This is a genomic window from Nonomuraea guangzhouensis (assembly GCF_019396345.1).
Classification (GTDB): domain Bacteria; phylum Actinomycetota; class Actinomycetes; order Streptosporangiales; family Streptosporangiaceae; genus Nonomuraea; species Nonomuraea guangzhouensis.
The window spans coordinates 1-57,671 of the sequence record NZ_JAHKRM010000051.1; the positions used below are offsets into that span (position 1 = coordinate 1).

The 57,671-nt window shown below is 70.6% G+C and carries 46 protein-coding genes (1 of these 46 running past the window's edge); 28 read left to right on the plus strand and 18 right to left on the minus strand.

Annotation, left to right across the window (positions count from 1 at the left end):
* Positions 1–197: 197 nt before the first annotated feature.
* Positions 198–1,745 (minus strand): flavin monoamine oxidase family protein, encoded by a 1,548-nt coding sequence (locus tag KME78_RS58290; protein WP_246654829.1) that lies wholly within the window; start codon positions 1,743–1,745, stop codon positions 198–200.
* A 77-nt stretch (positions 1,746–1,822) separates the two neighbouring features.
* On the opposite strand from KME78_RS58290, the gene KME78_RS58295 reads away from it, so the two are divergent.
* The 3 genes from KME78_RS58295 (at position 1,823) to KME78_RS58305 (ending at position 4,070) form a co-directional block, all read left to right on the plus strand.
* On the plus strand, positions 1,823–3,007 hold the full coding sequence (locus KME78_RS58295; RefSeq protein ID WP_219538788.1) for a serine hydrolase domain-containing protein: 1,185 nt from the start codon (positions 1,823–1,825) through the stop codon (positions 3,005–3,007).
* 63 nt (positions 3,008–3,070) lie between these two features.
* Entirely contained in the window at positions 3,071–3,844 is a 774-nt protein-coding gene (locus KME78_RS58300) for a COG4280 domain-containing protein (RefSeq protein ID WP_219538790.1), read from the plus strand.
* 13 nt (positions 3,845–3,857) lie between these two features.
* On the plus strand, positions 3,858–4,070 hold the full coding sequence (locus KME78_RS58305) for a hypothetical protein (RefSeq protein WP_219538792.1): 213 nt from the start codon (positions 3,858–3,860) through the stop codon (positions 4,068–4,070).
* A gap of 38 nt (positions 4,071–4,108) precedes the next feature.
* Here KME78_RS58305 and KME78_RS58310 read toward each other — a convergent pair whose 3' ends face one another.
* From KME78_RS58310 to KME78_RS58330, 5 genes are all read right to left on the minus strand, one after another.
* A complete protein-coding gene (locus KME78_RS58310; RefSeq protein ID WP_246654830.1) occupies positions 4,109–4,714 on the minus strand; it encodes a Chromate resistance protein ChrB in 606 nt (201 codons plus the stop codon).
* Between the two features lie 92 nt (positions 4,715–4,806).
* Entirely contained in the window at positions 4,807–5,775 is a 969-nt protein-coding gene (locus tag KME78_RS58315; protein WP_219538793.1) for a C40 family peptidase, read from the minus strand.
* A 288-nt stretch (positions 5,776–6,063) separates the two neighbouring features.
* Positions 6,064–6,477: a peptidase inhibitor family I36 protein gene (locus tag KME78_RS58320; protein WP_219538795.1), complete on the minus strand. Its 414-nt coding sequence runs from the start codon at positions 6,475–6,477 to the stop codon at positions 6,064–6,066.
* 159 nt (positions 6,478–6,636) lie between these two features.
* A complete protein-coding gene (locus tag KME78_RS58325; RefSeq protein WP_219538796.1) occupies positions 6,637–7,515 on the minus strand; it encodes an ABC transporter permease subunit in 879 nt (292 codons plus the stop codon).
* A gap of 1,204 nt (positions 7,516–8,719) precedes the next feature.
* The gene (locus KME78_RS58330) at positions 8,720–9,994 is read right to left on the minus strand and encodes an FAD-dependent monooxygenase (RefSeq protein ID WP_219538798.1); all 1,275 of its coding nucleotides are present in this window, start codon (positions 9,992–9,994) and stop codon (positions 8,720–8,722) included.
* Positions 9,995–10,087: 93 nt separating this feature from the next.
* On the opposite strand from KME78_RS58330, the gene KME78_RS58335 reads away from it, so the two are divergent.
* Positions 10,088–11,116: a TetR family transcriptional regulator gene (locus KME78_RS58335; protein WP_219538800.1), complete on the plus strand. Its 1,029-nt coding sequence runs from the start codon at positions 10,088–10,090 to the stop codon at positions 11,114–11,116.
* A gap of 448 nt (positions 11,117–11,564) precedes the next feature.
* Here the strand turns inward: KME78_RS58335 and KME78_RS58340 are convergent, their stop codons facing one another.
* The 3 genes from KME78_RS58340 to KME78_RS58350 all read right to left on the minus strand — a co-directional run bounded on the left by KME78_RS58340 (position 11,565) and on the right by KME78_RS58350 (position 16,651).
* A complete protein-coding gene (locus KME78_RS58340) occupies positions 11,565–14,234 on the minus strand; it encodes an ATP-binding protein (protein WP_219538801.1) in 2,670 nt (889 codons plus the stop codon).
* A complete protein-coding gene (locus KME78_RS58345) occupies positions 14,231–14,713 on the minus strand; it encodes a hypothetical protein (RefSeq protein ID WP_219538803.1) in 483 nt (160 codons plus the stop codon). Before KME78_RS58345 ends, KME78_RS58340 begins: the two co-directional genes overlap by 4 nt.
* A 141-nt stretch (positions 14,714–14,854) precedes the next feature.
* The gene (locus KME78_RS58350) at positions 14,855–16,651 is read right to left on the minus strand and encodes a serine/threonine protein kinase (RefSeq protein WP_219538804.1); all 1,797 of its coding nucleotides are present in this window, start codon (positions 16,649–16,651) and stop codon (positions 14,855–14,857) included.
* A gap of 271 nt (positions 16,652–16,922) precedes the next feature.
* On the opposite strand from KME78_RS58350, the gene KME78_RS58355 reads away from it, so the two are divergent.
* The 6 genes from KME78_RS58355 to KME78_RS58380 all read left to right on the plus strand — a co-directional run bounded on the left by KME78_RS58355 (position 16,923) and on the right by KME78_RS58380 (position 24,380).
* Entirely contained in the window at positions 16,923–18,698 is a 1,776-nt protein-coding gene (locus KME78_RS58355; protein ID WP_219538805.1) for a PA14 domain-containing protein, read from the plus strand.
* Between the two features lie 95 nt (positions 18,699–18,793).
* The gene (locus KME78_RS58360) at positions 18,794–20,452 is read left to right on the plus strand and encodes an AMP-binding protein (protein WP_219538806.1); all 1,659 of its coding nucleotides are present in this window, start codon (positions 18,794–18,796) and stop codon (positions 20,450–20,452) included.
* A complete protein-coding gene (locus KME78_RS58365) occupies positions 20,449–21,096 on the plus strand; it encodes a nitroreductase family protein (RefSeq protein ID WP_219538807.1) in 648 nt (215 codons plus the stop codon). The genes KME78_RS58360 and KME78_RS58365 overlap by 4 nt, the downstream gene beginning before the upstream one ends.
* An 89-nt stretch (positions 21,097–21,185) precedes the next feature.
* A complete protein-coding gene (locus KME78_RS58370) occupies positions 21,186–23,054 on the plus strand; it encodes a ricin-type beta-trefoil lectin domain protein (protein WP_219538808.1) in 1,869 nt (622 codons plus the stop codon).
* Between the two features lie 48 nt (positions 23,055–23,102).
* On the plus strand, positions 23,103–23,603 hold the full coding sequence (locus KME78_RS58375) for a MarR family winged helix-turn-helix transcriptional regulator (protein ID WP_219538809.1): 501 nt from the start codon (positions 23,103–23,105) through the stop codon (positions 23,601–23,603).
* Between the two features lie 108 nt (positions 23,604–23,711).
* Positions 23,712–24,380, plus strand: coding sequence for a DUF4142 domain-containing protein (locus tag KME78_RS58380; protein WP_219538810.1), 669 nt, complete (start codon positions 23,712–23,714; stop codon positions 24,378–24,380).
* A gap of 6 nt (positions 24,381–24,386) precedes the next feature.
* On the opposite strand, the gene KME78_RS58385 is transcribed toward KME78_RS58380, so the two are convergent.
* Positions 24,387–24,923 (minus strand): NUDIX hydrolase family protein, encoded by a 537-nt coding sequence (locus KME78_RS58385; protein ID WP_219538811.1) that lies wholly within the window; start codon positions 24,921–24,923, stop codon positions 24,387–24,389.
* A gap of 109 nt (positions 24,924–25,032) precedes the next feature.
* On the opposite strand from KME78_RS58385, the gene KME78_RS58390 reads away from it, so the two are divergent.
* Both KME78_RS58390 and KME78_RS66865 read left to right on the plus strand, forming a co-directional pair.
* Positions 25,033–25,902, plus strand: a complete 870-nt coding sequence (locus KME78_RS58390) for a phenylalanine 4-monooxygenase (RefSeq protein ID WP_219538812.1) — start codon at positions 25,033–25,035, stop codon at positions 25,900–25,902.
* A gap of 101 nt (positions 25,903–26,003) precedes the next feature.
* Positions 26,004–26,135, plus strand: coding sequence for a hypothetical protein (locus tag KME78_RS66865; protein WP_281429190.1), 132 nt, complete (start codon positions 26,004–26,006; stop codon positions 26,133–26,135).
* Positions 26,136–26,148: 13 nt separating this feature from the next.
* On the opposite strand, the gene KME78_RS58395 is transcribed toward KME78_RS66865, so the two are convergent.
* Positions 26,149–27,858 (minus strand): zinc ribbon domain-containing protein, encoded by a 1,710-nt coding sequence (locus KME78_RS58395; protein WP_219538813.1) that lies wholly within the window; start codon positions 27,856–27,858, stop codon positions 26,149–26,151.
* 891 nt (positions 27,859–28,749) lie between these two features.
* Between KME78_RS58395 and KME78_RS58400 the strand changes: the two genes are divergently transcribed.
* Positions 28,750–28,908 (plus strand): hypothetical protein, encoded by a 159-nt coding sequence (locus KME78_RS58400; RefSeq protein ID WP_219538815.1) that lies wholly within the window; start codon positions 28,750–28,752, stop codon positions 28,906–28,908.
* Here KME78_RS58400 and KME78_RS58405 read toward each other — a convergent pair whose 3' ends face one another.
* Complete coding sequence (locus KME78_RS58405) at positions 28,909–30,171, minus strand: M1 family metallopeptidase (protein WP_219538816.1); 1,263 nt, start codon at positions 30,169–30,171, stop codon at positions 28,909–28,911.
* On the minus strand, positions 30,168–34,094 hold the full coding sequence (locus KME78_RS58410; RefSeq protein ID WP_246654831.1) for a Pls/PosA family non-ribosomal peptide synthetase: 3,927 nt from the start codon (positions 34,092–34,094) through the stop codon (positions 30,168–30,170). Before KME78_RS58410 ends, KME78_RS58405 begins: the two co-directional genes overlap by 4 nt.
* Positions 34,095–34,346: 252 nt before the next feature.
* Between KME78_RS58410 and KME78_RS58415 the strand changes: the two genes are divergently transcribed.
* Entirely contained in the window at positions 34,347–35,333 is a 987-nt protein-coding gene (locus tag KME78_RS58415) for a phosphotransferase family protein (RefSeq protein WP_308127556.1), read from the plus strand.
* A gap of 4 nt (positions 35,334–35,337) precedes the next feature.
* On the opposite strand, the gene clpX is transcribed toward KME78_RS58415, so the two are convergent.
* Together clpX and KME78_RS58425 are read right to left on the minus strand one after the other, a co-directional pair.
* The gene (clpX, locus tag KME78_RS58420) at positions 35,338–36,555 is read right to left on the minus strand and encodes an ATP-dependent Clp protease ATP-binding subunit ClpX (RefSeq protein WP_219538817.1); all 1,218 of its coding nucleotides are present in this window, start codon (positions 36,553–36,555) and stop codon (positions 35,338–35,340) included.
* Positions 36,556–36,574: 19 nt separating this feature from the next.
* The gene (locus tag KME78_RS58425) at positions 36,575–36,733 is read right to left on the minus strand and encodes a hypothetical protein (RefSeq protein ID WP_219538818.1); all 159 of its coding nucleotides are present in this window, start codon (positions 36,731–36,733) and stop codon (positions 36,575–36,577) included.
* A 105-nt stretch (positions 36,734–36,838) separates the two neighbouring features.
* Here KME78_RS58425 and KME78_RS58430 point away from each other — a divergent pair, with 105 nt between their 5' ends.
* The 14 genes from KME78_RS58430 to KME78_RS58495 all read left to right on the plus strand — a co-directional run bounded on the left by KME78_RS58430 (position 36,839) and on the right by KME78_RS58495 (position 54,765).
* Positions 36,839–37,903: a TetR/AcrR family transcriptional regulator gene (locus tag KME78_RS58430; RefSeq protein ID WP_219538819.1), complete on the plus strand. Its 1,065-nt coding sequence runs from the start codon at positions 36,839–36,841 to the stop codon at positions 37,901–37,903.
* A 150-nt stretch (positions 37,904–38,053) separates the two neighbouring features.
* Positions 38,054–40,042 carry an elongation factor G gene (locus KME78_RS58435; protein ID WP_219538820.1) on the plus strand — a complete coding sequence of 663 codons (1,989 nt, stop codon included), beginning with the start codon at positions 38,054–38,056 and terminating at the stop codon, positions 40,040–40,042.
* 91 nt (positions 40,043–40,133) lie between these two features.
* Positions 40,134–41,183: a Rieske 2Fe-2S domain-containing protein gene (locus KME78_RS58440; protein WP_219538821.1), complete on the plus strand. Its 1,050-nt coding sequence runs from the start codon at positions 40,134–40,136 to the stop codon at positions 41,181–41,183.
* Entirely contained in the window at positions 41,180–41,374 is a 195-nt protein-coding gene (locus KME78_RS58445; protein WP_219538823.1) for a hypothetical protein, read from the plus strand. Before KME78_RS58440 ends, KME78_RS58445 begins: the two co-directional genes overlap by 4 nt.
* Positions 41,371–42,297 (plus strand): PDR/VanB family oxidoreductase, encoded by a 927-nt coding sequence (locus KME78_RS58450; protein ID WP_219538824.1) that lies wholly within the window; start codon positions 41,371–41,373, stop codon positions 42,295–42,297. The genes KME78_RS58445 and KME78_RS58450 overlap by 4 nt, the downstream gene beginning before the upstream one ends.
* Positions 42,298–42,318: 21 nt before the next feature.
* Positions 42,319–43,077: an IclR family transcriptional regulator gene (locus KME78_RS58455; RefSeq protein ID WP_219538825.1), complete on the plus strand. Its 759-nt coding sequence runs from the start codon at positions 42,319–42,321 to the stop codon at positions 43,075–43,077.
* A 135-nt stretch (positions 43,078–43,212) separates the two neighbouring features.
* On the plus strand, positions 43,213–44,088 hold the full coding sequence (locus KME78_RS58460) for an SDR family oxidoreductase (RefSeq protein ID WP_308127557.1): 876 nt from the start codon (positions 43,213–43,215) through the stop codon (positions 44,086–44,088).
* Position 44,089: 1 nt separating this feature from the next.
* Positions 44,090–44,965, plus strand: coding sequence for an amidohydrolase family protein (locus KME78_RS58465; protein WP_219538827.1), 876 nt, complete (start codon positions 44,090–44,092; stop codon positions 44,963–44,965).
* The gene (locus KME78_RS58470; RefSeq protein WP_219538829.1) at positions 44,962–45,420 is read left to right on the plus strand and encodes a MaoC family dehydratase; all 459 of its coding nucleotides are present in this window, start codon (positions 44,962–44,964) and stop codon (positions 45,418–45,420) included. The genes KME78_RS58465 and KME78_RS58470 overlap by 4 nt, the downstream gene beginning before the upstream one ends.
* Before the next feature lie 9 nt (positions 45,421–45,429).
* Complete coding sequence (locus tag KME78_RS58475) at positions 45,430–47,007, plus strand: acyl-CoA synthetase (RefSeq protein WP_219538831.1); 1,578 nt, start codon at positions 45,430–45,432, stop codon at positions 47,005–47,007.
* Positions 47,004–48,482: an aldehyde dehydrogenase family protein gene (locus KME78_RS58480; protein ID WP_219538833.1), complete on the plus strand. Its 1,479-nt coding sequence runs from the start codon at positions 47,004–47,006 to the stop codon at positions 48,480–48,482. The genes KME78_RS58475 and KME78_RS58480 overlap by 4 nt, the downstream gene beginning before the upstream one ends.
* A gap of 10 nt (positions 48,483–48,492) precedes the next feature.
* On the plus strand, positions 48,493–49,599 hold the full coding sequence (locus tag KME78_RS58485) for an NAD(P)-dependent alcohol dehydrogenase (protein WP_219538835.1): 1,107 nt from the start codon (positions 48,493–48,495) through the stop codon (positions 49,597–49,599).
* 240 nt (positions 49,600–49,839) lie between these two features.
* The gene (locus KME78_RS58490) at positions 49,840–51,720 is read left to right on the plus strand and encodes a CASTOR/POLLUX-related putative ion channel (RefSeq protein ID WP_308127558.1); all 1,881 of its coding nucleotides are present in this window, start codon (positions 49,840–49,842) and stop codon (positions 51,718–51,720) included.
* A 72-nt stretch (positions 51,721–51,792) separates the two neighbouring features.
* Positions 51,793–54,765 carry a CBM35 domain-containing protein gene (locus KME78_RS58495; RefSeq protein WP_219538839.1) on the plus strand — a complete coding sequence of 991 codons (2,973 nt, stop codon included), beginning with the start codon at positions 51,793–51,795 and terminating at the stop codon, positions 54,763–54,765.
* On the opposite strand, the gene KME78_RS58500 is transcribed toward KME78_RS58495, so the two are convergent.
* The 3 genes from KME78_RS58500 to KME78_RS58510 form a co-directional block, all read right to left on the minus strand.
* Entirely contained in the window at positions 54,754–55,140 is a 387-nt protein-coding gene (locus tag KME78_RS58500) for a DUF1622 domain-containing protein (protein ID WP_219538841.1), read from the minus strand. The two genes, KME78_RS58495 and KME78_RS58500, sit on opposite strands and share 12 nt — an antisense overlap.
* A 79-nt stretch (positions 55,141–55,219) precedes the next feature.
* Positions 55,220–56,062 (minus strand): phosphatidate cytidylyltransferase, encoded by an 843-nt coding sequence (locus tag KME78_RS58505; protein WP_219538843.1) that lies wholly within the window; start codon positions 56,060–56,062, stop codon positions 55,220–55,222.
* A gap of 35 nt (positions 56,063–56,097) precedes the next feature.
* A protein-coding gene (locus tag KME78_RS58510) for a pyridoxal phosphate-dependent aminotransferase (RefSeq protein ID WP_219538845.1) crosses the window boundary here: on the minus strand, positions 56,098–57,671 show its 3' portion. It continues 142 nt past the right edge of the window; the window shows 1,574 of its 1,716 coding nt (coding positions 143–1,716); the start codon falls outside the window, past its right edge; the stop codon is at positions 56,098–56,100.

Sequence of the window (57,671 nt, forward strand, 5' to 3'; positions counted from 1 at the left end):
GACCCCCCACCACCCCGCCTGCGTGACGGCCGCCGCCGATCTGACCACGGCGGCGGCGTACCTGCGCCAATACGCCGAGCGGGCGCGCCCCTGACGCGCCCACCCGCCGCGTTTGTACGGCCTGTGCCCGGTTCCGACCGCTTTGTCGTACGGCCTGGGCCGGGTTCCGACCGCCTTTCGTACGGCCCGTGCCGCGCTCAGCCTGCCTCGTGGATGGCCCGTGCCGCGCTCAGCCCCGACTCCAGCGCGCCTTCGATCCACGCGTGCCACAGCGAGCAGTGCTCGCCCGCGAAGTGCACGCGGCCCTCCGGCGCGATGATCGCGTCATGCAGGTTGCTCTGCTGATGCGGCTCGAACAGGGCGAAGGCGCCGGCCGCGTAGGGATCGTTGTACCAGGCGTGCGTGACGCCGAACTCGAAGTGGTCGTGGATCTGCGGGTGGATCTTGGCGACGTCCTCGAGCGCCTGGTCGACCCGCTTCTGCGACGACATCGCGCCCCACCGCAGAGCGTCCTGCCCCCAGGTGTAGCTGGCCAGCAGGACCGTACGCTCGTCGCCGGGGGCGGGGTGCGAGGGGTAGCAGATGCGCCGGATCGGCAGGTCGGTGACCGTGGTGCCGCCGACGATGCCGTCGCTCTGCTCCCAGAACGGCCGCCGTACCTGAAAGAGGATCTTGGTGGAGGCGTTGTAGTTCAGCTCGCGGATGGCGCGCTGCTTGCGGCGGGAGAAGGCGGGCCTGGCCTCGACGTCGCGCAGTACCGAGAACGGGATCGTACAGATGGCGTAGTCGCCGGTGAGCGTGGTCTTGCCCGAGCCCGTCCTGAGGTGCAGGGTGACCGAGTCGTCGTCCTGCTCGATGGCGGTGACCTCGTGGCCGAACCGGATGTGGTTCCTGAGCTCCTGGTAGAAGGCGTCCGGCAGCCGGTCGGCGCCGCCCTCGATCTCCTGCATGTCCTCGAAGGCCCGCCCGATGATCTCGCGGAACTGCTCGATGACCGCCGCGTTGAGGTTGGCCTCCCGGAAGCTCATGACGCCGTAGAGCTCGATGGCCCCCTCGGAGAACCCGCGCTCGCGCAGGAAGCTGCGGATGGAGTAGCGGTCATACTCGGCGCAGAGGCGGTCGAGCGCGTTCTCGCCCTCCTGGGCGTACAGGTCGTGGATCTCCTGTGTGGCGGTGCGCCACAGGTCCTCGTAGGAGCGGCCGCGCTCGTGCTCGGCCAGGCCGAAGTCGACGATCTCGGGGTTGTCGTTGAGCTCCTGGATCGTGGTCCTGACGCCCTGGATGTAGGCCAGGGTGTGGGGGTTGCCCATGACGAACGGGCGCAGGGCCAGCCCGAACTTCGCGCAGTAGGCGAGCGTGAGGTCGTGCACGCGCGGGATCCGCATCGCGCCCGCCTCGGCGTACAGGCCGGGCGCGAATCCGCGCAGGGTGAGCACGCGCCCGCCGACCCGCTGCTGGGCCTCCAGAACGATGGGCTCGTGGCCCTGCCGCATCAGCTCGTAGGCGGCGACCAGACCGGCCATCCCGCCTCCGATGATCAGTACGCGTTTGCGCGGCCGGCCGCCGGCGGCCAGTCCGTGCTCGGCGGTCGCGACCAGGTCCGCCGGCACTCTGAGGTCGTGACTAGGTCTCGGCACTCCGGCGTCCGCCAGCTCCGCGGGCATGGCCGAACCCAGTGGTGTCGACATCGACGGGCTCTCTTCCAGGACGTCACGCTCCTTCATCGTCACGTAAAGCATGTACATGATTGCTCTAAGTGATGAGTTTGCCAAGGGGTGAGTGTGCGTGGGGGAGCTCCCAGGCGCAAAGGAGAATCGGGCTCATGTCGATGGAACCGGTGACGCTGGAGAACTGGATGCGTCCGCCGTACAACGTCAGCGCGTACCAGCGCATCGGAGAGCTGATCCCCACCGCGCCGATCTCCCGCGGTGCGGGGCCCGTCCACGACCTGATCGCCGAGGGGACAGGCCTGGGCTCTCTGGAACTGCGCCTCCAGGACGGCCCGAGACGTCGCCTGACCGTGGCGGAGCTCGTCGAGTGGTCGCACACCGACGCCCTGGTCGTGCTGCACCGGGGCCGGCTCGTTCACGAGCAGTACGAGCACGGCATGCGGCCGGGCACCCGGCATCTGTGCATGTCGGTGTCCAAGTCCATCACCGCCACGGCCGTCGGTTCGGTGATCGAGTCCGGGGCGCTGTCGCCGGACGACGAGGTCGGCGCGATCGTGCCCGAGTTCCGCGGCACCGGGCTGGCGGGGGCGAGCGTCCGGCACCTGCTGGACATGCGTACGGGGACGCGCGAGGACATCACCACGCTCGAACTCCAGCGCGCCTACTTCTCCATCTGCCAGTGGGCGCCCCCGGCGGGCCCGCCGGACGAGGACTCGCGCAGCCATTTCTGGCGGTTGACCCAGGTGCGCCCGCACGGCGGCGACTTCGAGTACCGCTCGACCCTGACCTGCGTGCTGGCGCTGCTGGCCGAGCGGGCGACGGGCCTGCGGGTGCCGGAGCTGATCTCCCGGCATCTGTGGCGGCGACTGGGCGCCGAACACGACGCCGAGATCACGGTCGACCGCAGCGGCCACGCCCTGGCGGACATCGGGGTCTGCTGTACGGCCCGCGACCTGGCCCGCCTCGGCGAGGCCCTGCGGCGAGACGGGCTGCGCCCGGACGGGACGCGGGTGGTGCCGGAAGGCTGGGTCGCCGACACCCTGACCCCCGACGGCGACCAGGCCGCGGCCTTTCTCCGGCACGGCTCGCCGTACCTGACCGTGCCCGGCGCCTACTACCGCAACCAGTGGTGGGTCGCCGCGCCCCGCACCCCGGACGGGGGCGGGGTGTACATGGCCTTGGGCATCCACGGCCAGATGCTGTTCGTCCACGAGGCGGCCGGGGTGGTCATCGCCAAGTTCTCCTCCTGGCCCGAGCCGTGGATCGACGACCTGGCGCGGGGGAGCATCGCGGGTTGCCTGGCCATCGCCGACACGCTGTCGTCCTTGTCGACATAGCGCTGGATATATGCGCAAACTAACAGTTGTTACATCCTAGGACGAACGGAAGGATGTGGACCGATGGATGCGGCCGCATGGGGCTTGGGCACGGCGGTGCTGCTCGCCTCGATGGTGGAGATGGTCGAGGCCCTGACGATCGTCATGGCGATGGGCATGACGCGGAGCTGGCGCTCCACGTTCGCGGGGGTGGCGGCGGCTCTCGTCGCGCTGACGGCCTTCACCGCCGTCGCCGGATACGCGCTCGCGACCTGGTTGCCGGAGGCGGCACTCCAGCTCGCGATCGGCGGCGTCCTGCTGATCTTCGGCCTGCAGTGGCTGCGCAAGGCGATCCTGCGCTCGTCCGGGCGCAAGGCCATGCACGACGAGGACCAGATCTTCGCCGACGAGGTGGCGGCGGCCGAGAGCGCGGGCGCGGTCAAGGCCAAGGGACTCGACTGGTTCTCGTTCATGATCAGTTTCAAGGGGGTCTTCCTCGAAGGCGTCGAGGTGGTCTTCATCGTGATCACGTTCGGCCTGAGCGCGGACAACATGCCGGTGGCGATCGGCGCCGCCGTCCTCGGTGTGCTCCTCGTCCTCGCCGTGGGCATCGCGGTCAGGGGGCCGCTGTCGAGGGTGCCGGAGAACGCCATGAAGTACGGCGTCGGCCTGCTGCTCGCGGCGTTCGGCACCTTCTGGGCGGTCGAAGGGCTGGGCATCTTCACCGCGAGCCGCCAGAGCCTGGAGTGGCCGGGCGCCGACCTGGCGATCCTGGTGCTCGTCGCCGCGTGGTTCGGGCTGTCGCGGGTGCTGGTCCACGTCCTCAGGCGGCCCGCCGCCGTCCCCAGCACGTTCTAGTCAGGAGCTGAGCATGGGTTTCATCCGAGGGTTCGGGCAGTTCTGGTACGACCTGGTCATCGGCGACGACTGGAAGATCGCTGTGGCCGTCGTCACCACGCTGGCGCTCGGCACGGTGGTCCTGCTGGCGTTCGCGGTGCCGGAAGCGGTGCTCACGCCGGTGCTCGGGGTGTGCCTCATGGCCGCCTTCGTCATCGCGCTGCGGATCGACGTACGCGATCGGTAGCCGCCCTGGAAGATCGCGCCGCGTGGCTGGTAGCCGACCTAGAAGATCGCGCTGTCCTCGGCCTCGTAGACGGAGGCGGCGAACTCCTCCAGCGTCTTCGCGCAGTCCTCGAGCGCCTCGGTCACCTCTTTGGCCCGTGCGGCGCCCAGGACGTCACGTGCCTTGACCTTCTCGTACCAGTTCTTGAGCTTGGTGAGGTCTTCCTCGTTCTCTTCCAGCTCGCTGTAGGTGAAGTGCCGCGCGGTCACCTCTTTGGCCACTTCCGCGTGGAAGTCGACGCACTTGTCGAGGATCTCTTCGTACTCGTCGTCGCGCGCGGCGTTGTAGAGGGCGACCAGTTCGGTCTCGCCGATGACCGAGGAGGTGCTGACCAGGAAGGCCTGACCCGACATCGACTCGACGATCTCGTTGCGCAGCGCCCGCAGCATCCGCTCGCTGTGCGGTGTCCGCGGTGCGGCGGCCGCGGAGTTCTGCAGGTAGATGGCGCCGAGGTTGCGCAGCCGCCGCCACACGGCGGCCCGCAGCCGGGTCGGCTCGCTGGGCACCCGGTAGATGAGCATGAGCCAGGTGACATGCTTGGCCGGCTCGACGGCCTCCTGGCCTTCGGGGGCGCGGCCGGTCTTCGGCCTCTCGGTGCCCGGCAATGCCCGCCTCCTCCGCAGCGCCGACTCCTCCGCAGCGCTGAACGAGTCGATCGTATCCGCCTGACGGCACACGCGACCGGCCCGCCGGGCGGTCAGGGGCGGACCGCGCCGAGCAGGCGGGCGCGCCAGTAGTCGTCGAGGTCGACCACCTTGACGACGTCGCCGGTCTGCGGCGCGTGGACCATTTTGCCGTTGCCCGCGTACATGCCCATGTGTCCCAGCCCTTTGCTGAAGAGCAGGTCGCCGGGCTGCAGTTCGTCCAGTGATACGCGGCGGCTGGCGCCCCAGCTCCACTGGGTGTACGTGGTGCGGGGCAGTTCGACTCCCGCGGCCCGCCAGGCGGCCTGGGTGAGGCCGGAGCAGTCGTAGGAGTTCGGTCCTGTGCCGCCCCATTGGTAGGGCTTGCCGACCTGGGCGAAGGCGAGCTGGAGTGCGACGCGGGCGTTGCCGGAGGCCGCGCCGGTGTATTTGATGCCGGTGCTGTTGGGGTCGCCGGCCTGGAAGGCGCCCAGCTTGCGCAGGATCTTGGTCTGTTCGGCGACCAGCTTCTCGACTTCCGTCTTCTGCCCGCGTACCTTGTCGCGCGCGTCGTCGGCCTCGGCCAGGACGGTTTTGGCGTCATTGCGCCGGTCGCGCAGGTCCTTGGTGGTCGCCTCGTAGGCGCGTAGTTTCGCCACCCTGGCCTGGGCTATCTGGTCGAGCGAGGCCATGCCGCTCAGCGTCGTCTCGGGGCTGTCATCGACGACGAACCTCTGCCAGCCCGCGATCTCGCCGAACTGGTAGTTGCTCACCGCCACCGCGGCGAGGTCTCTGCGCAGGGCGTCGGCTTGTACGCCCTTGCGGCCGACCTCGGCGTTGAGGTCGTCGTACTTCTTCTTGGCCTTCTTGTACGTCTCGGTGGCCTGGTTGTACTGCTCGACCACCTTGTCGGCGCGTTCGTTGAGCTTCACCAGTTTGGCCTTCGCCTTGGCCCTGGCCTGTGGGGTGGGCGTCGGCGCGGCGAGAACGCTGCCTGGGGTGGAGACCAATGCCACCAGCGCCAGCCCCACGGCCACTGCCATCCGTCCCAGCCTTGTCGGCATGGCCACTACGACGCCTCCTCGTAACCGTCCTTGTATGGGGCGAAACCGTACCGGAGAGATGGCCTGTTCAGCACCATTTCTCGTTGGGACGGCTGCGAGATCCACTACTACGGGCGATAGGGGGGTGATATGCCGACCCATGTGGAGATACGCACGTACGCGCCGGGACGTTCAGTGTTCGGAGGGTGGTGTTGGTCCTGGCATCGAGGCTGGACATGCGTGCGCCCCGGCATCGGAGGTGCGATGCCGGGGCGCTTCGTGCCGCTGTCAGGAGTGGGACTTGACCTGGAAGGTGTCCTCGGTGCCGCAGGAGGGGCCGTTCGATCCGCCGATGCGGACGGAGTCGAAGAAGTCGCGGTAGGCGGAGAAGAAGTTGCCCTTGCCGCCCGGGCTGGTCGTCGCCGAGCAGCCACCGTAGTTGGCTTCGGAGTAGAGGTGGATCCAGGAATCCGTCCGGTTCCAGTCCGACTTGGCTCTGCCGCCCATGTTCAACGCGGCGAGATCCGGCGTGTCGCTCTTGATCTCGATGATGTCGCCCGTGCCGTCGAGGCCGGAGAACATGCAGTAGTTGTCGTCATGGCACCGGTCATAGCCCGTGGCGGCTTGGGCGGGAACGGTCGGCAGGATGGACAGCGCGACGGCTGCGATCGGTAGCGCGAGCATCTGAAGCTTCTTGCCCATTGCCCCTCTTCGGTTGAAACTTTTTTTCGATGGCGGGATCGAACATACATGACTCGATCTTCGGTGTGGAAGGGGCAATCACCGGTGATCGGGCGCAGTCCGATCGCCGGTGATGAGGCGCAGTCCGAGCTCGCCGAGCGGGGCGGCCCGGCGGATCGCTTACGATCTGGCGTCGGGCGTCACGGGGGCCGGTGTCTCCTGGGTCACCAGGTCGGCCAGCCGCCCGGCCAGCAGCGCGGCAAGGATCACCGCTCCGGCGATGACCTGGAACACCCACACCGGCGTGGCCCAGAGCACCAGCTGTCCCTGGACCAGCGTGAGGAAGAGCACCGCGAGCACGGTGCCCGCTATGCCGCCCCGCCTGCCGTGCACGCTGATCCCGCCGAGCAGGACCGCGGCCAAGGTCAGCGTGGTCGTGGTCCAGCCCGCCACGGGGGTTGCCGCGTGGGTCCGGGTCAGCAGCGCCACTCCGCCGAGAGCGGCGAGCAGGCTCGACCCGCCCAGCCCCAGCATGGCGGTGATCCACGGCGACGCCACGCGCAGGGCGGGCCAGGCCAGCGCGCCGCCCAGGGACACGATGACGAACAGCACGAACCACACGTAGGTCGGAAAATCAATGTCGACGGGGATGACGCGGCCGTCCGCGATGCCGCTGACCAGCGCCTCGCAGGCCACGGCCGCGCCCAGGGTCACGGCCCACGCGGGCGCCGAGAGCGCGGTGACGAACAGACCCAGGAGGAGCCCGCCGACCGTGGTGAGCAGGATCGCGATGATCGCCGCCGACCAGCCCAGCCCGCTCATGTTCATCAGCCAGGCGGTCACCATGGCGGTGAAGGCGGCGATCGACCCGACGGCCAGGTTGGGCGTGCCCGTGCGGAACGACAGCGCCAGCCCTGTCGCCACCAGCCCCGTCGCCCCGGCCTGCGCCAGGATGAAGACCAGATACTGGCCCGGCGACACGCTGAACAGCGCCGCCACGATCAGCGCGATCGTGAGGATCCCGAGAAAGCCTTCCCAGACGAGAACGACAACTCGCATACGGGCGATCATCCTCGCGTGCGTGACCGCAATTCAAGAGCGTTCCGGTGGTCATGCGGGCGTTGAGACGGGTTCGGCGAGGAAGGGCCAGGTCGGGGCTTCGTGGAGCGTCAAAAAGGCCCGGCCTTGCCCGTGTTCGGAACGTCCTTCACTCACCTGAAAGGTGCGTCGCGCGGTCGCCGACCTGATCCGCGACGTTACGGTGAGCGAAGGTGCCGTGGATGGTACCAGCGGCCGCGCACATGCCACTCGGCCACGCCACGCGAGAACGCTTCAGCCCGGTGGCGGGGAGCTCCTGGTTGGGTCCGCCTGCCAGGAGCTCCGCCGCTTCATGCGATATACCTGGGACTTAGACCTTGATTCCAGAGAATTGCTAACTTAGTACGAATTTAGCCAGAGGGCGAAGCCCGGACTGTCATATTCGCACTTATATGCCTTTGCGTAGCCGGTGTCTACGTAAGCCTGACCTGCGGCTTTGCAAGAAGCTGAGCTCGCGTATACCCTTTTGACATACCAGGCACGTATTTGAGCTGGCGCGGCGACGGTGGTGGTGGTCGAGGCGGCGGCTTGAGCCGGCGAGGCTATGCCAACGCTCGTGAGGGCTGCGGCTGCGATGAGCAGCGCAGGCAGTAGCGTCTTTTTGCCGTGCATGCCGTTGCCTCCGGTCCTTGTCGTGAGGAGTCGCATTTGTTCCTCCGATCTTCGATGGGCGGTCGGTTTGGAGCCGGCCGCCTCAAGAAGGAGTTAAGTGCCGGTGGCTATAGGGGCACTATCTGGCCACTACACAAGGCCTAAACGGGCTGGTCAAGGGTTCTCATGTGGTGCGGCCGAGTAGTGGAAGTGCGTCTTCAGGGTGACCGCGGTGGCGATATCGGTTAAGCGGGGCCGGCCGCGAACGAATTGTCGATGAGGTAGCGCCACAGGCCGTCCGGGCCCCGCCGTGCGACGTCGGTCGCCGTACCGTGGAGGTCGATCTCGCGGCCGTCGCGCGCCTGGCCGCGAATGGTTCAGTCGACGATGAGCCGCCCGCGACGTGGGCGTGCCGCAGCCGGGCGTCGGTCGGCGGGCCGGACCCGAGCAGGTGCTGGTTGGCGGCGGCCCGATCCTCGCCGGTGACCGTTTCCATGGGCGGTGACGCCATTCAGCTCCCGTCGGTGACAGTTTCCGGGCGGCGGCTGTTGCGGCCGGGCGGGCGTACGCGAGGTCAGGAGGCCGCGCGATCGCAGTGCGGGAACAGGCCCCGCGCTCGGCCCGCCGTCGCGAGCTGGGGCTCGCGGATCAGATGGTCGGCCACCTGGTCGCGGTTGTAGTCGGGCAGCGGCGCGGTGTTCTTCGGCGCCATGATGCGCTCCACCGTCGCCATGGCCCGCATCAGCGGCAGCCGGGCCATGGTGTCGCGGACCCACCTGCCGGTGCGGGTCTTCGGCACCATGAGGCGGACGTTGGGCCCGATCTTCTGCTTCTGATCGACCAGCTCCCGGTGGCCGTCCTCGTACCGGCGGAAGGCGACCTGGTGATCCCCGGAGGCCGCCGCGAGCTCGCCCGCGAGCCGGTACGCGCCGACCAGCGCCAGCTCGGCGCCGGCGCCCGACGCGGGAGAGGCGCAGTAGGCGGCGTCACCCACGAGCGCCACGCGGCCCGACGACCACGACGGCATCCGCACCTGGCTCAACGCGTCGAAATAGAAGTCGGGGTCCGCGAGCGCTCCGGCGAGCAGCTCCCGTACCCGCCACGACTCACCCGCGAACGCCTCACTCACCAAGCGCTTGTGCTGCTCCACGTCTCGGTGGTCGTACGTCAGCGGCTCGGACCGGCGGAAGATGAAGTACGCCTTGGCCTGGGCGTGGTTGCCTGAGCGGTAGATTCCGGCCATCTTGCCCGGCACGTTGTACATCGTCACCCAGCGGTTCTCGCCCAGCGCCGAGTCGGCGTTCGAGAACGCGAAGTAGTGGCCCTTGTGCTGGATGAACCGAGACTCGGGGCCGAAAGCCAGCCGGCGGACCGTGGAATGCATGCCGTCGGCGCCGATGACCAGATCGAACCGGCGGGCCGGGCCATGCTCGAAGGAGACCGCCACACCGTCGCCGCTCTGCTCCAGCGTCCGGATGGAGTCGCCGAAAACGTACTCGACGTCATCCTTCGTCGCCTCGTACAGGAGCGCCACCAGGTCGCCACGCATGATCTCCACGTCGGCGCCGCCGCTCTGCATGGCCTGCGCGTCGATGCGGGCCACGCTCCGGTTCGCAGCGTTCACGAAGGACATGCCCTGAACGTCCGCCGCCATCGCCCTGATCTGCGGCATGATCCCCATTCGTTCGGCCACGTCGATGGCGTGACCTCGTACGTCCACACCGTTGCCGCCCTCGCGCAGCCGAGGCGCGCGCTCGACCAGGGTGGGCCGGAACCCGTGCCGGGCCAGCCAGTACGCCAGGGTCTGCCCCGCGATGCTCGCCCCAGAGATCAGAATCCGCTCGTTCATGAGACCTATCGCCTTTCATTCGCCCTGACCATCGGTCAGTGGTTGAACCATAGGTCCCGACCGGAGGTCAGTCAAGCGGCTAGAATCTGCGACATGACTGACGACACCCGCTCCGGGATCCTGCGGGTCGCGCTCGAACTGTTCGCCTCGCTCGGCTATCACGCCACCTCGGTACGGGAGATCGCGGAGCGGCTCAACCTGACGAAGACCGCGGTCCTCTACCATTTCCCCAGCAAGAAGGACATCCTTGCCACGCTGGCGGAGCCGATGCTGGCCGACATGGAGGCCGCAGTCGAGGCGGCCAACGGCATCGAGGGCGAAGACTTCCGGCGGAAGCGGTGGGTCGTCATCGAAGGGCTGCTCGACGTGTGGCTGAGGCACCGGTTCCTGATGCGGATGAACACGCAGGACCTGGCACTGGGCGCCGACCGGCCGACGTTCGAGCGCTTTCGCGACACCGCGATGACGGCCGAGCGCTTCATCGCCGGCCCGGACGCGGATCTCGCCGGGCAGGTGCGGGCGGTGCAGGCGTTCGCCATGCTCAGCGACCCGGTCGTCATGTTCGCCGACCTGCCCGCCGACCTGATCCGGCCCGCGGTACTGGCCGGGGTGGAACGGCTCCTGGGCGAGACGGCCCCGGGGCGTGTGACTGGGTCCGCAACCGATCTCCATGTCGGATCCCCGTCCGGCCTTCAGGTGGGAGTTGTGTCCGGCCTCCAGGCAGAGCCTGCGTCCGGCCTTCAGGTGGGACGTGTGTCCGACCTCCAGGCAGGGCTCGCATCCGACCTTCAGATGGGGTCTGCGGCGGAGTTCCAGGTTGGGCTTCCTGCGGAGGGCCAGGTCGGGGCCCCGGAGGAGCGCTCGGTTGCCTCCCCGGCCAAGCCCTCCGCCATGGCCTCTGCCGAGCGCTCCGCTGGGGCCTCCGATGGGGTCTCCTCCGGTCCTTCGCCCGCGCCCGCTCGGTCGCCAGGTCGACGGCGTGGCAGGCCCGGCGCGATGAGCCCGGACATGATCGAGACCGCCCGGCGGATGTACGCGACCGGCGAGCACTCCGCCGCCGACATCTCGCGAGCCCTGGGCGTCTCTCGCGCGACCGTGTACCGGCACCTGTCGGACGGCTAATTTTGAGACTAAATATGCGACTCATTTTGAGACGATAGCCGACCGGGCGGTCTTGAGGGTCGCGCCCGGCGTACAGGTCTCAGGCGGTGCCGGCACTCATGTCTGGGGCGGGCTACGTGCGGGCGACGAAAGGCTTCGTCGGCAAACGCCCCTGAACCTGGCCGGCGCTGACCGACGAAGGGCACGACGCCTTCCAGAACTACGCCTCCATACTCCGGCAGATCGCGGAGGGCGCCCGTCTCGCTCGAGGCACGGAAACCGACAGCGTGTGGAGGGACAGGGCGGGCGGGACCGCGTTCGGCGAATCGCGCGGGTCAGGACAACAGGTGCACCATGAGGCGGCGACGCGGCACGGTGCGCTGCTTGATCAGGTCGCGCGCGAATGCAGCCGTACGGTGCCGAGCGCCGTCAAACGCAACCCGCAGCCGTCAGCGCGCGCACGCCCCTGTCACTCGGCGTTCCGCAGCCGCGCGGCCTCCGCAAGAGCCTGGGCCCGCTTGCGGCGCCGCTCGTCGCTCACCGTTTCGAAGATGGTGGTCGCCCGCTCGAAGGCGCTGATGGCCTCGTCGAACCGCCCCAGCTCACCCAGGGCCTTGCCGAGGTTGGTCAGCGCCGTGCCTTCGCCGTGCCGATCGTCCGCCTCGCGGCAGATCGTCAGGGCTTTCCGGTGCACGGTGACGGCCTCCTCGAACCGCCCCGCCTCGCCCAGCGCATTGCCCAGATTGTTGAGCGCCATGCCTTCGCCGTGCCGCTCGCCCAACTCCCGGCAGACCGCCAGGGCGTCCGTCAGGACGGTGATGGCTTCATCAAATCGCCGCACCCCGCTCAGGGCACTGCCGAGGTTGGTCAGTGCTGTGCCTTCGCCGTGCCGATCGCCCAGTTCCCGGTAGACCGCCAGGGCGTCCCGGTACGCGGTGACGGCCGCCTTGAACTGCCCCAGCTCACCCAGGGCATTGCCGAGGTTGGTCAGCGTTATGCCCTCGCCGTGCCGGTCCTCCACTTCGCGGCGGGCTGTCAGGGCGTCCTCCAAGACCGTGACGGCCTCCTCGAACCGTCCCGCCTCGCCCAGGATGGAGCCGAGGCTGTTCAGCACTTTGGCTTCGCCGTGCCGGTCGTCCAGCTCGCGGAGGATTGTCAGGGCTTTCTGCTGTGCGGTGATGGCCTCTGCGTAGCGCCGCACCTCGGCCAGGGCATTGCCGAGGTTGATCAGCACCTGGGCTGCGCCGAGCCGGTCGTCCAGCAAGCCGAGGATTGTCAGGGCCTTCTGCTGTGCGGTGATGGCCTCTGTGAAGCGCCGCAGTCCGCTCAGGGCATTGCCGAGGTTGATCAGCACCTGGGCTTCGCTGCGCGGGTCACCCAGCTCGCGGAGGATTGTCAGGGCTTTCTGCTGTGCGGTGCTGGCCTCTGTGAAGCGCCGCAGTCCGCTCAGGGCACTGCCGAGGTTGTTCAATACCTGGGCTTCGCTGTGCCGGTCGCGTAGCTTGCGGAGGATCGTCAGCGCCTTGCGGTGCGTGATGATGGCGTCGGTGAATCGCCGCACCTCGCTCAGGGCGACGCCGAGGTTGTTCAGCGCGACGGCTTCGCCCAGCCGGTCGCCCAGCCGGTCGCCGGCCCGCACCGCGACATTGGCGACGGTCAGACGGTCATCGAGGTGGCGGCGCCACGCAAGGTATTCGGTCAAGCGGACCGACAGGTACAAGGCGACGTGGTGGCGGTGAGTGGCGTCGGCCAGGGCGACCGCGGCGACCAGATTGGCGTGTTCGGCGTCCAACCAGGCCAGCGCGTCCTGTCGGCCGCCGAACCGCTCAGACGTGGATTGACTGGGAAGAGCACGCAGGTGGCCGTCGGCTGCGTCGGCCGTGTCCAGGTAGAAGGCCAGCATCCGGTCCAGCGCCCGCTCGCGCCCGTCCGAGTCCGCCTCGGTCCTACCGTGCTCGTCGGCGTACAGGCGGACCAGATCATGCATGGCCCACCGGTCCTGGCCCGGGACCGGGGCGGTGACCAGGTGGGCACGGGACAGGGCGGCCAGGCGTCGGCGCGTGACGGGTTCGGGTGCGTCGTCCAGGGCCGCGGCGGCCGACAGGGACAGGTGCGGGCCCGGGTCCAGCGGCAGCAGCCGGAACAGTCGTGCCTGCTCCGGCTGCGTGTCGACCAGGTGCCGATAGGACAGGTCGAACGCGGCCCGCACCGCGTACGGCCGGCCGTGGGAGTCGGTGTCACCGGTGTCCAGGGCGTCCAGCCGGTGCCGGGCGTCGGCGAGCTCTGCGGCCATGTCAGCCAGGGAGCGGCCCGGTTCGGCGCGTAGCAGGGCGGCGGTGATCTGTAATGCCAAGGGCAGCCGTCCGCACAGCCGGGCGATCGTTGTCGCGGGATGGGGCTCCGCGTCGATACGTGGATCGGGCCGGCTCGGCTGCAGGGCGGTACGCAGCAGGTCGAGGGCCTCTTCTTCGGGCAGCACGGTCAGGTCGATCAGGTGGGCGGACAGGGTAAGGGTGTGCCGGGAGGTGATCAGCAGCCGGTGGCACGGCTGGGCCGGCAGCAGCGGCTCGACCTGGCCGGTGACGGCGGCGTTGTCGGCCACTACCAGCACCGGCAGCCCTTGGCGGGCTTGTTCGGCCAGCACCGACCGGTACAAGGCAAGCCGTTCCTCGCCGGTTGGCGGAAGATCGGTGTCGCGGATGCCCATCTTGCGCAGCACGTCCCCTGCCGCCGCTGCGGCGGATACGCGTTTGCCGGGGTCGGGGGTGTAGCCGCGCAGGTCGACGAAGTACACGCCGCCGCCGAACCAGCCCTGCTCCATCGCCTGATGGGCGGCCACCAGCGCCAGCGCGGTCTTGCCGACCCCGGCCATCCCCGCCACCGCCGACACCACCACGCCTGTCCCACCCGCATCCGCCGGGTCCAGGAAGGCCAGCACCTCCCTCAGAGCGTCGGTGCGGCCGACGAAACCGACCGGGCCGGCTGGCAGGCCCGCCGGGGCCTGCGGGGCTGGACCGGTGACGTGCATGGTGACGTCGCGAGCCAAGGTCACCGGCGCGTAGAACGTCCCACCGGTGACCGCGTTATGGGGGGCACCGTCGCCACCGGCCTGATTGTCAACCGTGCGAGGCTCGCTCATCGGGGCTGTTCCGGGACATCCGGACCGTCTGGGGGTAAGGCAGGAGGCGGGGACAGTTGAGCCGCGGACGGGCCGACGATATCCCGGGCCATCGTCACGGGCCCATGGAAGGTGCCGCCCGTGATCGTGTTACTGGCGTTACCCGCCCCCGTGATGGCGGCCCGGCCGGCGTCGCCGGTCTGGATCACCCCGAAGTTGTCCTGAACGGCAACTGATCGCTCCTCGCGCTCCGTAATGGCGTCTATGTCTGAGCGTGGAGCGGTCGCCTGGGAAGAAGCCGGGCTCGAACTTCGGCGGGCCAGGACAACTCCGTACACCGAGATGCCCAGCCCTGCCAGGGCGACGAACACGCCTACCACGCTCGCCAGCTGATCGGCCTGTTCCAGATCGAGCACGATGAAGATCGTCCCCAGTGCGCCGACCACCAGACCGCCGACTGTCAGCGAGATCCAGCCCCAAGTGCTCTTCCTCGTCGCCATGCAGACCATGGTGAACGTGCTGGCCGCATACCGCCACCGAATGTGCAAACCAGCAGCCGGTCAGTTCGCTTGCAGGAGCGGTTTCCCACCGGTTCTCTCAGGAGAGCAGAATGCGCTGGCGTAGCAGGGCGAAACCGGCGTTCAGCTAGGAAAATCCAGGATGACGTATTCGTACTCGCCCGGAGCCGCGCGTTTGAAGGTCCCGTCTCCGTCCAGGTCGATGAAGACGGTCAGGTACAGCTTCTTCTGCTGGGCGGCCAGGAGTGTCGAGGTGCCGTCCTTGAAGACCGTGGAGAACAGGACCGTGTCCTGGGAGGCGGAGCTGTGCCCGACCCGGTCGCCGATCAGGTAGTTGTGGCCGTGGTTGTTCAGGTACAGCGTCCCTGAGCCGTGCTCGTAGTCGGCGATGCCGGTCCCCGGTCTGAAGCAGGGATTGTCGGCCACCTTGCCTCCGTCGTCGATGGAGAAGACGGAGTCATCCGTCCAGGCGCAGACCTGGGCGGCCGTGTCCTTGGGGAGGGTGGGGAATCGCAGTTCGAACGGCTGGCGCTTCAGGGTGACGGTGGTGATGGGCTGGTCCAGATCGGTCAGGGACATCGGGCTGGCCGCCTTGTCCTGCCAGAATTCCAGGCCCAGGCGTGGTGAGCGGGCTACTTGCGCCGCGGGTGTGGCCGTGGGCTTGGCCGGCACTGTCGGGGATGTGCCGGCCGTGCCCGAAGCCGATGGGCTGGTGCTGGGCCGCAGCACTGGGTTCCAGTTGATGGCGACGGCGGCGGCCACCGTGAGGGTGATCGCGAGTGCCGCCGCGAGTGCCGTGCCGACGATCACGCCGGCACGCTTACGGCCCGGCTGTGTCGGGTGGGGCGTGCCGGGTGACGGGGTGATCGGCCACGGACCCTGACGGAGCGGCGCTGGTGTCCCGTAAGGCGGTCTCGGCCCGCCAGGCGACGGTGTCCCCCCGGGCGGTGGCGTTCCGCCAGGGGGTGGTGTCCCGCCAGGGGGTGGCGTTCCCTCAGGCGATGGTGTCCAGCCGCCCGAGGGTGTCCCGCCGCCCGGGGGCGTTCCGCCAGGCGGTGGTGTCCCATAAGCAGGCGGTGGTGTCCCAAAAGCCGGTGGTGTCCCGTACGAAGGGGGGCCGGGCTGCTTGTTCATCAGTCCCAGCAGCACCTGCCGGGCGGCCGGTCGCCACGAGGGGTCCTTGTGCAGGCAGGCGGCGACGAAGCCGCGTAAGGTCCCGGTCAGCGAGCCCAGCTCGGGTTCGGCGTTCAGGATGCGGTTGATCACGGCGGGCAGCGGTTCGTGGCCGAACGGCGGCCGGCCGTTGGCCGCGTACGCCATGGTGCACGCCCACGCGAACATGTCCAGGGCCGGACCGGCCGGGTGACCGGACAGTTGCTCGGGCGACATGTACGCCGGAGTGCCCACGACACCGCTGACCGTGGCGGCGGTGGCGTCGATCGGGCGCGCGATGCCGAAGTCGATGACCCGGGCACCGTCGGCGGCCAGGAGCACGTTCGCGGGCTTGAAGTCGCGGTGCACCACCCCCGCCGCGTGAATGGCGCCCAGCGCCGTGGCCGTCGCGATGGCCAGGCGGTCCAGGTCCGCGCCGCGCAGCACCCCGTTGTCGCGCACCGCCTCCTGCAGCGACGGGCCGTCGATGTACTCGCTGATGACGTACGGAGGGTCGGCGTCGGGATCGGCCGCCAGGACGCGGGCCGTGCAGAACGGCGCCACCCGCTGCAGGGACGCCAGCTCCCGGTGGAAGTGCCGCCGGGCGTCGAGGTCGTGGCCGAAGTGCGTGTGCAGGAGCTTGACCGCCGCCTGCTGCCCGCTGGGCGAAGTGCCCAGGAACACCGTGCCCTGGCCGCCCTCGCCGAGCCGCCCCCGCAGGACGTACCCGGCGACTTCCCGGGGATCGGTCGATCGGAGAGGGCGCATCAGACCCTCTCGGGCAGCAACAGCAGCGGCGGCAGAGAGCGAGCGCGGGGGTCCGGCCGGCGGCGCAGGCGGACCGCGTCCTCGCCTTCGTGCGGATGGGGCGGCAGCTGCATAGAGCTGATTGTGCCGGATGCCGGGGTTGTCCGTCTGGACCAGATCGATCTGTGAGATCGGCGCAGTGTCGCGCGCCACATCAACGCGAGAAGTCACTCCCGCGTAATCCGCATATGTCATGATCCACGGGATTTGTGGACTTTGTGACAGGAGAAGGATGATCGCACTGGCACGTCGTACGCTGCACGCCGCCCTCGCGGGTGGCCTGGCCGCCGCGGCGGTCTGGACGGCGGGCGTACCGGCGGAGGCGGCCGTGGCCGCCACCGTCTCGGTGGACTTCACCAAGCCGATCCGGACGATCGCCCCCACCGACTTCGGCATCGGGATCACCGGGTACGGCGAGGGTTCGTACATCACCAACGACACCAAGCACCGCGACCGGCTGCGCGCTTTAGGCGTGGGCCGGATGCGGATCGAGCTCCACTACCAGGAGCCGGGCAACCATGGCAGCCCGATCGTCTGCGGCGGCTACAGGTGCGCCACGGAGGTCTCGGGAGACGCCTGGATCAACGCGATCCGCGACCTCGGCGCCGAACCGGTCGTCATCCTCCAGGTGGACGGACGGCAGAGCGCGGAGGTGAACCGCGGTGACGCGGTGGCCCTCTACAAGCACTTCGCGGCGACCGGCAAGCCGGTCCAGCGGTTCATTCTGGGTAACGAGCTCAACTGCGCCTGCACGCCCGACAAGCCGGAGATGACGGCGGCGGAGTACAGCAGCCGCTTCAACCTGATCACCGACGCGCTGCGGGCCGAGAACCCCGCGGTCAAGGTGGGCGGCCCCGCCACGGCCTGGGACGACCACGACTACATCAGAACGTTCCTCCAGGGCTCCGGCAGCCGCGTCGACTTCGTCGACTACCACGACTACGGCAACGGCTTCGACGAGATCACCGATGAGGCGCTCCTCGGCAGCGTGATCCGCGACTACGAGACCGACATCAAGGAGGTGAGCGCTCTCGCGGAGTCCGTACTGGGCCGGAAGATCGACCTGCAGATCGGCGAGTTCAACTCCGACTTCAACGACCTCGACGGCCACCGTACGCTCACCCACTTCAACACGCTGTGGGGCGCGGCGGCGCTCGGGCAGATCCTGCACGCGGGCGCCAGTGCCTACCAGTACGGCGACAAGAACGGGCAGCTCGGCCTGACCAGCACGAACGGCGAAGGCAACATTCCGCGCAGCGAGCCCCTGCCCATCTACCACGGCATCGGCATGTACACGGGGGAGGGGCTGTTCCGGCCCTTCGGCAAGACCGTCGTCCAGGCGAGCGCGAACAACGACAAGCTGCACGTCTTCGCCTCGGACCAGAGCAAGAACGTGGTCCTGGTCAACGTCGGCGCCGACCCGATCGAGGCCGGTCTCGCGCTCACCGGGCTGACGGCGGGCACCGCGGCGATCTGGCAGAGCACGTCGGACGCCTGGACCCCGCACCGGACCGGAACCGCGACCATCGCCGGCGGCAAGGCCACGGTGACGCTGCCGGCCGGTTCGGCGACGACGCTGGTGATCGACCAACAGGGGCTGTCGGCGACGTACTTCGACAACGCCGACCTCGCCGGCGCCACGGTCACCAGGATCGACCCCACCGTGAACTTCGACTGGGGCTCGGCCGCCCCGGACCCGGCCATCGGCGCCGACACCTTCAGCGTGCGCTGGACGGGGAAGGTCGTGGCCGACAAGGCGGAGACCTACACCTTCGTCACCACCACCGACGACGGGGTACGGCTGTGGGTGGACGGCAAACCGCTCATCGACAACTGGACCGACCACTCCAAGCGCGACGACACCGGCCAGGTGGCGCTGAGCGCCGGGACGCACGACATCAAGATGGAGTTCTACGACAGCGGCTATGACGCCATCGCCGAGCTGCGATGGGAGAGCCCGAGCATTCCCCGCCAGATCATCCCCGCGGAGAAGCTGCTCGCCGGGTGAGCATGCCCGCGCCCACCCCGTCCCCGGGGTGGGCGTCCGGGCTAGAACCGGATCCCATGGGTATGGCCTCCTTACCCTTGAGAACAGGTACCCAGATGATCACCAGGTTGGCCCGGCTGTGCGGCTTCGGGGCCGAGGCCGTCGAAACGTTCGCCCGCAACGGTCTGCTGCGCCCCGTGCCGCCCGCGGATCTGGCGCGCATGGTGGAGGCGTTCCGCCACTTCCACGTCACCCCGGCCACGGGCGTGGCCATGGCCGCCGCGCGCTGGCCGGATCGCCCCGCCATCCTCGACGAGGACGGTTCCCTGACGTTCGCCGAGCTCGACGCGCGGGTGGTGGCGTTGGCCAGGGCCCTGTACGACCGGTTCGGCGTACGGCCGGGCCGGACCGTGGCGATCATGTGGCCCAACCATCGCGGCTTCGTCGAGGCCGTGGCGGCCGTCTCGCGGCTGGGCGCGGACCTGCTGCTGCTCAACACCGGCCTGGCCGGGCCGCGCCTGCGTGACATCCTGCGGCGCGAGAACGTGCACACCTTGATCGCCGCGCCAGAGCTGCCGCCCGTGGACTTCACCGGGACCCGCACCGGCGACCTGGACGAGCTGATCGCGTCCGCCACCGCCGCCGCCACCTTCGCCGCCACCTCCGCCACCTCCGCGACCGCCTCCGCCGCCGCGTCCGAGCCGCCGGCGCCGCGTCGGCCGGGACGCCTGGTGCTGCTCACGTCCGGGACGACCGGCGCGCCCAAGGGGGCGACGCGACGGCTGTCGCTGACCGCGCTGGCCGAGCCGTTCACCTCGATGCTGGCCACCGTGCCGCTGCGCAGCGGCGAGCCGATCCTCATCGCGCCGCCGCTGTTCCACGGTCTCGGCCTGCTCTGGTACGGCGTGGCGCTGGTGCTCGGCTGCCCGGTCGTGCTGACCCGGCGCTTCGATCCCGGGACGGTCCTTCGCGCCCTCGACCGTCATCGGGCCACGGCCATGGTCGCCGTGCCCGTCATGCTGAGGCGGCTGCTGGCCCACGACGTCCAGCCGTTGCCGCATCTGCGCGTGGTGGTCTCCGGCGGGTCGGCGCTGCCGCCGGACCTGGCCACCGCGTTCATGGACGCCTACGGTGACGTGCTCTACAACCTCTACGGCTCCACCGAGGTCGGCTGGGCCACGCTCGCCACCCCGGCCGACCTGCGGGCCGCCCCGGACACCATCGGCCGCCCCACGCGCGGGACCACGGTGGTGATCGCCGGCCCGGACGGCCGCGAGCTGCCCCCGTACGAGGTGGGCCGCGTTCTCGTCGGCGGCGGGCTCACCTTCAGCGGCTACTCGGGCGGCGGCGACGACGCGAGCACGAAAGCGAGCACGAAAGCGGGCGCGGAAGCGGGCGGTCTGTTGAGCACTGGCGACCTCGGGCACCGGGACGGCCGGGGACGGCTGTTCATCGACGGCCGCGAGGACGACATGATCGTCTCGGGTGGCGAGAACGTGTTCCCGCAGGAGGTCGAGAACTTCCTCGGCCGGCATCCGGGCGTCGCCGACGTGGCCGTCCTGGGCGTACCGGATGAGGAGTACGGCCAGCGCCTGGCCGCGTACGTGGTCCGGGAGCCCGGCGCGCGGCTGTCGGCCGACGAGCTCAAGCAGGCCGTCAAGGCCGAGCTGGGCGGGTACAAGGTGCCGCGCGACATCGAGTTCGTGCCGGCCGTGCCCCGCAACCAGACGGGCAAGGTGGACCGGCGGGAACTCGGTGGCACGATGAGCTCATGACGATCGATGAACTGCTCACCACCACCCGCAGCGTGCGCAAGCGCCTCGACCTCGACCGCCCCGTCCCGATCGAGCTGGTGCGGGAGTGCCTGGAGATCGCGCTGCAGGCGCCCAGCGGCGGCAACCGCCAGGGCTGGCACTGGATCGTGGTCACCGATCCCGAGCTCCGCGGGCAGATCGGGGATTACTACCAGCGCTCGGCGCAGGCGTACTTCGCGTCCGGTGTCTCGGGCGCGCATCTGTACAAGGACGACCCGGCCCGCGCCGAGGTGCAGCAGCGCGTCTCGGCGAGCGCCGTCCACCTGGCCGAGCACATGGGGGAGGTGCCGGTGCTGGTGATCCCGTGCATCCAGGCGTCCAAGCTCCCCGAGGGCAACCAGGCGGGGCTGTGGGGATCGCTGCTGCCCGCGGCGTGGAGCTACATGCTCGCCGCGCGGGCGCGCGGGCTGGGCACGGCGTGGACCACCCTGCACCTGGCCTACGAGAGCGAGGTGGCCGAGCTGCTCGGCCTCCCCGGCGACGTCCGCCAAGGCGTGCTCATCCCGACCGCCTACTACACCGGCGACACCTTCAAGCCCGCCTCGCGCCTGCCGCTCGACGACGTCCTCCACCTCGACCGCTGGGGAGGACCGGGCGCCGTGTGACCAAATCGGGGGCTTAATTTATACCTTGACATAAGTGGAAAACGTCAGTTGTCTCGGTATACACCCCCCAATGTCACAGAGGAGCCCCCGTGACAACACCACACAGGCGCGCGGTCCAGGCCGCCCTGGCCGTGTGCCTCGCCGCCGGAGGCCTGATGGCCGCCCCGCAGGCCTTCGCCGCCAACGAGCCGGTCAACATCTACCTGACCACCACCTCCGACGCCGGCGGCCGGACGGTGACCCGGGGCCTGCAGCAGCAGGCCCCGACGGCGTTCGCGGCGAGCAGCGGCGCCGCCACGCACACGATCACCGTGAACGAGGGCACCCGTTACCAGACCTTCGAAGGCGGCGGCGCGTCCATCACCGACACCACCGCGTACCTGCTGCGTGGCGGCCCGGTGAGCGCCGCCACCCGGGACGAGGTCATGCGCCGGCTGTTCAGCCCGGCCGACGGCATTGGCCTGTCGTTCGTCCGCAACCCCATCGGCGCGTCGGACCTGTCCCGGCCGGGCAACGTCTCGCTCGACGACAGCTGCTGCGACCTGAACGACTTCGGCGCCAACGGCTACGACACGAACGTGCGCCTGCTGACCCAGCAGGCCAGGCAGCTCAACCCGCAGCTGCGCATCATGGCCGTGCCATGGAGCTCGCCCGGCTGGATGAAGGACAACGGCCGGATGGACCAGATGGGCTGGCTCAAGTGGGAGTACTACCCCATGTACGCGCAGTACCTGGTGAAGTACGTCCAGTCCTACGCCGCGATCGGCGTGCCGATCGACTACATCTCCGTGCAGAACGAGCCGAACTGCTGCCAGGCCGGCAACCCGACCGCGATGAACTACCCGGGCATGAGCTGGAACCCCTCCGGGCTGGTCGAGTTCACCAAGAATCACGTCTACCCGGCCTTCCGCGCGGCCGGTATCACCAGCAAGGTGCTCATCCACGACTGGAACTACGGCGACTACGCCAACAGCGGCGCCCCCATCCTCGGTGACGCCGGGGTGCGTGATGACCCGCTGTTCGGCGGCATCGCGTGGCACGGCTACTTCGGGGACCCGGCGGTGGGCGCCCAGGTGCACAACCAGTATCCGGCGGTACGGCAGTTCAGCACCGAGCACTCGGGCGGTACCTGGATCGGCAACCAGCACAACGAGGACATGGCCGACATCGTGACCTACGCCAGGAACTGGAGCGGCAGCCTGGTCAAGTGGAGTCTGGGCGTCAACCAGTCCATGGGCCCGCACAACGGCGGCTGCGGTACCTGCACCGGCCTGATCACCGTGCAGGAAGGCGGCTCGCGCGCCGGGCAGGTCGACTACACGATCGAGTACTACACCACCGGGCACCTGACCAAGTTCGTCCGGCCGGGGGCGCAGCGCGTCGACTCCACCGCCAACGCCACCGTGCAGAACGTCGCGTACCGCAATCCGGACGGCTCCAAGGCCCTGCTCGTCCACAACGGCGGCACGTCCGCCCAGTCGGTCAAGGTGGTGTGGGGCGGCCAGTCGTTCACCTACACCATGCCGGCCCGTACGACGGCCACCTTCACCTGGAGCGGCACGTCGGCCGGTACCCCGACCGGCACGATCAGCGGGCTGGGCGGCCGGTGCCTGGACGTGACCGACGGCAGCAGCGCCGACGGCACGCCCGTGCAGATGTGGACCTGCTTCGGCGGGGCGAACCAGCAGTGGACCCGCGCCTCCGACGGCACGCTCCGCTCGCTCGGCAAGTGCCTTGACGTCACCGGCGGCTCCACGGCCAACGGCGCCCGCGCGCAGCTCTACACCTGCAACGGGTCGGCCGCTCAGCAGTGGAGCTACACCACCGGCCGCGACCTGGTGAACCCGGTGTCCGGCAAGTGCCTCGACGTGGTCGACAACGCCGCCACCGACGGCGCCCGGCTGCAGATCTGGACCTGCACGGGCGCGGCCAACCAGAAGTGGACGGTCCCCGCCTGACTGCCACGGTTGGCGTCGCCCCCAGGCAGGGCGTGTACAACAGTGCGTATGTCAGAGGGTAATGCGGATCAGGCGAACCGGGAGGACCTGGCCGCCGTCGTCGCGGCCGTCCTCACCGGTTCGCGCCTGCTCGTCTCCATCGCCGTCCGCTCGCTCGGCGCGGTCGAGGACAAGGTCACGCTGCCGCAGTTCCGCATGCTCGTGGTGCTCGCCGGGCACGGGGAGACCAAGCTCGTCACCATGGCCGAGCTGCTCAACGTCAACCCCTCCACGGCCATGCGGATGGCCGACCGGCTCCTCGCCGCCGGGTTGATCGTGCGCGAGGTCAATCCGCGCGACCGCAGGGAGAGCCCGATGCGCCTGACGGCCGAGGGCCAGCACATCGTGGACCAGGTCACCGCCCGCCGCGGCGAGGAGATCGCCGCGATCGTCTCACGGATGCCGCCCGAGCAGTGCCGGGCGCTGGTCACGGCGATGACGGCCTTCACCGAGGCGGGGGGTGAGCCGCCGGAGGACGCCCTGCACCCGCTCGGCTGGCCCGACATCTGAGGGCCGATCTTTGCCTAGAGCAAATTTTGCATCCTGCCATGAACACTCCCGCCCGGCGCTGCGTACCTCCTTCTGAACAGTCCGAGGACCCATGAAGGGGGTGACGGCGTGCTACTGCGACATCGCCGTCCCGTTCTCGCCATCAGTGGCGTCGCCGTGCTCCTGGCTCTCGGCGCGTGCGCCGGCCTCCCCGGCGCGCAGCTGCCCAGCGCTCAGCTCCCCGCCGCGACGGCCGTGCCGGGCGTCAGCAGCGCGCCGCCCGCCGCCGCGGCGACGGCGGTCGACACCAGTACGTGGGCGACCAAGTGGGGCCCGTTGTCGGCGGCCGACAGGGAGCTGATCGCCAAGGTCCGGCTCGCCACGCTGTGGGAGATGACCATGGCGCAGCAGGCCACCACGCGGGCGAGCACCGCGCGGGTGCGGAAGATCAGCGTGGAGATCGCGGCCCAGCACCATGTCCTGGACGAGAAGGGCCTCGCTCTGGCCGCCAAGCTCAAGGTGCAGTTGCCGATCAAGCCGACCGACCTGCAGCAGGAGTGGATGGACGACATCTCCAGCCGGTCCGGCAAACAGTACGACTCGACGTTCGTGAAGTGGCTGCGGCTCGCGCACGGGCAGATCTTCGCCCTGATCGGCGCGGTGCGCGGCAGCACGCAGAACACCTTGGTACGGCGCTTCTCGGAGGAGGCCAACGCAGCGGTGCTGAACCACCAGCGGCTGCTGGAGAGCACCGGCCTGGCCAACCCCGACGCCTTCCCGTCGCCGCCGGCCGCCTGACAGCGATTAGGGCAGGCGGCCCACCTGGGCGAGCGCCTGCTTCAGCAGCACCCCCTGGCCGCCGGTCATCTCCTGCTGGACCAGGGGGGAGGCGGCCTCCTCCGGCGTGAACCAGACGAAGTCGAGGGCGTCCTGGCGGGGGCGGCAGTCACCGGCGACCGGAACGATGTAGGCGAGCGACACGGCGTGCTGGCGCGGGTCGTGATAGGGCGTGACCCCCGGCGTCGGGAAGTATTCGGCGATGGTGAACGGCTGCGGCGACGCGGGCACCTGGGGCAGCGCCGTGTGGCCGAGATCCTTCTCCAGGTGCCGCAGGAGCGCGTCGCGGACCCGCTCGTGGTGCAGCACGCGACCCGAGACCAGCGCTCGGCTGACCGCTCCGTCTGGGTCGATGCGGAGCAGCAGGCCGACGCGGGTAACCACGCCGGTCTCGTCGACTCGCACCGGCACGGCGTCGATGTAGAGGATCGGCATCCGCCCCCGCATGGACTCCAGCTCCTCCGGAGCGAGCCAGCCGGGCACAGTTTCGGTCTTTTCGGTCATCTGACGATCGTACGTCCCTGCGTCCTTTGATCCATCCGGACCCGCCAAGCTTCGGCAAAGCCTATCGCCATGGACGTCAGGTGTGCGGCAACCCGGTAATGAACCCCGCATGAGCGATGTGTGGCGCCGGACCCCGATCGCCGCCGACGGCACGCTCGGCGCCGCCGCCGAGCACCCCGGCCGGCGCGACCCGCTCTACCTCGCCCGGCGCCACGCGCTCGCCGAGCTGGCCCGTGGTCACCGGGTGGGGGATCCGTCGCCGGTGGTGGAGTACACCGAGAGCGAGCAGGCCACCTGGCGCAGGGTCCACCGCGCGCTCGACGACGCGCACCGGGCGTACGCGTGCCGTGCCGTGCTCGACGCGCGGGAGGAGGTCCGCGTCCCCGCCGATCGCATTCCCCAGCACGCGGAGGTCGGGGCCCGGCTGCGGCGGTTGACCGGGTTCGACTTCACGCTGGCCGGGGGAGTGGTGGAGAACGAGCGCTTCCTCGGCTCGATGGCCCGGGGGTACTTCCACGCCGTGCAGTTCGTCCGTCATCCTGCCGTGCCGCTGTACTCGCCGGAGCCGGACATCATCCACGACGTGTTCGGCCACGGCATCCACCTGGCCGCGCCGGAGTTCGCCGCGATCTACCGGCTGATCGGCCAGGCCGCGGTGCGGGTGAAGACCGAGGCGGCCCTGCAGATCATCAGTGATCTGTACTGGTTCACCCTGGAGTACGGGGTTCTGGAGGAGGGCGGGACCCCCAAGGCATACGGCGCGGCGCTCCTGTCGTCCTCCGGCGAGCTCGGCCGGCTCGACCGGAGCCGGATCCGTGACCTGAACGCGCTCGACGCGCTGGCCACTCCCTACGAGATTTCGGGGTACCAGCCGGTGCTGTTCGCCGCCCGCTCGCTGACCCACGTCGCCGACACGCTCGCCGCCTTCCTCTCCGACCTCGACGACGACTCGGCTTTGCGACTGCGGCCGCATGGCTGAGACCCACCGGCCGCCTAGCGGCGCGCTGTGGAGTGGAGCAGGGGCAGGAACACCTTCATCCACGATCTCGACGAGCGTGCGGCCTGGCGTGGAACTTCGGCTTGCTCATCGCCTTCCGTGTCCTGCAGGGCGTCGGCGGCGGGCTGATCCTGCAGACCGTGCTCATGCGGGCGGTGGAGGGCAGGCAGCTCGGCCGGCTGATGGCCGTCGTCAACGTCTTGAATTCTCTATAGTTCCCTGAAGGAATCAGGCAACTCGGACAGGCGTGGCCTGGCCTAGGCCGCCCCCGTACTCAGTGAACGTAAGTACGGGGGTGGCTTGGGCGTGGTGGAAGCCGGTCCGGTGGTGAGAGTTCCTGACATGCCCTGTCCGGTACGGCTGGTGCCGCCCTGGCTTGGGTGCATGGCCCGCCGGACGCTGTCCATCGCCGGTGGGCGGTGGGGCGGGCACCGTGCGCCGGTCGGGCACACGGCTGAACGTCATCGAGGTGTTTCGTGGGTTGGCTGAGGTGCGGGTGGGCCGTTTCGGGGTGGGGCGGTTCTTGGCTCTGTCGCGTGCTGCCGGTCGGGGGTGCAGGTCTGCTCGGGTGCGGCGGGCGCGCCGGGCCGCCCGGGTGGGCTTACGCGTTCGGCGGGCGCGGGCCACGTTGCCTTCCACGATGGTGGCGATGGTGCGCACCCCGGTGGTGCGGTGGGTGCGGGTGGCGTTCTGGCCGAGCAGGCCGCGGGAGACGATCCGTTCGGCCGCTGCCCAGTCCCGGTCACACGACAGGCCGCAAGCCGGGCACCAGGCCCACTTCCAGCCCCGCTCGGCGAGCCGGTCGGGGGCCGGGCAATGCCGCAGTACCGATGTGCCCTCTCCGCAGCGGGGGCAGTATCGGGAGGTGCCGCGCGCCGGGACGGTGACCACCGCGATGGTGTGCTTGGCCGCCAGGTGCCGGATCGCCTCGACGATCCGCCCGCGCACCTGCCCCGACAGCCGCGCGTTCACGCTCCCCCGGCGCCCGCGCGCCTCCAGGGTGGCCAGGTCCTCCACATAGATGACCGTCGCCCCCGCGGCGGCGGCCTGATCGACCGCCCAGCGCGCCGCCGACCAGGCCAGCGCCTTGTTCACGTGCTGGATGCGCGCGCACAGCCGCTCATGCTCAACCCCGAGGGCCTGGCAGCCCGTACTCAACGCGGCGTAGCGGGAATCAGCAGGCGTGATCGCGGCCAGCAGCCTTTCCAGGTGCCGGTGCTTGGCGGCCAGGTGCTCACGCTCGGCCCACAGCCGATGCAGCTTGGCGCAGATGCCGCTCGCGTCGTAGGCGAACGGCCGCCCATCACTGATCACCCGGCCATCGGCCAGACGCCCTGTTACGCCGGTCAGCAGGGTGTTGAGGCCCCAGTCGAAGCCGCACCCGATCACATGACCGGCGGCGGGCGCAAAGCCGACCGGGACCTTGAACGGCAGATCGACACGCACCCGCCCCTTGGCCACCCGCACGGTGGGGGCGCACAACGCCGCCTCCGGCGGCACCGTCGGCGGCAGAGCAACCGGCAGCACATGCCAGGCCCAGTCCCTACTGGACGCGGGCGATTCGACCAGGGGAAGCCGCAACCGCAGCCGGGTGCTGCGATTGCCGGTGCGCTCCAGGGTGAGCAGTTGCCGGTCGGCCGCCGCCAGCACGACCTGCGCCGCAACGTTCGGCGGCTCCTCCAACTCGATCAGATCAGCCGGGAACACCCCATTCGCGTCGCGATAGGCGCGGATCTGCCGGGTCCGGTTACGGATGTCCGCCGCCGTCACCCCGTCCGGCAGCAGCGCGCGCAGCGCGTCCCACTCGGCGCCGGTACGCGCACCCGGCTCCTGCGGCCAGGTCGCCACGATCGCCGCCACCAGGCGGCGCCGGTGCAGCGCCAGCCGCAACAGGCGGGCGGACTGCTCCTGCGCGCACCGCATCACCCGATCGCACACGTGCACACCCGAGGCCGGGCTCACGCCCCAGCCGAGCCGGCGCGGCCATCCAGCCCTTTGACGGCAACGCCCGCCCGTCCAGCCCCACCCCGGACGCCAGCGCGTCCAGATCAGCCGCATTCCACCGGGCCGCCAGCAGGCGGGCGGTCAGGCCGCCTGCCAGGCCGGTCAGCCAGGCGACCCGCCGCACCAGAAGCGGCTGCGCAACGACCTCGCCGGTCGCCTCCACCACCGCCGCATAGGCGGTGCAGGAGGCGGTCGAGGTGAGGTCACTCATGCACCGCGCCCTTTTCGGGGGTGGGCCGAAGGTTGCGAACCGCGCTCAGGTCGGCCGCCCTCTGGGCGCCGCTCGACGGCCGGTGACCGCATGCGGGCACGAGGGCGCCGACCGGGCGGCGGTCGTGGCAACGTGTACACGCGGTCGGCGCGTCGCGATCGGCGGGGAGCCGGTACGCCCGCATGTCTGCACCCCGCCCCTCTCGAACAAAACCTCACGATCAGCAACCGAAACATTACCATTGGTTGGCCAAGGCGGATAGAACATATGAACGACAACATCTGATGACCTGCCTGGCCAGAACCAGCCCACCCGCCGTGCTGAGGGCGTGCAAGCTCAGCGGCGCCACAAGCAACCGGTTCGGCGAACGCCTCGCCGACACAAGACCAGCCCTGCCAGATGATCCCGCCCGGCCCGGCCGACACCGCCGACCAAGAGGAAACTTTGACAGATCATGGCGGATGGCCAGGTTTTCATAGCGAATATAAGCAGCAGTTCATACCCTGCTCGCGGCGCGGCTGGCCTGGCGCAGCCTGCCCGCCGACGCTCCGCGCGACGGCCGCTGCCTCGACGTTACCGGCCTGCTCCTGTTCTCGCCCGCGCTGGCCGCCCTCATGTACGGACTGACCCGGGTGGGCACCGAAGGCGGGTTCGGCCATGCGGCGGTGCTCGGCCGCTGGCGGCCGAGCGCCGCGTTCGGGCACACCTTCGCCTGGGCGTTGGCGTTCACCCTCCTCGCCGTCGTACCGGCTCTCTGGTATCAGCGCACGTGATCACGGCAGCGGTTTGTCGTACAGCCACGAGCAGAGCAGTGGGACGACCGACGGCTCGGCGTAGCGCCCCACATGGGCGACGAAGGCGTCGGTCGTGACGTTGCCGTGCCGGTGGGTGTCGGTCCAGGCCCGCAGGACCAGGAAGAACGCCTGGTCGCCCAGCTTTCGCCGGACCGCGTGCAGGGTCAGCGCCCCGCGCTTGTAGACGCGGTCGTCGAACAGCAGCGCCGTGCCCGGGTCCCCCAGCACGAAGTCCTGGGGGAGGATCTCCAGGCGGCGGCGCCAGCGGGCGGCCAGCTCGTCGGCCGTCGGGCCGCCCGACGCCTGCGACCACAGCCACTCGGCGTACGTGGCGAAGCCCTCGTGTAGCCAGATGTCCTGCCAGGAGGCCACGGTCAGGCTGTTGCCGAACCACTGGTGCGCCAGCTCGTGCGCGACCAGCCGCTCGTGCCCGCGCCGGCCGTCGACGTGGTTGCGGCCGAAGATCGCCATGCCCTGGGCCTCGATCGGGATGTCGAGGTCGTCGTCGGCCACCACGACGGTGCCGCCGGCGAACGGGTACGGCCCGAACCGGTCGACGAACAGCGTCATCATCTGGTCCTGGCGCCCGAAGTCGTGCCGCGCCCGCGCCCCGAGCCGGGGCGGGTGGGCCAGCCGCGTGCCGCCCACGTCCGAGAACTGGTAGCGCCCGATCTGCACGCTCGCCAGGTAGCTCGCCATCGGCTCCGGCTGCTCGTACACCCAGGTCGTGGTGCCCGCCGACCGGTATTTGTGGACGAGCAGGCCGTTCGCGATCACCTGGTACGGCGAGGCGGTGGTCACCGTGATCCGGTAGGGCGCCTTGTCACCGGGCTGGTCGTTGCACGGGAACCAGGAGGGCGCGCCGATCGGCTGACTGGCCACCAGCGCGCCGTCGGTCAGCTCCTCCCAGCCCAGGCCGCCCCACACGCTCCGCACCGGCTTGGGACTGCCCGTGTAGCGGACCTCCACGGCGGCGGTGGCGCCGACGTGCAGGGTCCAGGGCAGGCTGACGCGCAGCTTGCCGTCGCGGTGCGTGTAGCGGGCGCTGACGCCGTCGACGGTGACGCCCGCGACGCGGAACTGGCCGAAGTCCAGGTCCAGGCCGGTGAGCGGCTCGTGCGCGATCACCGACAGCAGGGCCGTGGCGTCCAGCCAGTTCGTGGACACGCGGTACTTCAGCGTCAGGTCGTACTGTGCGACCCCGTACCTGATGTCGCCGTGCGAGGGGAAGTACGAGGTCATCGCCAGGCCGCGATGGGATTGCCGAACCAACGGGAGCCGTCGGGAACGTCCTCACCACGCATGACCAGGGAGGCAGGGCCGATCGTGGCGTCGGCGCCCACCCGGGCGGCGGGCAGGATCACGCCATGCGGGCCGAGCGTCGCGCCCCCGGCCAGCGTGACGGTGTCCATGCTCATGACCCGGTCGTGGAACAGATGCGTCTGCAGTACGCAGCCCCGGTTGACGCTGGCGCCGTCGCCGACGCTCACCAGGTCCGCCTCGGGCAGCCAGTAGGTGTGACAGGTGACCCCATGCCCGATGCGTGCCCCGAGTGAGCGCAGCCACACGTTCAGGGGCGCGGTTCCCAGCCACGGTTCGGCGAACCAGGGCGCCGCCAGCACCTCCACGAAGTTGTCCGCGAGCTCGTTGCGCCACACGAACGAGCTCCACAGCGGGCGGTTGCCCACCGCGATCCGGCCGACCAGCACCCACTTGGCGGCGCTCGCCACCGCCGCGGCGACCACCCCGGCGGCCAGCATCAGCACGCCGCCCAGCAGCGCGGCCACCACGAAGCCGTACGACACCGCGACCCACTCCATGGCCCCGGCGGTCAGAACGGCCAGCGCCACCGTGCCCATCGCGGGCACCAGGCGGCAGACCTCGACCAGCGCGCGGGCCGCCTTCAACCGCGCGGGCGGGTCGTAGGTGCGGCTCCGGTCGCCTTCCTCGGTGGTCCGGCGCAGCTCCACGGGCGGCATGCCCAGGTACGACGAGCCGGACTTGGCCTTCTTCGGCGTCGCCGACAGCACGCCCACCAGGCCGTCCTTGGGCACCTTGCGGCCGGGCGCGGTCATCCCCGAGTTGCCGAGGAAGGCCCGCTTGCCGATCCGCGCCGAGGCGATGCGCATCCAGCCGCCGTCGAGCTCGTACGGGGCGACCATCGTGTCGTCGGCCAGGAACGCGCCGTCGCCGACCGAGGTCATCGTGGGCAGCGCGAGCACGGTCGACAGCTCCACGCCACGGCCCACCCGCATGCCGAGCGCGCGCAGCCAGGCCGGCGTCAGGATGCTGGCGTACAGCGGGAACAGCCAGACCCGGGCCGCCGACATCAGCCGGCCCGTCGCCCACGCCTGCCACGCCTGGCGGCTGTGCACCGGATAGTTGCCGGGCCGCATGCGGATGCCGAGCAGCCGCACGATCACCAGCGTGACCAGCGCGAACATGGCCATCCCGACGATCGTCGCGAGCGGCACACCGGTCAGCGCGCTCGTGAGCGCTTCGCCGAGCGTGCGCGCGTCCCCGGCGTACCAGCCCAGGACCGCCAGGCCGGACAGGACGGCGGCCACCGGCAGCAGGCTCAGCACGACGGCCGACAGACCGTACATCACCACCCAGAACCGGGAGCGGGCGGCCCGCTCGGCCGGCCGTGACCTCTTGCCCTGCCGCGAGGCCGGCGCTCCGGCCCAGCGCTGCCCGGCCGGCACCGTGCCGTCGATCGCCGAGCCCGGGGCGATCTGAGCGTTCTTTCCGATCTTGGTGCCGGGGAACAGGGTCGACCGGGAGCCGATCGTGGCGCCCGCGCCGATCCGGATCTCGCCGACGCGCAGCACGTCGCCGTCGTACCAGTAGCCGCTGAGATCGACCTCCGGCTCGACCGAGGCGCCCGCGCCCAGCCTGAGCAGGCCGGTCACCGGGGGAGCGGAGTGCAGGTCGGCGTCGGCGCCCACCTGGGCGCCGAGCATCCGGGCGTACAGGCCCATCCAGGGCGCGCTGGCCAGGTCGGGCACGCCGAGCCGGGCGGCCAGCTGTTCGGCGAACCACAGCCGCAGGTGCACGCCGCCGCCGCGCGGATGGCGGCCCGGCCGTACGCCGCGCAGCAGCAACCGGGCCGAGCCCGCGGCCAGGCCCATCCGCCCTGGCGGGGTGACGAACACCAGCCAGCCCAGCGCCACCCACCACCACGACACGGCAGGCGCCCATGGCGGCGCGAGCAGGTTGCCGACCGTCGCGAGCAGCACGATCCAGCGCATGGCGCCCGCCGTGAGCAGCGGCACCATCAGCGCGGCCTGCGCGACCGAGGCCCGCGCGGGCATCGGTTTCACCGCCCGGCGCGCCGACTTGGCCGGGCCGCGGGAGGCCAGCAGCTTCGCGAGCCCGGCCAGGGTCGGGTTCGCGTAGACGTCGCCCACGGCCACGTCGGGGTAGTCGGTGCGCAGGAGGGACACGAGCCGGGCCGCGGCCAGGCTCGTACCGCCGTCGGTGAAGAAGTCGGCCTGCGGCCCGTCCGGCGCGACGCCGACGACGTCGGTCCACCGCTCGGCCAGCCACGCCTCGATCGGGCTCAGCTCGCCGCTCGCCGCGTCCGACGCGCCCGGCTCGGCCAGCGGCCAGGGCAGCGCGTCGCGGTCGATCTTGCCCGAGGTACGCGTCGGGAGCGTGTCGATCAAGGTCAGCCGGGGGACCAGGGCGGCGGGCAGCGATTCGGCCAGCAGCTCGCGGGCCTGCCCGAGGCCGAACCCGTCGTCCGCCACGAGGTAGCCGACCAGCAGCTGGTGGCCGCCGCCGGCGGTCCGCACCGCGGCGGCGGCGCCCGTGACGCCCGGCAGCGCCTGCAGCGCGGCGTCCACCTCGCCGAGCTCGATTCGCCGCCCGCCCAGCTTCACCTGGTCGTCGGCCCGGCCGACGAAGTAGAGCCCTTCCGGCTCGGCGCGGACGAGGTCGCCGCTGCGGTAGGCGCGTTCCCAGCCGAGTGACGGCAGGCGCGGGTACTTCTCGGCGTCCTTGCCCGGGTCCAGGTAGCGGGCCAGGCCCACGCCGCCGATGATCAGCTCTCCGGTCTCGCCCATGGCCACCGGCTCGCCTTCGGCGCCGACGACGGCCAGATCCCAGCCGTCGAGGGGCAGCCCGATGCGTACCGGCTCCGCGCCGGTGAGTTGTGCCGCGCACGCGACGACGGTCGCCTCGGTGGGGCCGTAGGTGTTCCAGACCTCTCGTCCCGGTACGGCCAGCCGCTCCACCAGCTCGGGCGGGCACGCCTCCCCACCGAAGATCAGCAGCCTGATGCCGTCGAGCGACTCCACCGGCCACAGCGCCGCCAGCGTCGGCACGGTCGAGACGGCCGTGATGTCCTGCTCGGCGAGCCAGGGCCCCAGGTCCATGCCGGTACGCACCAGCGATCGGGGGGCGGGCACCAGGCAGGCGCCGTGCCGCCAGGCCAGCCACATCTCCTCGCACGAGGCGTCGAAGGCCACGGACAGGCCGGCGAGCACCCGGTCGCCGGGGCCCAGCGGCTGGTCCTGGAGGAACAGGCCCGCCTCGGCGTCGACGAACGCGGCGGCGGAGCGGTGCGTCACGGCGACGCCCTTGGGCTTGCCGGTGGAGCCGGAGGTGAAGATGATCCAGGCGTCGTCACCGGGCATGGGCGACTCCGGCCGCGGGTTCCAGGCATCGCCGGGGGTCAGGGGCTCGGGCGACATCGTCCGTACGATCAGGTCGCCGATCGGCCGGTCGGTCGCCGCGCTGGATGCCTGGCCAGCCGGTTTGCCGGTCACGATCGCGGAGACGTTGGCTTCGGTGAAGACCAGCTCGGCGCGTTCCTCGGGGTCGTCGGCGTCGACGGGCACGTACGCGGCGCCCGCGGCGAGGACGGCGAGGATCGTGACGTACAGCTCGGCGGTGCCCGACGGCACCCGCACGCCCACCCGGTCACCACGGCCGATCCCGGCCTCCCTGAGCTCGCCCGCGACCCGCGCCACCTCGGCACGCAGCCGCCGGTAGTCGAACCGCGTGGTCCCGTCGTCGAGTGCCGGCTCGTCCGGATGGATCCGCGCGGTCTCGTCGAGGATGTCGAGCAGGGTACGGGGCGCCGCCGCCAGCGGGCCCGCGGCGTAGACCGCGCGCGAGGCGAGCTTTAACGGCTGAAGATCGGCCATGTACGGACTCAAACGTTGCTCCTCGAGTCGGGCGGAGCCGGTCCTGTCGCACTGAAGAGCACACACTGCTTCCGCCGCCATCTGTGGCGATTACGCCACCCGGATAGCAACAGCCGCATATCGGGCGTCTATTCCAACCTCTCCGAAGTCACCCCGTCGCGCCAGGCCCTTCTCCGGTGGACTTCGGGCATAAGAGGGCCAGGTGTCATCAACACCGTGTTACCGTCCCACACCTGACAGTTGCCCATTGACGTTGGGGGATGCGTGGAACGCAGGTTCGCCGTGCGCGAGCAGTTGACGGGCGTGGTGCGGGCGGCGCTGGGCGCCGAGCACCGGCTGGTCGACGTGCTGCGCCTTCGGGGCGGCAGCAAGAAGGGGGTGTACCGGCTCGTTCTCGACGACGGTTCGACCGCCATCGCCTACATCTGGGACGCGGCCGAGAATTACTGGCCCGGTCTCCAGGTCGAGGATCACGCGGACGCGTTCTCGGCCGCTTCCGGTCTGGAGCTGTTCGAGGCCGCTCATCGGCGGCTGGACGCCGCCGGGATCCGGACGCCACGGATCTATCTGGCCGACCGGGGCAGGGAGCTGTATCCGGCTGATGTCGCGGTGGTCGAGGACGTGCCGGGCGGGACGCTGGAGGCGCTGATCCAGCGTGATCCGGCGGCGGCGCAGCCGGTCCTGGCGCGGCTGGCCGAGACGCTCGAGGTGATGCGGGGCCACGCGGGGCCGGGTTTCGGCAAGGTGGCCCTGGTTGACGGTGGCGGGGTGGCCACGGGCCGGTCGTGTGAGCAGGTGGTCTTCGAACGAGCGCTCGTTGATCTCGAGGAGGGCGCTGTCCGGGACGCGCGGCTCGCGGCCGCCCGTGATCGGCTGGAGGGGGTGCTCCGGGAACTGGCGGCGGGCGTGCGGCCGCGGTCGGCGCACGTGCTGGTCCATGGGGAGCTGGGGCCGGACCATGTGCTGGTGGACAGTGCTGGGCGGCCGGTGCTGATCGACATCGAGGGGCTGATGTACTTCGACGTCGAATGGGAGCACGCGTTCCTGCGGCTGCGCTTCCACGAGGACTACGCGCGGCTGAGCTGGGACGGGCTGGACGAGCGGCGGATGTCGTTCTACACGCTGGCGATGCGCCTGTCGCTGGTGGCCGGGCCGCTGCGGTTGATCGAGGGCGATTTCCCGGGGCGGGAGGCCATGCGGGGGATCGCCGAGCACAATCTGCAGCAGGCGCTGACCTTCATCGGCGGGTGAGGTGTCAGGCGGACTTGTCGTGGCGTTCCGGTCGCCGGTCGGGGTGGACGCGGGGCACCAGGGTGGGGTTGACGTTGCCGAGTACGGTGTCGCGGTCGATGACGATCCTGGACACGTCGTCGCGCGTCGGCATTTCGTACATGAGGTTGAGCAGCACTTCTTCGAGAAGGGCGCGGACGGCTCTGGCGCCGGTGCGGCGGGCGAGTGCCTGGTCGGCGATGGCGGCGATGGCCTCCTCGGTGAATTCGAGGTCGATTCCGTCGAGTTCGAAGAGCCGCTGATACTGCTTGACGACCGCGTTGCGTGGTTCGGTGAGGATCCGGGTGAGCGCGGTCCGGTCCAGCGGGTGAAGGGCGGAGATCACCGGCAGTCGGCCGACGAGTTCGGGGATGAGGCCGAAGGTCAGCAGGTCGGCGGGGGTGGCGTGGGGGCGGACGTCGGTTTTCCGGGGAGCGAGGAAGCCGCTGCCGTTGTGGCCGGTGCGTTGCTCGATGATGTGGTCGAGGCCGGTGAAGGCGCCGCCCGCGATGAACAGCACGTTGGTGGTGTCGATCTGGAGGACTTCCTGGTGGGGGTGTTTGCGGCCGCCTTGGGGCGCGACGCTGACCGTGGTGCCCTCCAGGATTTTGAGCAGTGCCTGCTGGACGCCTTCGCCTGAGACGTCGCGGGTGATGGAGGGGTTGTCGCTCCTGCGGGTGATCTTGTCGATTTCGTCGAGGTAGATGATGCCTGTTTCGGCTTTGGCGATGTCGTCGCCGGCGGCCTGGATGAGCTTGAGGAGGATGGTCTCGACGTCTTCGCCGACGTAGCCGGCCTCTGTGAGCGCGGTGGCGTCGGCGATGGCGAACGGCACGTCGAGCATTCTGGCGAGGGTCTGGGCGAGGAGGGTCTTGCCGCTGCCCGTGGGGCCGATGAGCAGGATGTTGGACTTGCCGAGTTCGATGTCCTCGGTGTGCCGGATGCGTTTGTAGTGGTTGTAGACGGCGACGGCGAGCGTTCTCTTGGCGGCGTCCTGGCCGATGACGTAGTGGTCGAGACGTGCGTGCATGTCTCGTGGTGTGGGCAGGTCGTGGGGCGGGGTGATCTCGTCGGCGTCGATGAGTTCGTTGCAGAGTGCGATGCATTCGTTACAGATGCAGATTCCGGCGGGGCCCGCTATGAGCTTGCGGACCTGCCGCTGGGCCTTCCCGCAGAACGTGCATCTCGGCTGGTCGCGGACCACTGGGTTAGCTCCTCGATGATCAGAGGGTGACGGTCAGGGCGGACAGCCGCCAGGTGCCGAAGCCGGGGGCGCCCACGCGGGCGATGGGGGCCAGCTCGCGGGCACGGCCGTAGGCGGTGAAGGGGTCGCGGGACACGCCGGGGTCGGTGAGGTCGATCTGCGGAACGTCGCTGGTCATGCATCCTCCAGTGATTTCGGATGGTCAGATCAGATGATCTCATCATACGAATGGTCACGGTATCTTGGTTGCCGATGCGCGGCAAACGCCGGGACGAGGAGGACGATGGGCCGGCTCACCAGGGCAGAGACGCAGGAGCGCAACCGTGCCAAGGTGCTGGCCGCGGCCAAGGACGAGTTCGCCGAGCACGGCTTCCGGGACGCGAAGATCGACAGCATCGCCGAGCGGGCGGAGCTCACGCGGGGCGCCGTCTACTCCAACTTCCCCGGCAAGCGGGCGCTCTATTTCGCGATGCTGGCCGACCTGGCCGAGCGCGCCCCCGAGCCGCCGCACCCGGAGCCGGGCCTGACCGTGGCGGAGGCGCTCGGCGCGTTCGCACGCGCGTGGGTGACGCGGTTGCCCCTGGCCACCGACGATCAGTACGGCGCCGGCCGGCTCGGGATGGATCTGATGCCGGAGGTCGGCGCGGACGAGCGGATGCGCCGGCCGTTCGCGCAGCTGATGATGTTGGACGCGCTGCTGCTCGGGCTGGCCCTGGAACGGTTGCGCCCGTCCGCCGGCCGCCAGGTGCGGGTGGCGGAGATGGCGCTGACGACGCTGCACGGCGCGAGCCAGCTGGCGGCCGTGGCGCCCGGTTTCGTGGACCCGTTCAACGTGGTCAGCGCGTGTGCGCAACTGGCGGAGCTGGATCTGGGTGACCGGTGGCCGCAGCCGTCGATCGTGCCGCAGGCGCGGGTGGTCGATGAGCGGTGGGCGCCGCCGGTCGCGGTGGATCTGGTCCGAGGCGAGCCGGTGGAGTTCGCCGGCGACGGGGTGGTGGCGGTGCTCGGGCTGCACCGGTTGTCGGCGGCGGAGGAGGCGGTCCGCGCCGCCGCGCCGACGGCCGAGGTGACGATCGTGCTGGTCACGGGGGTCGTGGACGAGCTGGCGCCGCTGGCCCGGCTGATGATCGCCGACCTGCGTTCCTGCCTGCGTCAGGCTTTCCCGGCGGCGGCGTTGCCGCGGCCGCGGGTGGTGTGCGACGAGTCGTGGGCGCTCGCCGCGGCGGCGGGCGTACCGGCGGTCAGCGACGCCACCGAGACGGCGGTACGCGTGGAGTCCGGGCGGATCGTGACCCGGGCCGACGGGTACGGCGCCTGCCATGCCGCCGCGTCGGCCGGTCGGCCGTAGCGGCCACCCGGCGGCAAAATCGGTTGCCCCGTCAGGCGGCCGTCTGTTGTACTCCCGGCATCTGTCCGCCGACCCAGGAGTAGGAAATGCGCGAAGCGTTCTTGTCCCCCCTTAAGGCAATTGCCAGCTATCTAGAGGACAGAACGCTTGATGCGAAGCTTGAACTTGGGGATCTTGGCGCATGTAGACGCCGGTAAGACCAGCCTGACCGAGCGGCTGCTCCACGCCGCCGGGGTCATCGACGAGATCGGCAGCGTCGATGACGGCAGCACCCAGACCGACTCCCTGGCCCTGGAACGGCAGCGCGGCATCACGATCAAGTCCGCCGTCGTCTCCTTCGTCATCGGCGACGTCACGGTCAACCTGATCGACACGCCCGGCCACCCCGACTTCATCGCCGAGGTCGAACGCGTGCTGAGCGTGCTCGACGGCGCGGTGCTGGTCATCTCCGCGGTGGAGGGCGTGCAGGCCCAGACCCGCGTGCTGATGCGGACGCTGCAGCGGCTGGGGATCCCGACGCTGCTGTTCGTCAACAAGATCGACCGCCGTGGCGCGCAGGACGAGGGGCTGCTGCGGACGATCGCCGAGAAGCTGACGCCCGCGATCGTGGCGATGGGCTCGGCGCGTGACCTGGGCACCCGCGAGGCCGCCTTCGCGCCGTTCGGGCCTGCCGACGACGCCTTCACCGCGCGGCTGGCCGAGGTGCTGGCCGATCACGACGACGCCTTGCTGGCCGCGTACGTCCACGACGAGACGGCCGTCTCCTACCGGCGGCTGCGCGGCGAGCTCGCGGCGCAGACCGGGCGGGCCCTGGCGCACCCGGTGTTCTTCGGCTCGGCGATCACCGGCGCGGGCGTGGCCGAGCTGACCTCCGGTATCGCGGAACTGCTGCCCGCCGCCGCGTCCCAGGACGACCCCGTCTCGGGCACGGTCTTCAAGGTCGAACGCGGGCCGGCGGGGGAGAAGATCGCCTATGTCCGGATGTTCTCCGGGACGGTACGCGTACGGGACCGGCCGCGGTTCGGGAGCGAGACCCGCGACCACGAGAAGGTCACCGCGCTGAGCGTGTTCGACCGGGGCACCGATGTCCAGCGTTCCTCGGTCACGGCGGGCCAGATCGGCAAGGTGTGGGGCCTGACCGACGTCCAGATCGGCGACACGATCGGCGAACCGCGCCAGAGCCCCGGCCGTCACCACTTCGCCCCGCCCACCCTGGAGACCGTCGTCGTCCCCGCGAGCCCCGCCGAGCTGGGCGCCCTGCGCGTCGCGCTCGCTCAGCTCGCCGAGCAGGACCCGCTGATCGACCTGCGCCAGGACGACCTGCGGCAGGAGATCTACGTCTCGCTCTACGGCGAGGTGCAGAAAGAGGTCATCCAGGCGACGCTGGCCGCCGACTTCGGCCTCAAGGTCGCCTTCCGCGAGACGACCACGATCTGCGTCGAACGGCCGATCGGCACCGGCGCGGCGGTCGAGTTCAACGGCAAGGCGCCCAACCCGTTCCTGGCCACCGTCGGGCTGCGCGTCGAGCCGGCCCCGACCGGCACCGGCGTGCGGTATCGGCTGGCGGTCTCGCCCGGGGCGCTGCCGCTGGCCTTCCAAAGGGCGGTCGAGGACACCGTACGGGAGACCCTGAGCCAGGGTTTGCACGGATGGCAGGTCACCGACTGCACGGTCACCATGACGCACTCCGGATATTCGCCCCGGCAGAGCCACTCCCACGCCATCTTCGACAAGAGCATGTCGAGCACCGGCGCGGACTTCCGCAACCTGACGCCGCTGGTCCTGATGAACGCGCTCAGGCAGGCCGGCACTCTGGTGCACGAGCCGATGCACCGCTTCACCCTGGAGGTGCCGGCCGACACGATCGGCGCCGTGCTGCCGGAACTGGCCCGGCTGCGCGCCGTGCCCCGCACACCGGCCATGCGGGGCGCGTCCTGCCTGGTCGAGGGGGACATCCCGGCGGCGCGCGTACACGAGTTGCAGCAGCAGTTGCCCGCGCTGACCCGCGGCGAGGGCGTGCTGGAGTCGGCCTTCGACCGTTACCAGCCCGTCTCCGGCGCGGTCCCGGCCCGGCCGCGCACGGACCACAACCCGCTGGACCGCAAGGAATACCTGCTGCATGTCATGCGGCGGGTCTGAGTTGGCTTTCCAGCATCCGGGAAACGGCGTTCCGCCGCCGGTATGACGGAGGTCACCATCGGTCTCACTCGCCTACCGAAGGAGCCGGCCGATGTCGAGCATTCCCCGCGATCAGTGGTACGTCGCCGCGTACGGGCGCGAGATCGGCCGGGAGCCGTTCGGGCGCACCGTCTGCGGTGAGCCGATCCTGTTCTGGCGCACGCGCGCCGGGACCGTCACCGCCATGTCCGACCGCTGCGTGCACCGGCGCTTTCCGCTGTCCCAGGCGCCGAGCCGGGTGGTGGACGACCAGGTGGTGTGCGGCTACCACGGGTTCACCTACGGCGCCGACGGCAAGTGCGTCGCCGTCCCTGGCCAGACGCGGGTGCCCCGGACCGCGCGGCTGACCGCCTACCCGGCCGTGGAGCAGGACTCGTTCGTCTGGGTCTGGATCGGCGACCCGGCCAAGGCCGATGCCGCGACCATTCCGCGGGCGCCGTGGCTGGTCTCGCCCGAGTACACCACGGTGTCCGGGATGGAGCCGCTGAAGGCGCGGTTCGGGCTGCTGGTGGACAACCTGCTCGATCTCTCGCACGAGACGTACCTGCACGGCGGCTACATCGGCACCCCGGAGGTGGCCGCCACACCGATCACCACCGAGGTGGACGAGGAGGCCGGGATCGTCTACGTCAGCCGGCACATGGACGACGCCGAGTGCCCGCCGTTCTACGCCAAGTCCACCGGGCTGAGCGGGCGGATCATGCGCTGGCAGGACATCGAGTACACGCCGCCGTGCCTGTACAAGCTGCACTCGCGCATCGCGCCGCCCGGCGTCCTGCCCCGCGCCGACGGCAGCGACCCGGACGCCTTCCACGTCGAGGTCGTGTACGCGATCACGCCCGAGACCGAGCACACCACGCACGACTTCTGGGCCGTGGCCCGCGACTTCGCCCTCGACGACCAGGGCGTGTCGGACTTCCTGGCCGAGCAGAACCGTACGGTGGTGCTCCAGGACGTGGCCGCGCTCGACGTGCTGGAACAGGTGATCGCCACCGAACCCCCCGGCTACCAGGAACTGTCGATCAACATCGACACCGGCGGGCTGGCGGCGCGCCGGCTGCTGGCCCGCCAGGCCGGGCAGAGCACGGGCGGCCGGGTATGACCGGCATGGCACCCGACCGCATGCTCACCGGCCGCGAGGTGCTGAGGGTGGTGTGGCTGCCCGGCAGCGACCTGCTGGAAGGCAGCTGCCACTGCGGCGCCACGCACGTCGCCGAGGGCCCGATCGAGGTGTGGGAGTGGCTGCTCGCCCACCCGATCGGCCACACGGCCATTGAGGGGGCGGCACGATGACCGAGCGCAAGCTGGTCGTGCACGCGCGCCGGCAGGCGGCCGACGGCGTCATCGTCCTGGACCTGCGTGACCCCGCCGGCGCCGAACTGCCCGAGTGGACGCCCGGCGCGCACGTCGACCTCGTTCTCGGCGGCGATCTCGTCCGCCAGTACTCGTTGTGCGGCGACCCGGCCGACCGCACGACCTGGCGGATCGCTGTCCTGCGCGAGCCCGCCGGGCGGGGCGGCTCGGCGTACGTCCACGACGAACTCCATCCCGGTACGGCGGTGCTGGTCCGCGGACCGCGCAACCACTTCCCGCTCCACCCTGCGCCCCGCTACCTGTTCATCGCCGGCGGGATCGGGATCACCCCCATCCTTCCGATGATCGCCGCCGCCGGCGCCGAGTGGGAACTCGTCTACGGAGGCCGCACGGCCGCGTCGATGGCGTTCGCGGGCGAGCTGCGCGCCCGCTACGGCGACCGGGTGACCCTGCGGTCCCAGGCCGAGCACGGCCTGCTCGACCTCGACACCATCCTGGAACGCACCCCATCTGAAACCGTCGTCTACTGCTGCGGGCCGGCCCCGCTGCTGGCGGCCGTCGAGGGCCGCTGCGCGAACCGCCCCCTGCACGTCGAACGCTTCTCGCCCCAAGACCCCGGCGAGCCCGTACGAGCGGCGTCGTTCGAGGTCGAGCTGGCCGTCACCGGCCGCACGCTCACCGTCCCACCGGAGCGGTCGGTCCTGGAGGTCGTGGAGGAGGCGGGCGTACAGGTCCTATCCTCATGTCGTGAGGGGACGTGCGGCACCTGCGAGACCACCGTGCTCGCCGGCACGGTCGACCATCGCGACTCGCTGCTCACCCCCGAGGAGCGGGCGGCCCACGACACCATGTTCCTGTGCGTCTCCCGCGCCGCCTGCCCGAAACTCGTCCTCGAACTCTGACACCACCCGCGGGAGCCACCGATGCCGACGGCCGACCGGACCGGGCCCGTGGTGGCACGCGCGCTGCGGATCCTCGGCGCGTTCACGCCCGACCAGCGCGCACTGACGCTCAGCGAGCTGTCCCGGCACTCCAGGCTGCCGGTCTCCACCGTGCATCGGCTGGTCGCCGACCTGGTGGCCTGGGGGGCGCTGGAGCGGGACCAGGGCGGCTGCTACCACATCGGCCTGCGCCTGTGGGAGATCGGCTCGCTCGCCCCGCGCGGCCTCGGCCTGCGTGAGACCGCCCTGCCCTACCTGGAGGACCTGTCGCAGGTCACCCGGGAGAACGTGCAGCTGGCCGTACGGGAGGGCACCGAGGTGGTATTCGTCGAGCGGATCGCGGGCAGCAAGGCCGTCCCGGTGCTCACCCGGGTCGGCGGCCGGTTCGCGCTCACCGCGACCGGCGTCGGACTCGTCCTGCTCGCCCACGCCCCGGACGACGTGCGCGAACAGGTGCTGTCAGGGCCCATCAAAAGCTATACCGAACGCACCATGACGAGCCCGCACCAGTTGCGCGCCGCGCTCGCCGACACCCGCGCCCGCGGGTACGCCGTCAGCGACCGGCAGGTGACCATGGACGCCGTGTCGGTGGCGGCACCGATTTACGGCGCCGAGGGCGACGTCGTCGCGGCGGTGTCCCTGGTCGTCCACCACGGCAGCGTCTCGCCGCACGCGATCGCCCCGCTGGTGCGTACCAGCGCTCGCGCCATCTCCCGCGCGCTCATGACCGCACGTCCGTAACCGGCGGGCTCATCCCGGCTGCCGTTTTCGCCCGCATTGATGTTGGGCATATCTTTGACTGTGGTCAGTGAACTGCCCTACATTTGAGCAAACACCGTCCTTCCTTGGGGTGACATGGTGGATTTGTCAGGAAAAGTGGCTGTTGTTACCGGTGCCGGTCGCGGCCTGGGGCAGGCGTACGCACGGGCGCTGGCGCGAGCGGGCGCGGCGGTCGTCGTCAATGACGTGGACGCGGAGGCGGCCGGGGAGGTCGCCGCGGCCATCACCGCCGAGGGCGGCAGGGCCGTCGTGGCGGCGGGCGCCGTCGGGCAGACCCAGGTCGCCCAGCGGCTGGTGGACACCGCCGTCAAGGAGTTCGGCCGGCTGGACGTCATGGTCACCAACGCGGGCATCCTGCGTGACCGCGTGCTGTGGAAGATGTCCGACGAGGAGTTCGACGCGGTCGTCGAGGTGCACCTGCGCGGCACGTTCAGCTGCGCCCGCGCCGCGGCCGTGCGCATGCGCGAGCAGGGGCAGGGCGGTCGCCTGATCCTCATCTCCTCTCCGGCCGGCCAGCGCGGGAACTTCGGCCAGACCAACTACGCCGCCGCCAAGGCCGGGATCGTGGCGATGGCCCGTACCTGGGCGCTGGAGCTGGCCCGTTCGGAGATCACGGTCAACGCCGTCGTGCCGGTCGCGGCCACCGAGATGACCAAGACCATCCCCGCCTTCGCGCCCGTCCTGGAACGGGGGGAGCCGTACCCCGACTGGGTGCGCAAGGACGAGGGCCTCGGCACGGTCGAGGACGTGGCCGGGCTCGTCGTCTACCTCGCCTCGGACGCCTCCGCCGAGGTCACCGGGCAGGCCATCGGCGTCGGCGGCGACAAGCTGGCCCTCTGGTCGCACCCGGCCGAGAAGGCCGTGGCGTACGCGGACGGAGGGTGGAGCGCCGACGCCATCGCCGACTCCTGGCACACCACGGTGGGCGCCGAGCCGGAGACGTACGGCATCCCCGCACCCAAGGGGGCCTGAGATGGACCTCGACGAACTCGTCGCGATCGACGTCCACACCCACGCCGAGGTGTCCAAGGACGGGCACGGCTCGCTCAGCCCGGCGCTGTTCGGCGCCTCCGCCGACTACTTCGGCTCGCACGAGCGCCCGACGATCCCGCAGATGGCCGCGTACTACCGGGAGCGGAAGATGGCCGCGGTGGTGTTCACCGTGGACGCCGAGCACGCCACCGGCCATCCCCGCATCTCCAACGAGGAGATCGCCGAGAGCTGCGCCGAGCACCCCGACGTGCTGATCCCGTTCGCCAGCGTCGATCCGTGGAAGGGCAGGGCGGGCGCCCGCGAGGCCCGCCGCCTGGTCGCCGAGCACGGGGTGCGCGGCTTCAAGTTCCACCCCGGCATCCAGGCCTTCGCCCCGAACGACCCGATGGCCTACCCCCTGTACGAGGTGATCGAGGAGGCGGGCGCGGTCGCCCTGTTCCACACCGGCCAGACCGGCATCGGCGCGGGGGTCCCCGGCGGGGGCGGGATCCGGCTGAAGTACGCCAACCCGATGCTGGTCGACGACGTCGCCGTGGACTTCCCGCACTTGAAGATCATCTTGGCGCATCCGTCGTTCCCCTGGCAGGACGAGGCGCTCGCGGTCGCCACGCACAAGCCGTACGTGCACATCGACCTGTCCGGCTGGTCGCCGAAATACTTCCCGCCGCAGCTCGTTCGCTACGCCAACACGCTGCTCAAGGACAAGGTGCTCTTCGGCTCCGACTACCCGGTCATCACCCCGGACCGCTGGCTGGCCGACTTCGCCCAGCTCGACATCAAGCCCGAGGTCCGCCCCAAGATCCTCAAGGACAACGCCGCCCGCCTGCTCGGCCTCACTCCCAAGGAGCAGCCATGACCATCACCGCGCACGGCCTGGAGGAGCTGAAGGCGCTCGCGGGCCAGGACCTCGGCCACACCGTCTGGGTGGAGATCACCCAGGACCGGGTGAACGCCTTCGCCGCCGCCACGAACGACTACCAGTGGATCCACGTGGACCCGGAGCGGGCCAAGGACGGGCCGTTCGGGGGCCCGATCGCGCATGGGTACCTGACCCTGTCCCTGCTCATCCCGCTGTTCAACGAGCTGCTGGACATCGAGGGCGTGACGATGAGCATCAACTACGGCCTGAACAAGGTGCGCTTCCCCAGCCCCGTCAAGGTGGGCGCCAAGATCCGCCTGGCCGGGAAGGTCGCCGAGGTCGAGGAGGTCCCAGGGGGCGGCGTCCAGATGCTCATGGACTTCATCGTCGAGATCGACGGTTCGGGCAAGCCCGCCTGTGTAGCCCAGGCCGTCTACCGGCACTACGCCTGAGGAGCACCGATGCGGAACGCCGGAACAGGCGCCTGGCCCGCCAAGCGGGCCCAGATGACGCCGGACCGTACCGCCTTCGTGTTCGGCGATCGCTCGCTGACCTACGCCGAGGTCCATGAACGGGTGACCAGGCTCGCCGACCGGCTGCGGGCCGGCGGGGTGCGGGCGGGGGACCGGGTCGCCTACCTCGGCCCGAACCACACCGCGTTCGCCGAGACCATGTTCGCGACGCACGTGCTCGGCGCGATCTTCGTCCCGCTGAACTTCCGGCTCGCCCCGCCTGAGCTCGACTACATGCTGGGCCACTGCGGCGCGAAGATCCTCCTCTACGCGCCCCAGTGCGCCGGCACGGTCCGCGCGCTGCGTCAGACCGCGGCCCTGGACGAGATCGTCGCGCTGGACGGCGCGGCGCCGGGGGAGCGGGACTACGAGAGCTGGCTCGCGCAGGGCGACCCCACGCCCATCGACCTGCCGGTGGACCTGGCCGACATCGCGCTCGTCCTCTACACCTCGGGCACCACCGGCCGTCCCAAGGGCGCCATGCTCAGCCATGCCAACCTGGTGTGGAACACCTTCAACATCATCATCGGCGTGGACGTCGCCGCCGACGAGACGACGCTGATCAGCGCCCCGCTGTTCCACGTCGCGGCGCTGAACCAGACGCTGCTGCCCACCTTCGCCAAGGGCGGCCGGTCGGTCATCATGCCGTCGTGGGACGTGGACGGGTGTTACGACCTCATCGAGAAACACGGCGTCACCTGGATGTTCGGGGTCACCACGATGTTCGCCGCGCTGGCCCGCTCGCCCCGCTGGAGCGGCGCGGACCTGTCCTCGGTCCGTACGCTGATGGCCGGGGGAGCGGCGGTGCCGCCCGCGCTGATCCGGGCGTACCAGGAGCGGGGTCTGGTGTTCTGCCAGGGGTACGGGCTGACGGAGACCTCGCCCGGAGCGACCTTCCTGGAGGCCGATCAGAGCGCGCGCAGGGTCGGCTCGGCCGGCGTGCCCGTGTTGTTCGCCGACGTCCGGGTCGTGCGGCCCGACCTCACGGACACCCTGCCCGGCGAACCCGGCGAAGTCCTCATCAAGGGGCCGAACGTCACCCCCGGCTACTGGGACGATCCGGCGGCCACGGCCGCGGCCTTCGTCAAGGGCGGCTGGTTCCGCTCCGGCGACCTCGCCACCCGCGACGAGGACGGCCACCTGTACATCGTCGACCGGGTCAAGGACATGTACATCTCCGGTGGTGAGAACGTCTATCCCGCGGAGGTGGAGGCGGCTCTCTTCGAGCATCCGGCGGTGGCCGAGGCGGCGGTGATCGGCGTGCCGGACGCGACATGGGGCGAGAGCGGCCACGCGTTCGTGGTGGTGCGCCCCGGGCAGGCGGTCACGGGCGAAGACCTGCGCCGTTTCCTCCGTTCGCGGCTGGCCGCGTACAAGATCCCCGGCCAGGTCACCATGGTCGACGACCTGCCGAAGACCGGCTCAGGCAAGATCCTCAAGCCCAGGCTGCGCGAGCAGGTCCAGTCCGGCAGCCAGGAACATCACAGTGCGGCGCGCGATCGCGCCGGGAAAGCGAGCGGGCTATGACCGACTCCGGGCTCCAGGATGTCCCGGCCGTGCGCCGGCCGCACGTCGAGCCGGGCAAGCTGTTCATCGGCGGCCAGTGGTGCGAGGCGAACGCCAAGGGCCGCAGGGACGTCGTCGACCCGTCCACCGGGAAGGTCGTCACCACCGTCGCCGAGGCCGACGCCGCCGACGTGGACGCCGCCGTCACGGCCGGGCGCGGGGCGGCCGGCCCGTGGGCGCGGATGTCCGGCCGCGAGCGGGCCCGCGTGCTGCACCGCGTCGCCGACATCGTCAGGCGGCGGGCGGACGAGCTCGTCGCGGTCGAGAGCCTCGACGTCGGCAAGCCGGTGAGCCTGTGCCGCGCCGTCGACGTCGCCACGACCGCCGAGATCTACGAGTACTACTCGGGACTGGCGCAGACCATCCAAGGGGCGACCCGGCAGATTCCGATCCCCTCGCACGCCTACACGAGCCGTGAGCCGCTCGGCGTGGTGGGCGCGATCACGCCCTTCAACTTCCCGCTGATCCTCAGCAGCGCGAAGATCGCCCCGGCGCTCGCCGCCGGCAACGCCGTGGTGCACAAGCCCGCGGAGGACACGCCGCTCAGCGCGCTGCTCATGGCCGAGATCCTGGCCGAGGCCGGCGTGCCCGACGGCGTGCTGAACGTGGTCACCGGCGGCGGCGCGGAAGCCGGCGAGGCGCTGCTGCGCCACCCCGGGATCGACAAGATCGCCTTCACCGGTTCGACCGAGATCGGCCGGCACGCGGCCCGTACGGCGGGGGAGGCGCTCAAGCCCGTCACGATGGAGCTCGGCGGCAACGCCGCGCAGATCGTGTTCGAGGACGCCGACCTGGACAAGGCGATCGGCTCGGTGATCAAGGGCTTCGTGTTCAACACCGGCCAGTTCTGCATGGGCGGGCCGCGGCTGCTCGTCCACCGTTCCCTGTACGACACCGTCCTGGAGATCCTGGCGGGCGCCGTCGCCGGGGTGCCGGTCGGCGACCCCTTCGACCCGGCGACCGTCGTGGGCCCGATGGCCGCCGAGCGGCATCTCGCCAAGGTCGAACGCTATGTGGCGCTCGCCCGTGAACAGGGCGGCCGGATCGTCACCGGAGGCAAGCGTCTGGAGCTCGACGGCGGCTACTACTACCGGCCGACGATCATCGCCGGCCTGGACGACGGCTCCCGGGTCGTACAGGAGGAGATCTTCGGTCCCGTGCTGACCGTCCAGCCCTTCGGCACCGAGGACGAGGCCGTGGAGCTGGCCAACGGCACACCGTACGGGCTGGCGGCGGGCCTGCAGACCACGGACCTGGCCCGCGCCCACCGCGTGGCGGCCCGGCTGGAGGCGGGCATCGTCTGGGTGAACGACTGGGCGATGCTCGACCCGGCGATCCCCTTCGGCGGCGTCAAGCAGTCCGGGTACGGGCGGGAGTACGGGCCCGAGGCGCTGGAGTCGTACACCAAGGTCAAGTCCGTCGTCATCGCCCTGTGAAAGGTACGCCATGACCACCACCACAGCAGCGGCCGTCGTCGAATCGGCGGGCGCGGGCTTCCACCTGACCCAGATCGAGCTGGCCGATCCGCGCCCGGACGAGGTCCTGGTCCGGATGGTCGCCGCCGGAGTCTGCCACACCGATCTGGGCGTCGCCGCGGGCGCGCTGCCGTTCCCGCTGCCCGGCGTCCTGGGCCACGAGGGCGCGGGTGTCGTCGAGGAGGTCGGCTCGGCGGTGACGCGCGTCCGTCCCGGCGACCAGGTGCTGCTCTCCTTCACCTCGTGCGGCAGGTGCGCCGATTGCCGCGACGGGCACCCCGCCTACTGCGCGGCCTGGCTGCCGCTGAACCTGCTCGGCGGCGCCCGCGCGGACGGCTCGCCCACCGTGACCAGGGACGGCGCGGCACTCGGCGGGCACTTCTTCGGCCAGTCCTGCTTCGCCAGGCATGCCCTGGTGGACGAGCGCAGCCTGGTCAAGCTGCCCGCCGGCGCGCCGCTCGACCTGCTGGCGCCCCTCGGCTGCGGCGTGCAGACCGGCGCCGGGGCGGTGTGGAACATCCTGCGCCCCCGCCCCGGCGCCACCCTCGTCGTGACCGGCGCGGGCGCGGTCGGCCTGTCCGCGATCATGGCGGCCCGGCTCACCCCGGCCACCCGCGTCATCGCCGTGGACCGGGTCCCCGCCCGCCTGGAGCTGGCCGCCGAGCTCGGCGCCAGCCACACCGTCGACACCACCACGGCCGACCTCGCCGAGGCCATCGGCGAGATCACCGGCGGCCGGGGCGCCGACGGCGTGGTCGAGACGACGGGCAACGTGACGGTCGCGAGCGCCGCCGTCGGCGTCCTGGCCGCCCGGGGGACCGCGGTCCTGGTCGGCGCCCCGCCGTTCGGCTCCACCGTCCCCGTGGACGTCAACTTCATGCTCCCGGGCCGCCAAGTGGTGGGCCTGACGCTGGGTGACAGCGAGACCGAGTCGCTGATCCCGGTACTCGCGGAGCTGGTGTCCGACGGCCGGCTGCCGATCGACCGGCTGATCAAGCATTACAAGTTCGAGGAGATCCAGCGCGCGGCCGACGACATCGTCTCCGGCGCCGCCGTCAAGCCGGTCCTTCGCTTCTAGACGGCGAGACTGGGCGCTTTAGGCGGATCGGTAGGGGCTAGACGACAGATGTCGCTATTGTTAGGTTCGCGCGCCCCATAGCCACCTCTGGCGCCTCTGGTACCCCCGGTCGCCGGGGCGAGGCCCGAGTGGCGGGCGGACGGCCTGGGGGAAGGCGCGCTACGACGTTCTGTCCGGCGAATGGGGATCGTGGACGGGGTCGCTCGTCCCAGGCGTGGATCCACGAAGGACGGGATGATCATGGCCAAGCGGCGAGAGCGTCTGCGCTATTGGTTCGACAACACGATGTCGAGGGGCACCCCGGCTCTGATCGGCTGGCTCGCGCTGGTGACCGTCGTGATGGTCGCGAGCTTCGGCGTGCTCGTCTATGTGCTCGCCGGCGACGACCTGCCGCACAAGAGCTGGAGCGAGGCGCTCTGGGGCATGCTCATGCGGGCGATGGACGCCGGCACCGTGGCGGGCGACAACGAAGGCAGCACGCTCTTCACCATCCTGGGCTTCACGATCACGATCGGCGGCCTGCTGATCGTCAGCAGCCTCGTCGGTGTCCTCACCACCGGCCTGGACAACAAGCTGCAGGAGCTGCGCAAGGGCCGCTCCAAGATCGTGGAGTCCGGGCACACGGCGCTGATCGGTTGGTCGGACCAGATCTTCACGATCATCCCGGAGCTCGTGGAGGCCAACTCGAGCGAGTCGAAGTCCTGCGTGGCGCTCCTGGGGGACCGCGACAAGCTGGAGATGGAAGAGGAGCTGCGCTCGCGACTGGGCGACACCGGCAAGACCCGGGTCGTCGTCCGCTCCGGCAGCCCCACCGAGCCGACCGACCTCGACCTCTTGAGCCTCGACACGGCGCGGGCGATCATCGTGCTGTCCCCGGCCGGTGAGGATCCCGACGCGCACGTCGTCAAGACGCTGCTGGCGCTCACGAACCGCAACTGGCGCCGGCGGCGTCCGCCGATCATCGCCTCCGTCGTCGACACCACCAACCTGGTGGCCGCCGAGCTCGCCGGGGGCGGCCACGCGCAGGTGGTCGACACCGACGACATCGCCTCCCGGCTCATAGTGCAGTCCTGCCGGCAGTCGGGACTGTCGGTGGTCTGCACGGACCTGCTGGACTTCGGCGGCGACGAGATCTACCTGCGGCCCGAGCCGAAACTGACCGGCTTCCCGTACGGGGAGGCGCTGTTCGCCTACGACACCGCCTCGCTCATCGGCATCCGGCACCCCGACGGATCGGTGGTGCTGAACCCGCCGATGAACACCGAGATCATGCAGGGCGACGAGATGATCGTGGTCGCCGAGGACGACTCCACCATCCGGCTCGTCCGCAGCTTCCCGCCGATCGTCGAGGGCGCGATCGCCCGTCCGGTCCGCCAGCCGACGCCGCCGGAGCGGACGCTGCTGCTGGGCTGGAACAGCCGCGCCCCCAAGATCGTGCAGGAGCTGAACCAGTACGTGTCACCCGGGTCGTCCCTGCACGTGGCGGCCGCCGCCGTTGAGGAGAGCGACAGCCTGGAACGGCTGAAGATGGGCCTGCAGAACCTGGCGGTGAACGTCAAGGAGGCTGACACCACCGACAGGATCACCCTGGAAGCGCTGGACGTGGGCACGTTCGAGCACATCATCGTGCTGGCCGACAGCAACCTCGAACCGCAGCACGCCGACTCGCGCACGCTGGTGACGCTGCTGCACCTGCGCGACATGGCCGCCAAGTCCGGGCAGCGGTTCGCGATCGTCAGCGAGATGAACGACGACCGCAACCGCCGGCTGGCCCAGGTCACCAAGGCCGACGACTTCGTCGTCAGCGACAAGCTGATCAGCCTGCTGATGACCCAGCTGTCGGAGAACCCGCACCTCGGGCAGGTGTTCCGCTACCTGTTCGACTCCGACGGGTCGGAGATCTACCTCAAGCCGGCGACGGACTACATCCAGCCGGGGGTGCCGGTCAGCTTCGCCACCGTGATCTACTCCGCGCGGATGCGCGGCGAGACCGCGATCGGCTACCGCGTGCTGGCCGAGGCCAGTTCCCCGCCTGCCTACGGTGTCGTGCTGAATCCCGGTAAATCCGACTCTGTCACGTTCGGCCCGCGTGACCTGGTAATCGTCCTCGCCGAGGACTGAAATCATCGGATGAGTTAACCGCTGCGGGAGCGGTATGCCTTGACTCTGGAGTTTGTCTCGTGTATTCGTCGGATGTCTGAAGAGAGCAGTCTTGTTGGCGTCACCCCCCTTCAGCCCGACGAGAGAGCGATCGCCATGCCGCGCCGCCGCACCTCCGCCAGAGTCTTATCCGCCTGCGCCGCCCTCCTCCTCGCCCTGACCGCCTTCATCGCCGGCGCTCCGGCCGCCGGCGCGGAGATCGAACACCCGCGGCAGCAGTGGCTGCGCGAGTCCACCGCGGGGCTGTTCCTGCACTGGGGCATGTTCACCGCCCCCCGGCACCTCGACTGCGCCGCCTGGGAGCGGGACGTCACCGGAGGTGGCTGGAGCCCCGACTACTGGGTGGACGAGGCCCGCAAACTGGGCGCCTCCTACATCGTGCTGGCGACCTTCCACAGCAGGCTCGGCTACGCCCGGCCGTGGCCGTCGAAGATCCCCGGTAGTTGCGCCACCCAGCGCGACCTGCTCGGCGAGCTGGTGAAGGCGGGCCAGGCCAAGGGCGTACGGGTCATCCTGTACATGACCGACGACCCGCAGTGGCACAACGAGCAGGGTGTCGAGACGCTCGACTCGGCCGCCTACTCCGCCTACAAGGGCAAGCAGGTCGACCTGACCACCAGGAACGGCTTCGGTCAGTTCAGCTATGACCTGTTCTTCGAGGTGATGGAGAACTATCCGGACCTGGCCGGGTTCTGGATCGACAACGACAACGAGTACTGGGAACAGAACCAGCTCTACGAGCAGATCCGGCAGAAGCGCCCGTCCTGGTTGCTGAGCAACAACAACGAGGACACGCCGATCATGGACACGGTCAGCAACGAGCAGAAGACCGGCATGACTCCGGCCTACGACTACCCGCAGGCGGCGTGGACCCCGATGCCGCGCCTGGTCGAGGCCGACTACAAGCTGCCCACCACCGGCGACTGGTGGTACGACGGCGGCAGCCACCCGGTCGACTTCCGGCTCAGCACCGGCCGGTACGTCACCAACGCCGGCTCGTCGATGAAGTCGCTGATGGCCGAGACCCCGATGGTCAACGGGAAGTTCCCGCCGCAGCAGGAGGAGTTCAACTCCTTCATGTCCACCTGGGTCCCGCCGATCAAGGAGTCGCTGCAGGGGACCGAGGGCGGCGGCTACATGTACGGCGGCATGCAGCCCGGCTTCTGGAACGACGGCGCGCACGGCGTCGTCACCGTCGAACCCGGCGCGAAGATCCAGTACGTCCACGTGGTGACCAGGCCCAGGACCGACCTGGTGCGGCTGCGCGACAACGGCTACCGCGTGTCGGCGGTCACCGATCTGCGGACGGGTCAGCGGATGAGGTTCGCCCAGTCCGGCGGCTACCTGACGATCCTCGGCATCACCCAGTGGGACACCTACGACACGGTGTTCAAGGTCGAGACCCAGGGCCAGGAGCACTTCTACCCTCAGGCCGGGCTCAAGGCGACCGCCTCATCCGCCCGCGCGGACCACCCGGCGAGCGCCCTGGTCGACGGGAGCTTCCAGAACTACTGGGACGCCGGCGCCAAACTGCCCGTCTCGCTCACGCTCGACCTCGGCAGGCAGCGCAGGGCCGCCTACCTTGCGGTCAACCAGCGCGAGTGGTCGCCGTCGTACGCCCGCGAGACGTTCGGCCGGCCTGAGGACTCGGCCCGGATCAAGGACTACCGGGTGTACGCGAGTGACGATGGCAAGCACTGGGGCAAGCCAGTACGTACCGGGGCGATGCGCAGCGCACGTGGCGTCCAGTTCGTCGACCTCGGCGACACCAGCGCCCGCTACCTCAAACTGGAGGTGCTGAACACCTGGGCCGGCCCGCAGGCGCCGCGCTTCTACCAGGAGCTGCAGATCGACGAGATCAAGGTGGCGTCGGACTACCCGGTGGGCTTCGGGGCGGCGGTGCCGCTGGAGGCGGAGCGGCAGGCCAGGAGCGGCTCGGCCCGGCCGGACCTGTGCCGGGCGTGCTCCGGGCTGGCCCGGGTGACGGGGCTCGGCGGCGGCCCGCGCAACGCGGTCACCTACCGCGAGGTCACGGTGGCGGCGGCCGGGACGTACCGGCTCGAACTCGATCACACCACGGCCGCGGCCACATCACTGTCGGTGAGCGTCAACGGCGCCGCGGCGGTGGCGGTGCCGGTGAGCGGCGACAACGCCGACGTGCCCGCCGCCACGGCGCTGGCGGTGCCGCTGAACGCGGGCGCCAACACGATCACGCTGTTCAGCACGGCCCGGCAGGGCCCCGGGCTCGACCGGATCGCCGTCGCGCCGCTGCCGCCGGCCTCGGAGGTGCCGAAGACGACGATGACCGTGGACCCGTCCGGCCTGCAGTGGGTCGCCACCGGGCAGCAGTCCATGAAGGTGTCGGCGAAGCTGCGGCTCGACGTCGACGACGCGCTCGACCAGGTCAACCTGGCCCCGGTCGCGCCGGCCGGCTGGACGGTGACGGGCGGCCCGGCGACGGCGGCCACGCTGCGGCTCGGGCAGACGCTGGAGGGCTCCTGGACCCTCACCTCGCCGCCCGGCCAGGACGTCACCTCGGCGGACATCCCCATCACCGCGTCGTTCCAGGTGCTGAGCCGTCCCAACCAGGTCACCAGGCCGTTGCGGGTACGGCTGCGCCCGGCCGACCGGGTGTTCATGCGCGAGGCCGAGGACTCGCGCAACGGGCTCGGCAGCGCGGGCATCACCAGCTGCTCGCTCTGCTCGGGCGGGCAGAAGGTACGCAACCTGGGCGGGGCGGCGGACGCGTACGTGCTGTTCGAGAACGTCACCGTCGACGCCGCCCGCCAGTACACGCTGTTCATCGACTTCACGGTCAACGGCGACCGCTCGTTCTTCGTCACCGTCAACGACGCCGCGCCGGTCGAGGTGAAGGTGAGCGGCGTCGGCAACAGCACCCCGTACACGACGTCCGTGCCCGTCACCCTGCGGGCCGGCGCCAACACCATCAAGATCCACAACGACACGGCGGCCGCGCCCGACCTGGACCGGCTGTCACTCGGCTGAGGCCGGCCTCCCGCCGCCGGACTTCTCGGCGGCGGGGGCCGGCTGCCAGGGCCAGCGGCCCTCCAGCTCGACCTGGAGCGAGACACTGAGGAACGTACGGACCGCCACGATGATGGCCAGCACCCCGAGGCTCTGGAAGGTGGGGGAGACCGCCACGGTCTTGATGATGTCGGCCCCGACCAGGAACTCCAGCCCCAGCAGGATCGACCGGCCCACCCCGCGCCGGTAAGCCTGGTACAGACCGGCCATCCGCCGGGTGCGCGCCAGGTTGAGGATGAACGTGGCGGTGGCGATGACCAGGCCGCCCGCGATCACGGCCACGCCCACGATGTCCAGCACCGTGCCGATGGTCTCGATGACCTCATTCACCTGCACGGTGTCCCTCCCCGGCCTGCCGACCCGTCCGGATCATGGTCGCACACGTCACCGGACCCGCCCTCGAGGGCCCAGTTCGTCATGCGAGTAGTAAGGCCAGCGCGAGTGTGAGCAGCAAAGAGTCCAGCCGGTCCAGCAGGCCGCCCGCCCCTGCCAGCCACCCCGCCGAGTCCTTGGCCCCGGCCCCGCGCTTGACCATCGACTCCAGCAGATCGCCCAGCGGCGCACCCAGCGCCACGGCCAGCGCGAGCGGGACGGTGAACGCGCCCAGCAGCGCCAGCGCGCCCAGCCCGACGACGGCGCCGGCCAGCGCGCCGCTCCAGCGCTTGGCCGGAGACAGCGGCGACAGAGCCGGCCCGCCCAGCAGCCGCCCGGCGAACGAGGCCGCGATGTCACCCACCGACACCGCGACGAACACCGCCAGCACGACCGGCCCAAGCAGCACCACCCCCACCAGCGGCAGCAACCAGACCACCCCGAACACCCCCAGCGACGCCCTCCTGAGCCCGCCCGCCGTGTCGCCGCCGAGCAGCGGGACGAGCGTGACGGCCAGGACGGCGGCGATCAGCGCCCGCGGCAGGTACGGCAGCGCCAGCCAGGCCACCACCGGCAACGCGGCCACGACCGCCACAAGCACCGCCCGGTCAGGCACGGCAAGCCCCACCAGCCCGCCGTACTCGAGCGCACACACGACCCCGGCCACCACGGCCAGCGCCGCCGCCCCGCCCGGCCCGGCGTACAGCCCGGCGACCACCACGGGCACGGCCACCGCCCAGACGCACCAACGCAGGATGTACTCACGCCTGCGCGACAACGCGACGGCGACCCCACCGACAACGAGCGCACCCGCGATGTACGGAATCGCCGCGCCAGGGGCGACGAGGCTCGCGGCGTGCGGGACAGTCGCGTCAGGCGTGATCATGCCGACAGCGTGCGGGACAGTCGCGTCAGGTGTGATCACGCGGCGGTCCGTAGGTGGTCCAGTGCGGCGGAGACGGTGGCGGCTATGTGGTCGTTGGCGTCGGGGTCGCGTACCGAGATCCGTACCGTTCTGCCCTCGAAGGCGGCTGACAACGGCGACAGGTCGCGCAGGAACACCCCGTCCCGCCGGCACGCCGCCACCAGCCCGGCCGCGCTCGGCCCGGACCGGGGCAGCGTCAGCAGGACGAAGTTGGCGGCCGACTCGTGGACGTGCAGGTCGTCGCCGATCGCGGCGAGCCGTTTGGCGAGGCCGGAGCGCAGGGCGCGGGTCCGGGCCCAAAGCTCGGCGTAGTAACCGGGGTCGCGCAGGGCGTGCACGGCGGCGATCTGGGCGGGCAGGCCGAGCCCCCAAGGCGGGGTCCAGCGGCGCAGCTCGGCGGCGAGCGCCGCCGGTCCGGTGAGATAGGCGGCCCGCAGGCCCGACAAGGCGTACATCTTGGACAGTGACTTGCACACCACGGCGTTGCCGGACGCCGCGGCGAACGTCTCCAGCGATTGCCCGGCACCCGCGTACTCGACGTAGGCCTCGTCGATCCAGAACCGCGTCCCGCCCGGCGCGTCCGCGATCACCTGGCGCAGGTCCGCGGCGTCGGTGTGGACGCCGGTCGGGTTGTTGGGGTTGACGATGACCACCAGGTCGTAGCGTTCGCGCAGCGCGTCCCGCAGGCGGCCGGGGTCCGGCCGCCAGTCGTCCGCCCGGCGCAGCGGGAAGCGGTCGGCGCGGCAGCCGATCACCTGCTCGACGACATGGGCGTACTCGCCGTAGACCGGGTCGGGCAGCAGCACCCTGGAGGAGGGGCCCAGCCAGCCGCGGAACGCGCGGAAGATCAGGTCCGACGAGCCCGCCCCGGCCGCCACGGCGTCCGGGGGCAGGCCGCGGCGTTCGGCGATCTCCTCGACGAGCCCTTCGGGGTAGGCCGGGGGAGAGGTACGGGCGAGCCAGCCCAGATCGTCGCCCAGCAGCTCGACCACGGCGGGAGCGGGCGGATACCACGCGTCGAGCACATCGGCGGGCACGACGTCGCCACGCGCCGGCAGCGTGTCGAACCGGCGGCCCAGCGCCCCGATCGAGGCGCCGCCGTGCTGGCAGGCGGGCGGGCCGGGCAGGAACGGCATCTCCAGACTCCAGCGCACCCTCGGCTCCAGGCCGCGCAGCAAGGGGCCGTGGTCCCGCAGCGCCCGTTCGGCCAGGTCGCTCACCTGCCCGGACAGCACCTCGAAGGTGACGGCCCCCGCGCCCACCCGCGTCCCGGTGCCGGTCAGCCCGGCGGCCAGGTACATGCCGAGGATCTCGGTCCGTCCCAGCGCCACGACGGTGCGGCCACCGTGCGCGGCCACCCAGCGCAGCGCCGCGTGCATGAGCAGCGGCGCCGCCGCCGAACCCCGCCAGCTCTGGTCCACGGTCAGAATGCGGATCTCGAACAGGCTGTCCTGGCCCAGGACCGGGTGCCCGTCGCGGCTGAGGTACTTGTCGATCGAATAGTGACCCGCCCAGGGCGGTGTCACGCTGATGAACCCCACGGGCCGGTCGCCGTGGGCCGCGACGAGGT

Excerpts from the sequence above, each read along its gene's own strand:
- KME78_RS58290 (WP_246654829.1), bottom strand. The coding sequence starts at position 1,745 with ATGTACATGCTTTACGTGACGATGAAGGAGCGTGACGTCCTGGAAGAG.
- KME78_RS58295 (WP_219538788.1), top strand. The coding sequence starts at position 1,823 with ATGTCGATGGAACCGGTGACGCTGGAGAACTGGATGCGTCCGCCGTAC.
- KME78_RS58300 (WP_219538790.1), top strand. The coding sequence starts at position 3,071 with ATGGATGCGGCCGCATGGGGCTTGGGCACGGCGGTGCTGCTCGCCTCG.
- KME78_RS58305 (WP_219538792.1), top strand. The coding sequence starts at position 3,858 with ATGGGTTTCATCCGAGGGTTCGGGCAGTTCTGGTACGACCTGGTCATC.
- KME78_RS58315 (WP_219538793.1), bottom strand. The coding sequence starts at position 5,775 with ATGGCAGTGGCCGTGGGGCTGGCGCTGGTGGCATTGGTCTCCACCCCA.
- KME78_RS58320 (WP_219538795.1), bottom strand. The coding sequence starts at position 6,477 with ATGGGCAAGAAGCTTCAGATGCTCGCGCTACCGATCGCAGCCGTCGCG.
- KME78_RS58325 (WP_219538796.1), bottom strand. The coding sequence starts at position 7,515 with ATGCGAGTTGTCGTTCTCGTCTGGGAAGGCTTTCTCGGGATCCTCACG.
- KME78_RS58330 (WP_219538798.1), bottom strand. The coding sequence starts at position 9,994 with ATGAACGAGCGGATTCTGATCTCTGGGGCGAGCATCGCGGGGCAGACC.
- KME78_RS58335 (WP_219538800.1), top strand. The coding sequence starts at position 10,088 with ATGACTGACGACACCCGCTCCGGGATCCTGCGGGTCGCGCTCGAACTG.
- KME78_RS58340 (WP_219538801.1), bottom strand. The coding sequence starts at position 14,234 with ATGAGCGAGCCTCGCACGGTTGACAATCAGGCCGGTGGCGACGGTGCC.
- KME78_RS58345 (WP_219538803.1), bottom strand. The coding sequence starts at position 14,713 with ATGGCGACGAGGAAGAGCACTTGGGGCTGGATCTCGCTGACAGTCGGC.
- KME78_RS58350 (WP_219538804.1), bottom strand. The coding sequence starts at position 16,651 with ATGCGCCCTCTCCGATCGACCGATCCCCGGGAAGTCGCCGGGTACGTC.
- KME78_RS58355 (WP_219538805.1), top strand. The coding sequence starts at position 16,923 with ATGATCGCACTGGCACGTCGTACGCTGCACGCCGCCCTCGCGGGTGGC.
- KME78_RS58360 (WP_219538806.1), top strand. The coding sequence starts at position 18,794 with ATGATCACCAGGTTGGCCCGGCTGTGCGGCTTCGGGGCCGAGGCCGTC.
- KME78_RS58365 (WP_219538807.1), top strand. The coding sequence starts at position 20,449 with ATGACGATCGATGAACTGCTCACCACCACCCGCAGCGTGCGCAAGCGC.
- KME78_RS58375 (WP_219538809.1), top strand. The coding sequence starts at position 23,103 with ATGTCAGAGGGTAATGCGGATCAGGCGAACCGGGAGGACCTGGCCGCC.
- KME78_RS58385 (WP_219538811.1), bottom strand. The coding sequence starts at position 24,923 with ATGACCGAAAAGACCGAAACTGTGCCCGGCTGGCTCGCTCCGGAGGAG.
- KME78_RS58390 (WP_219538812.1), top strand. The coding sequence starts at position 25,033 with ATGAGCGATGTGTGGCGCCGGACCCCGATCGCCGCCGACGGCACGCTC.
- KME78_RS58400 (WP_219538815.1), top strand. The coding sequence starts at position 28,750 with ATGTACGGACTGACCCGGGTGGGCACCGAAGGCGGGTTCGGCCATGCG.
- KME78_RS58405 (WP_219538816.1), bottom strand. The coding sequence starts at position 30,171 with ATGACCTCGTACTTCCCCTCGCACGGCGACATCAGGTACGGGGTCGCA.
- KME78_RS58425 (WP_219538818.1), bottom strand. The coding sequence starts at position 36,733 with ATGACCAGCGACGTTCCGCAGATCGACCTCACCGACCCCGGCGTGTCC.
- KME78_RS58430 (WP_219538819.1), top strand. The coding sequence starts at position 36,839 with ATGGGCCGGCTCACCAGGGCAGAGACGCAGGAGCGCAACCGTGCCAAG.
- KME78_RS58435 (WP_219538820.1), top strand. The coding sequence starts at position 38,054 with ATGCGAAGCTTGAACTTGGGGATCTTGGCGCATGTAGACGCCGGTAAG.
- KME78_RS58440 (WP_219538821.1), top strand. The coding sequence starts at position 40,134 with ATGTCGAGCATTCCCCGCGATCAGTGGTACGTCGCCGCGTACGGGCGC.
- KME78_RS58445 (WP_219538823.1), top strand. The coding sequence starts at position 41,180 with ATGACCGGCATGGCACCCGACCGCATGCTCACCGGCCGCGAGGTGCTG.
- KME78_RS58450 (WP_219538824.1), top strand. The coding sequence starts at position 41,371 with ATGACCGAGCGCAAGCTGGTCGTGCACGCGCGCCGGCAGGCGGCCGAC.
- KME78_RS58455 (WP_219538825.1), top strand. The coding sequence starts at position 42,319 with ATGCCGACGGCCGACCGGACCGGGCCCGTGGTGGCACGCGCGCTGCGG.
- KME78_RS58465 (WP_219538827.1), top strand. The coding sequence starts at position 44,090 with ATGGACCTCGACGAACTCGTCGCGATCGACGTCCACACCCACGCCGAG.
- KME78_RS58470 (WP_219538829.1), top strand. The coding sequence starts at position 44,962 with ATGACCATCACCGCGCACGGCCTGGAGGAGCTGAAGGCGCTCGCGGGC.
- KME78_RS58475 (WP_219538831.1), top strand. The coding sequence starts at position 45,430 with ATGCGGAACGCCGGAACAGGCGCCTGGCCCGCCAAGCGGGCCCAGATG.
- KME78_RS58480 (WP_219538833.1), top strand. The coding sequence starts at position 47,004 with ATGACCGACTCCGGGCTCCAGGATGTCCCGGCCGTGCGCCGGCCGCAC.
- KME78_RS58485 (WP_219538835.1), top strand. The coding sequence starts at position 48,493 with ATGACCACCACCACAGCAGCGGCCGTCGTCGAATCGGCGGGCGCGGGC.
- KME78_RS58490 (WP_308127558.1), top strand. The coding sequence starts at position 49,840 with ATGGCCAAGCGGCGAGAGCGTCTGCGCTATTGGTTCGACAACACGATG.
- KME78_RS58495 (WP_219538839.1), top strand. The coding sequence starts at position 51,793 with ATGTCTGAAGAGAGCAGTCTTGTTGGCGTCACCCCCCTTCAGCCCGAC.
- KME78_RS58505 (WP_219538843.1), bottom strand. The coding sequence starts at position 56,062 with ATGATCACGCCTGACGCGACTGTCCCGCACGCCGCGAGCCTCGTCGCC.